The following is a 56,482-nucleotide window of genomic DNA, read 5'->3' on the forward strand; positions in this document are numbered from 1 at the left end:
CTCCGCATTCACCAGATGCGGCGCCGAAAACGTCCGCGACACCGTCGAGACATGCACCCCCGACGCCCGCGCCACATCCCGGATCGTCACCGCCATGACCCACCTCCCGCACTCCGGCGCACCGTAACGCAGGCGGTTGCGCCGCTACCAGAGACGGCTGAGGGCGATGACAGCGATGCTGCGACCGGTTGCTAGAAGCCTCACGAAGATCCTGACAGAAACCTGCAGCTCACAGGGGTGCGGCAAATTAGCTCTTGACGTTTCGGCCAGATGACGACACTGTGCAGTGCAACTGGTTGCAGTCTCCCGGGTTCCCCGGAGGCTGCCAGAAGGGAAAGACAACCCGTGAGCAGAACTCTTGTCACCGGGAGCGCAGGGCGCCTCGGGCGCAGCGTCGTGTCCGCGCTCGCCGCGGCGGGGCACGAGGTCATCGGAGTGGACCGGGCGCCGGGCACCCCCGCCGACGCCGCCGCGACCCTCCCCGCCGACCTGACCGACCTCGGCGAGGCGTACGAGGTGATCGCGAGGTTCCGGCCGGACGCCGTGCTGCACCTGGCCGCCATCGCCACCCCGTTCAGCCACAGCGACCAGGTGACCTTCCGCACCAACACCCAGCTCGCCTTCAACGTGTGCGACGCGGCGGTGGCGCTGGGCGTGGGCAAGGTGATCGTCGCCAGCAGCCCGACCGTGATCGGGTACGGCGCGCCGGGCGGCTGGACCCCCGCCTACCTGCCCCTCGACGAGGACCACCCGGCACGGCCGTGGAACGCCTACAACCTGTCCAAGCACGTCGCCGAGGAGACGATGCGCTCCTTCGCCCGCGCCGCCACCGGCACGAAGCTCGCGGCGGTACGGCCCTGCTTCGTGATCGCGCCGGAGGAGTGGGAGGGCGCGCCGACCCAGTCGGGCCACACGGTGACCGAGCGGCTGGACCGGCCCGAGATCGCCGGTGTCTCGCTGTTCAACTACATCGACGCCCGCGACGCGGCCGACCTGTTCATCACCCTGCTCGACAAGCTGCCCGGGCTGCCGAACGGCGAGACCTTCTTCGCCGGGGCCGCCGACGCGCTGGCCCGCGAGCCGCTCGCGGAGCTGCTGCCGCAGGTCATCCCCTCCACCGCGGGCTTCGCCGACACCCTCACCGGCACCGCCCCCGCCTTCTCCTCCGCCAAGGCCGAGAAGCTGCTCGGCTGGCAGGCCAAGCGCAGCTGGCGCACCGAACTTTCCTGATCTTTCCTGACGCAAGGAGCGACTGACACCATGAATCTCAGCGGAGTGCTGTTCTTCCCCGTGACCCCGTTCGACGCCGAGGGCGCGCTGGCCGAGGACGTGCTCGCCGAGCACATCCGGCGCAACCTCGCGCACAACCCCGGCGGCGTCTTCGTGGCCTGCGGCACCGGGGAGTTCGCCGCGCTGTCGCAGGCCGAGCACGCCCGCGCCGTGGAGGTGGCGGTCAAGGAGGCCCAGGGCGCGGTGCCGGTGCTGGCCGGGGCCGGCGGCCCGCTCGGCGCCGCCCTGGAGCAGGCCCGCGCCGCCCGCGAGGCGGGCGCGGACGGCCTGCTGCTCATGCCGCCCTACCTGGCGCCGAGCTCCGGGCCCGGGTTCGCCGCGTACGTGCGCGCGATCGCCGCCGAGCTCCCCGTGATCGTCTACCAGCGCGGCCCGGTGGTGCTCGACCCCGCCGCGGTGGTGGAGCTGGCCCGCATCCCCGGCGTGTTCGGCCTGAAGGACGGCCTGGGCGACATCGACCGCATGCAGCGCACCGTGCTCGCGGTCCGCAGGGAGATCGGCCCGGACTTCACCTTCTTCAACGGCCTGCCGACCGCCGAGCTGACCATGCCGGCCTACCGCGGCCTCGGCGTGGAGCTGTACTCCTCGGCGGTGTTCGCCTTCGCCCCCGAGATCGCCACCGCCTACTTCAACGGCGACGACCGGCTGCTGACGGAGTTCTACGCGCCCCTGGTCGAGCTGCGCAGCAAGGCCCCGGGCTACGCGGTCTCCCTGGTCAAGGCCGGGCTGCGGCTGCGCGGCCTGGACGTCGGCCCGGTCCGCGCCCCGCTGACCGACCTCACCCCGGAGCACCTGGCCGAGCTCGACGGGCTGCTCAAGCACGGCCTCGCCCTGGTGGGCGCATGATCAAGGACCTGCGGACCACCCTGCGGTCGGCGCCGCTGCGCCGGCCGTGGGGTGCGGACGTGCCGTACAACCACGTGATCGTGTGCGAGGTCGAGCTGGAGGACGGGCGGACCGGCACCGGCTTCTCCTGGACCCCGCAGATCGGGGCGCACGCCGTGCAGGCCCTGCTCGACCACGACGTCCGCGAGGCGCTGACCGGCCTGCCCGCCCACCCGGAGCTGGTGTGGGACCGGCTCGCCGTGCACCTGAGCGAGGCCGGGCGCGGCGGGCTGGCCACGGTCGCGATGGCCGGGGTCGACCTGGCGCTGTGGGACCTGCGCTGTGGGGCGTCGCCCCTGGCCGAGGTGCTCGGCCCGCGCCGGGAGAGCGTCCCGGTGTACGGCAGCGGCGTCAACCTGCACTACTCCCTTCAGGAGCTGGTCGAGCAGGCCGGCCGCTGGAAGGCCGCGGGCCACCCCGCCGTCAAGATCAAGGTGGGCAGGCCCGACCTCGCCGAGGACGTCGAGCGGGTCGCCGCGGTCCGCGAGGTGATCGGCCCGGACACGATCCTGATGATCGACGCCAACCAGCGCTGGGACCTGCACCGGGCCCGCCGCGCGATCGCCGCGCTGGAGCCGTACGGCCTGCACTGGATCGAGGAGCCGCTGCCCGCCGACGACGTCGCCGCCTACGCCGAGCTGCGGCGGAGCATCGGCGTGCCGGTGGCGGCGGGTGAGAACGTCTACACCGTCCACGGCTTCCGCGACCTGCTCGTCGCGGGCGCGTGCGACGTGCTCCAGCCGAACGTGGTCAGGGTCGGCGGGATCACCCCGTTCCTGCGCGTGGCCGAGCTGGCCCGCGCCTTCGACGTGCCCGTCTACCCGCACCTGCTGACCGAGCTGTCGGGGCAGCTGGCCCTGGCCCTGCACCACCCGGCCATGGTGGAGCTGGTCGAGGACGCCTCCCTGACCGACCTCGGGCTGCTGGCCGAGCCGTACCCGGTGCGGATCGGCGGCGCGGAGCTGCGCTCGGCGGGCAACCCGGGGCTGGGGCTGACATGGGCCCGGTGACCGGACCGGTGACGGACCTGATGGCAACTCCGATGACGGGCAGGGTGGCGGGCAGCGCGATGGGCGGGGAGAATCCCGGCGTGACCAGGGTTGTGCTCGCGGGCGCGTACGGCCACGGCCGCTCGCATCTGGAGAACCTGCGCCGCCTGACCGCGCAGGGCCTGGTCGAGCTGGCCGGGGTCTGCGACGTGCGCCCCGTGGAGGCGGAGTGGCTGCACGGCCTGGGCTCTCCCGCGCAGGCGCACCCCGACGACCTGGCCGGGCTGGTCGAGCGCACCGGCGCGGAGATCACGATCCTGTGCACGCCCATCAACACCCACGCCGACCTCGCGGTGACCGCGCTGCGCGCGGGCTCCCACCTGCTGCTGGAGAAGCCCCCCGCGGCCTCTCTGGCCGCCTTCGAGCGCATCGCCGCCGCCGTCGGGGAGACCGGCCTGGCCTGCCAGGTCGGCTTCCAGAGCCTCGGCTCCGCCGCGGTCCCCGCACTGCGCGAGCTGATCGCCTCCGGCGGGCTCGGCGAGGTGCGCGGCATCGGGGTGGCGGGGGCCTGGGAGCGGCCCGCCGAGTACTTCACCCGCTCGTCCTGGTCCGGCCGGCGGCGGCTGGACGGGCAGGACGTGGTGGACGGCGCGCTCACCAACCCGTTCGCGCACGCCACGGCCACCGCGCTGGCGGTCGCCGGGGCCGAGGAGCTCGGCTCGGTCGCCTCGGTCGAGCTGGAGCTGTTCCACGCCAACCCGATCGAGGCCGACGACACCGCCGCGGCCCGGATCCGCCTGGCGGACGGCCGGGCGATCACGGTGGCCGTGACGCTGTGCGCGACGGGGCGGAGCGAGCCGTACCTGATCGTGCACGGCTCGGCGGGCACGGCCCGGCTGACCTACACCACCGACGACCTCGACGGGACCGTCCACCCCCGGGCGAACCTGCTGGAGAACCTCGTCGAGCACGTCAGGACCGGCGCGGAGCTGCTGGTCCCGCTGGCCCGCACCGGCGCGTTCATGGAGTTCATGGAGGCGGTACGGCTGGCGCCCGACCCGCTGCCGATCTCCGACGGGCACCAGACGCTCCACCCCGACCGGCGCGAGCTGCCCGGCATCCGGGAGCTGACGGACCTCAGCGCCGAGCGGATGGCCCTGTTCTCGGAGCTGGGCACGCCGTGGGCGGCCGCCCCGGAGCCGGCCGCCGCCCCGGGAGCCGCACGTGGATGAGACGACCACCGGACAAGCGCAGGGGAGCGAGACGGTCATGCGGGAGACGCACGCGGACGAGACGGCCGCACGGGAGCGGGCGGGCGGCACGGCCGTCCGCGAACTGCGGGTCGCGGGCACGCCGGTGGCCTCCTACGTGTGGGAGCCCGACCTGCCGCCGGCCGACGCGCCGCGGCCGTACCTGCACCCGGTGCGCACGCTCGCGGGCACGGCGGTGACCGAGTACCGCCCCGACGACCACGTCCACCACCTGGGGGTCAGCCTGGCCGTCGCGGACGTCGGCGGGGTGAACTTCTGGGGTGGCCGGACCTTCGTCCGCGACCGGGGCGCCACCTGGCTGGACGATCACGGCCGCCAGCGGCACGACGCCTTCGACGAGCTTCCCGGCGGGTTCGGGGAGCTCCTGACCTGGATCGGTCCCGACGGCGCGACCGTCGCCCGCGAGGAGCGGACCGTGCTGGCCCGACCGGTGGCCGGGAAGACCCCGGCGGGTGCGTGGGCGCTGGACTTCTCCTTCGCGCTCACCGTGCGCGAGCCGCTGGAGATCAAGAGCTCGGCGTGCAAGGGACGGCCCGGGGCCGGGTACGGCGGGTTCTTCTGGCGCGCCCCCAAGGACGCGGCGGGCCTGGCCGTGTTCACCGGCGAGGGCGAGGGCGAGACCGCCGTGCACGGCAGCCGCACACCCTGGCTGGCGCTGGTCTCGGACGCCTGGAGCCTGGTCTTCGTCCAGGCCGGGCCCGTGGACCCGTGGTTCGTGCGGGTCGCCGAGTATCCCGGGGTCGGCCCCGCGCTGGCCTGGGACCGGCCGCTGGCCGTCGCGGACACGCTGCGGCGGCGGGTGGTGACGGCCGTGGCGGACGGGCGGCTGGACAGGGCCGCCGCCGCGGAGCTGGCGGCAACGGCGGCGGACCTGCCGGACCCGGCCGGGACCGCGGAGACGGCGCCGTGAAGGTCTTCGTCGCGGGCGACTCCACCGCCGCCACCTACCCGGTCACGCTCGCGCCGCAGGCGGGCTGGGGACAGGCGCTCCCGCTGTTCTGGGACGTGCCCGTGGTCAACGAGGCCATCCCCGGCGCCAGCGCGCGCAGCTCGATCGAGCGCCTGGGGATGTACGAGCGGATCATGGCCGCCATCGGGCCGGGCGACCTCCTGCTGATCTGCTTCGGCCACAACGATCCCAAGCACGACCAGGGCCGCTTCTCCGCGCCGTTCACCGGCTACCGGGACTTCCTGCGCCGCTACATCGACGGGGCCCGCGAGCGGGGCGCGCGCCCCGTGCTGGTCACCTCCGTGGAGCGGCGCACCTGCGGCCCGGAGGGGACGCACGGCTCCTACCCCGAGGCGATGCGGGCCCTGGCCGCCGCCGAAGAGGTGCCGCTGGTCGACCTGCAGGCCGCCAGCCTCCGGCGCTGGCGGGAGCTCGGCCCGGAGACGACCAAGGAGCTGTTCCTCTGGCTCGCCCCGCACCCCAACTACCCGGACGGCAGCGCCGACGACACCCACTTCACCGGGCGCGGCGCGATCGAGGCGGCCCGGCTGCTGCTGGAGGCGGCGGGCGACCTGCTCCCGCCCGCCGTCCGTACCCCCCAAGCCGACCTCATGGATTGGAGACCTGTCATGTCCGTGTGGAGCATCGACGCCCGCTCGGGTGAGCGGCGCCGCGAGTTCGCCTCCACCAGTGCCGAGGAGCTCGGCCTGGCCTGCCGCCGCGCCCACGAGCTGCTGTCCCGGCTGGACGAGGCCGGACCGCAGGGGCGGGCCGCGCTGCTTTCGGCCATGGCCGACGCCCTGGACGAGCGGGTGGACGCCCTGGTCGCCGCCGCCGACGCCGAGACCGCGCTCGGCCTGCCCCGGCTGACCGGGGAGGTCGCCCGGACCAGCGGCCAGCTGCGCCTGTTCGCCGAGGTGCTGCGCGAGGGCTCCTTCCTCGACGTCCGGCTCGACGGCGCCGACGGGGTCAAGCCGGACCTGCGCCGGATGAACATCCCGGTCGGCGTGGTCGGCGTCTTCTCCGCCAGCAACTTCCCCTTCGCCTTCAGCGTCGGCGGCGGCGACACCGCCAGCGCGCTGGCCGCGGGCTGCCCGGTCGTCGTCAAGGCGCACTCCCTGCACCCGGAGACCTCCGAGCTGACCCTGGCCGCCCTCCAGGAAGGCGCCCGCGCGGCGGGTTTCCCCGCCGAGGTCGTCCAGCTCGTCCACGGCCGTGAAGCGGGGGTCGCGCTGGTCAACAATCCCCTGGTCAAGGCGGTCGGGTTCACCGGGTCGATCGGCGGCGGGCGCTTCCTGTACGACGTGGCCAAGGCCCGTCCCGAGCCGATCCCGTTCTACGGCGAGCTGGGCAGCCTCAATCCGTTCGTCATCACGCCCGGCGCGGTGGAACGCCGCACCGAGGAGATCGCGGCCGGACTCGTGGCCTCGGCGACGCTGGGCGCGGGGCAGTTCTGCGTCAAGCCCGGCCTCGTCCTGGCCCCGGAGGGCAGCGGGCTGGTCGAGGCGATGGCGGGGCACCTCACCGAGCTGGGCCCGCAGGTGCTGCTCGGTGACAGCATCAGGGAGAGCTTCGAGTCGGGCGCGAGCGAGCGGGAGGCCGTCCCGGGCCTGCGCGTGGCGGCCACCGGGCAGGTGGGCGACAACGAGCGGCAGGTGACGGCGCGGCTGATGACCGGGCCCATCTCCCTCCTGGACAGCACCGAGCTGCTGATGGAGGAGTGCTTCGGGCCGATGACCGTGGTGCTCACCTACGACAGCGAGGACCAGCTGACCGAGGCGCTGGCCGCCGCCCCCGGCAACCTGACCGCGACCCTGCACAGTGAGCCCGAGGAGGAGAAGCTGGCCTCCCGGATCACGGCGGTGATGCGGGACCGGGCGGGCCGGCTGGTCTTCGACGCCTACCCGACCGGGGTCGCGGTCGGCTGGGCGCAGCAGCACGGGGGGCCGTACCCGGCGACCACCGAACCGTCGACCACCTCGGTCGGCAGCGCGGCGATCTTCCGGTTCCTGCGGCCGGTCGTCTACCAGAACTGCCCGGCGCACCTGCTGCCCGAGGCGCTGCGGGACGGCAACCCGTGGCGGCTCCCCCGCCGCCTGGACGGAGTGCTCACGCAGCCCTGACGGCGCGCCGGGGCGACCCGCCCCGGCGGTGCTCCGAGGGCGCGCCGGCGTCCCGCCCGCCCCTGCCCGACCAGACCCTCTCCCCTGGAGGCTCCGGCTCCGCACCCCGATCCGACCCTCGCGACCCCGGCGGGCTCACCGCTTCCGGGGTCGCGGTCATGCCCGAATTCAAGGATTGATGCAACCGCTTGTAATCCACATGCGCTATTTCTCAGGATCTATTGACGTGAATTAGGGATTACGTCAACGTTTCATGCAACCGATTGCCGCTCCTCCTCAAGGTTGCACATGCGACTTCTGACACTCCCCTCGGTGATCGTTCTGACGATCACCGCAGCGGCCGCACCGGCCGCCTCCGCCACCGGGTCCTCCACCGCCGGCCCCTCCGCCACCATCGTGGTCGCGGCCGACGGCTCCGGCGACCACCGGACCGTGCAGGACGCCGTCAACGCCGTCCCGGCCGGCAACACCAGGCCGGTCACCATCCTGGTCCGCGAGGGCACCTACAGGCAGCAGGTGCTCATCCCCGCCGACAAGCCGCACATCTCGCTGGTCGGCGCCACCGGCGACCCGAGCAAGGTCGTGCTCACCTTCGACGCCGCCGCCTCCACCCCTAAGCCCGACGGCTCCGGGACCTACGGCACCTCGGGCAGCGCCTCCTACGTGATCAGCGCGCCCGACTTCACCGCCCGCAACCTCACCTTCGAGAACTCCTACGACGAGGCCGCCAAGGGCAGCAGCCAGGCCGTGGCGGTGCGGACCACCGGCGACCGGCAGGTCTACGAGAACGTCCGGTTCATCGGCAACCAGGACACCCTCTACGCCAACACCGCCACCGCCGGCACCGTGGCCCGGCAGTACTTCCGCAACTGCTACGTCGAGGGCGACGTCGACTTCATCTTCGGCCGGGCCACCGCGCTGTTCCACAACTGCGTGATCAAGTCCCTCAACCGGGGTGCCGCCGACGGCAACAACGGCTACGTCACCGCGGCCAGCACGGAGATCTCCAACCCCTACGGCTTCATGATCTACCGCAGCCACCTGGTCAGCGACGCCCCCGCCAAGACCGTCCACCTGGGCCGCCCGTGGCCGGCCGGCGGCTCGGCCACCGCCCGGGGGCAGGTCCTGATCCGCGAGTCCTGGCTCGGCCAGCAGTTCAAGGACGCGCCCTGGACCGACATGTCCGGCCTGAACTGGCGGGACGCCCGGCTCTCGGAGTACCTCAACCGCGGCCCGGGCGCGGCGGTCAACAACGACCGGCCGCAGCTGACCAGGGAGCAGGCCGAGCGGTTCGACCCCGAGGACTACCTCAGGGGCACCGACGGCTGGGACCCCTTCCGCAGCTTCCCCTCCCGCTCCGACCAGCAGCTCGGCCGCCAGGTGCTCCCGAAGAACGACGGCTGGGCCGCGGCGGGCACCGGCACCACCGGCGGCTCGGCCGCCCGCCCCGAGAACATCTACACGGTCTCCACCAGGGCGCAGCTGCTCGCCGCGATCGGCAACCCCGCCGACAACACCCCGAAGATCATTTACGTGAAGGGCGCGATCGACGCCGACACCGACGACGCGGGCAACCCGCTCACCTGCGCGAGCTACGCGACGGGCGGCTACAGCCTCCAGGCCTACCTCGCCGCCTACGACCCGGCGGTCTGGGGCCGGGACAAGGTCCCCTCGGGCCCGCTGGAGGACGCGCGCAAGGCGTCCTACGAGAAGATGGCGCAGCACGTCACCATCACCCTCGGCTCCAACGTCACCCTCGTCGGCCTGGGCCGCGACGCCGCGCTGAAGAGCTTCGGCATCCGGATCACGAACGCCGACAACGTCATCGTCCGCAACCTCACCATCACCGACACCTCCGACTGCTTCCCGCAGTGGGACCCGACCGACGGCGACGGGGGCGCCTGGAACGCCTCCTTCGACAACGTCGAGGTCTCCACCTCCACCCACGTGTGGCTGGACCACAACACCCTCAACGACGGCGACAACCCCGACTCGGGCCAGCCGCTGTACTTCGGCAGGCCGTACCAGGTCCACGACGGGCTGCTCGACGTGGTCCGCGGCTCCAACCACGTGACGCTGTCGTGGAACCACCTGAGCGGCCACGACAAGGTGATGCTGATCGGCAACACCGACAACCCGACCAGGTACGCCGAGGCCGACAAGCTCAAGGTGACGCTGCACCACAACCACTTCGAGGGCCTGGGCCAGCGGACCCCGCGGGTGCGCTTCGGCCAGGTGCACGTCTACAACAACTACTACACCGGCTCGGACATCTACCTCTACAGCATCGGCGTGGGCTTCGGCTCGCAGGTCTACGCGCAGGCCAACGCCTTCGACGGCATCCCCGCCGAGAAGGTGCTCTCGGTCCTGAAGGGCACCGCGATCACCGCCAGGGACAACCTGGTCGACGGCAGGCCCGCCGACCTGGTCGCCGCCCACAACGCCGCGCACGACCCCGACCTCGGCACCGACGCGGGCTGGACGCCCGCCCTGGTCACCCGGGTCGACCCCGCCCGCGCGCTGCGCGGCATCGTCCCCGCACGGGCGGGCGCCGGACGCATCGGCTGACCGGCACCCCGCACGGCCCCTCCGGTACGGCCCGCGCCACCGCGCGGGCCGTACCCGTCCCACTCGGATGCGATGAGGGGAGTTCCGAAAGGCCGGCGGCCGCGTAGCCGGACGGACGCTGCCGGAGCCGCTGACCCCCGCCGCGGAAAGCGGCGACCGTCCGGCACCGCATCCGCGCCGGGAGGTCGTGAACGCGGTCTCCCGGGGACTCCACGGGTCCCACCGGAGCAGCAGGAAGCGGGAATCCTCGATCCCGGACCCACGGAGAGACCGTCCGTCTCCCCGGCATTGCCGTGAGCAATGAATATCGCTCACGGCAATGCCCTGCAAACGCCACTCCCCTTGCCGTCCCTCTGGCCGGGCACGTTCGCCGTCAGCCGTCGCGCTCCGGCAGCCCGCGGGGCAACCGGAGAATCGCGGGCGCCGTACCGGACGGCGCTGAAACTTACATGCCGGTTCCGGCGTCGCCGCAGGTCGCGCGGTCGCCCGCGACCGGCCGCCTTCCCGCTGCCGCAGGCCGCTCCTACGATCTGCGGAGCCGAGGACGGGAGCAGACGATGCGGAGAACCAGCGCCGTGCTGATGGCGCTACTGGCACTGGCGGCGGGCGTGGCGGTGCTGACCGCCGCGCCCGCCGGCGCCGACACCATCAAGGTCATGCCTCTGGGCGACTCGATCACCGGGTCCCCCGGCTGCTGGCGGGCGCTGCTGTGGAACCGGCTCCAGGACGCCGGGTACACCGACGTCGACTTCGTCGGCACCCTGCCGGCGCAGGGCTGCGGGGTGCCCCACGACGGCGAGAACGAGGGCCACGGGGGCGCCCTGGTCACCGCCGTGGCCGCGCAGAACCAGCTGCCCGCCTGGCTGGCGGCCACCCGGCCCGACGTCGTGATGATGCACTTCGGCACCAACGACGTGTGGAGCAGCATCGCGCCCGCGACGATCCTCGACGCGTACACGAAGCTGGTGGACCAGATGCGGGCGAGCAACCCGGCCATGAAGATCCTGGTCGCCAAGATCATTCCGCTTGAGCCGCCCACCTGCTCCGCGTGCGGGCAGCGCGCCGTGAACCTCAACAACGCGATCCCGGCCTGGGCCTCGGCCGTCTCCACCCGGCAGTCGCCGGTGGTCGTCGTCGACCAGTGGACGGGGTTCGGCACGGGCACGGACACCTACGACGGGGTGCACCCGAACGAGGCGGGCAACCAGAAGATCTCCGACCGGTGGTATCCGGCGCTGGCGGACCTCCTGTCCGGCCCCACCCCGACGCCCACTCCGACGGTCACGCCCACCCCGACGCCCACGCCCACCCCGACCCCGACGCCCACGCCGACCCCGACGGTCACGCCGGCGGGCGGCTGCACGGCGACGTTCACGACCGTCGGCCAGTGGCCGGGCGGCTTCCAGGGGGAGGTCACGGTCAAGAACACCGGAACCACCGCGATGAACGCCTGGACGGTCCGGTGGACCTTCGCCGACGGCCAGCGGATCGACCAGATCTGGAACGGCACGCTGAGCGTGAGTGGCACCGCCGTGAGCGTGCGGAACTCCGGCTGGAACGGCGCCCTCTCCCCCGGCGCGTCGGCCGCCTTCGGCTTCCTGGCCTCCTGGAACGGCGTCAACACCCCGCCCGCCCCCACCTGTGCGCCCGTGTAGCCGCCGCGCAGGTGGGGCATCGCGGACAGCACCGGGCGCCCCGGGGGCGCCGCCGTACCGGAGCGCCTGGTCCACGGCCGTACGGCCGGGCGTGGATCAGGCGCCGATCCTGCGGCGCACGTGTGCCGAGAGCCGGTCGACGGCGACGACGAGCACCATCGCCACCGCCAGGTGGGTGATCATCTCGCCGAACCGGAAGAGCTTGATCGACTGGTTGACGAGGAACGGCTCGGGGGCCGAGGCGTAGACGCCGCGCCAGCGCTCGCGCACGGCGAGGGGGCCGGCGCCCAGCAGGCGCGCGGTCTCGGCCAGGACGTGCCGGTCGAGCTCGTCGGAGCCGAAGGGGTCGGGCGTGGTGGCGTAGGCGTGGGTGTCGCCGATGACGAGATCGCCGTCCGGACGCTGGGTGAACATCAGGTTCAGCGGGGTGCTCACCGGCGGGCAGGACGCCACCGCGCTCGGCGCCGTCCGCCACACCCATCTGCTCCCCAGCGTGGCCGCCCTGCCCGCCCTGCTCTCGCCGGGCCACCGCCCGGAGTCCTGATCGACCGCGTGCCGTCCGGCCGTGCCGCGGGCTCCGGGCGGCGCGACGAGATCCGCCAACCGGTCCGGGACCTCAGTCGGTCAGCGGGCCGAACTCCTTGCGGGTGTCGATCACGTCGCCGAAGAGCTCCCACCGCTCGCCCTTGAACTCCATGAGCTGCATGGACTCGATGGGGAATCCGTCGTCCGCACCGGTGGTCATGGTCACCCCGGGCAGCAGCATGCCGACCTGGACGCCGCCGAGCGCGCGCACGGAGTCCCGCAGCCCCTCGCGCGTCGGGCACTTCGCCGCCTCCATCGCCTTGTGGAAGCTGCTGGCCACCGCCCACCCGAAGGTGTGGTACGGAACGGTCGGGTCGGCCTCGGGGACGTACTGCTTCATCTTCTCGTAGTAGAGCACCATCTCCGGGTCGTTCTTCCACTGCGGGTCGTTGGGGTCCTTGTAGTACGTGGCGGACACGATGCCCTGCACGTTCTCGAAGCCGACCGGCCGCAGCACGGTGATCGAGGCGGCGACGTTGTTGACGATGTGCAGCGGGTTCCATCCCGTGTTCTTGGCGTCGGCCGCCAGCGCCTGGGAGCCGAACCTCGGCGTCGTGATGTTGAGGAACACGTCGGCCCCGGACTCGGCGAGGTTGCGCATCTGGGGGTCGACGCTCGGGTCGGAGACCTCGTAGCTCTGCTCGGCGACCACCGTGACCCCGCTGCCGTCGATGGCGCGCTTGAACCCGCCGAACAGGTCCTTGCCGAAGTCGTCGTTCTGGTACAGCACCGCCACCTTGGCCTCGGGGCGCTCCTGCTTGAGGTACTGCGCGTAGACGCGGGCCTCGGAGACGTAGTTCGGCTGCCAGCCGATGGTCCACGGATGCGCGGTGTCGGTGCCCCACTTCGACGCACCGGTCGCGACGAAGACCTGGGGAACCTTGCGCTGGTTGGCGTAGTCCCAGGTCGCCGTGGTCGAGGGCGTGCCCAGTGTCTGGAAGAGGGCGAACACCTGCTCCTGCTCGACGAGCCTGCGGGCCTCCTCGACGGCCTTGGGCGGCTGGTAGCCGTCGTCGCGCACCACGAACTCGACCTTGCGCCCGCCGATCCCGTTCTTCTCGGCGTTGACGTAGTCGAAGTAGGCCTTGATGCCCTTGGGGATGTCGCCGTACGCGGAGGCCGGCCCCGACAGCGGGTAGATGCCGCCGAGCTTGATGCTCGTGTCGGTGATGCCGGTGGTCTGCTGGCCCTGGCACTGGCCCGCGGCCGTCGTCGCGCCCCCTCCGGTCTCCTCCCGCCCTCCGCAGGCCGCCGTGGCGAGCAGCAGGACCGCCGTCACCGCCGTACAGCCGATGGCAGATCGCCGCATTTCTTACTCCTTCCGGAGAATCTTCTTGGTCGAGCGCGCCACGCGGCCCGCCAGGCCGGCGAGACCGGTCGGAGCGACGTACATCACCGTGATGATCAGCAGGCCGAAGATGACGCCGGGTGCGGCGTCGTTGACGTCCTGGGAGATGCCGGGCACGAACATCACGAACAGCCCGCCCAGCAGCGGTCCCGAGAACGAGCCCAGGCCGCCGACGACGATGCCCGCCAGCAGCGTGATCGAGAGGGTGACCGCGAACGAGTCCGGCGAGACGAATCCGATGACCCAGGTGTAGACGGAGCCCGCCGCCCCCGCGAACATCGCGCTCCAGGCGAAGGCGAGCGTCTTGTAGAACGACAGCCGCACGCCCATGACCTCGGCCGCCGCCTCGTTGTCCCGGACGGCGTGCAGCGCCCGGCCGACCCGCGAGTGCAGCAGGCCGCGGGCCAGCAGGAAGGCCGCGACGGCCACGGCCAGCGCCAGGAAGTACAGCCACTGGTCCTCGGCCAGTCCCGTCCAGGCCGGCGGCGCCGGTTTGCCGAGCGTCAGTCCCATGGAGCCGCCGGTCACCGACTCGAAGCGTTTGAGCAGCGGCACCAGGAAGATCGCGATGGCCAGTGTCACGAGGGCCAGGTAGAGCCCGCGCAGGCGCATGGCGGGCAGGCCGAGCGCCAGGCCGAGCGCGAACGCCGTCGCGGCGGCGGCCGGCAGGGTCAGCACGTGCGGCACGTCCCACCGGTCGAGCATGATCGCGGTCCCGTAGGCGCCGACGGCGAAGAAGGCGCCGTGGCCGAGAGAGATCTGACCGGCGTGGCCGACGAGCAGGTTCAGGCCGAGCAGCGCCACCGCGTAGACCAGCACCATGGTGAACTGGAAGACGCGGAACGGCACGAGCTGGAACGGCAGGGAGCAGGCCACCGCGAGCAGCGCCGCCGCCACGATCCACCGCCGGCGCCCGGCGGCGATGCGCGCCAGGGCCCGTCCCCGGCCGGGCGCGTCGGCCCGCACGGGCTTCTCGGTCACCTCCGCCCGCCCGCTCATGCCCGCTCCACCGCCGCCCGGCCGAACAGTCCCTGGGGCCGCAGCAGCAGGATGCAGAGGATTATGATCAACGGCACGCCCACCTTGAGGTCGGATCCGATGACGTCGACGTACGCGCCGGCGAGCGTCTCGGCGACGCCGACGACCAGGCCGCCCACCACCGCTCCCCCGGGGCTGTCGAACCCGCCGAGGGTCGCCGCGGCGAAGGCGTAGATCAGGACACCGCCCATCATGTTGGGCTCCAGGAAGAGCAGCGGCGCCACCAGGACCCCCGACACCGCGCCGACGGTGGCGGCGAGTCCCCAGCCGAGCGCCAGCGTCCAGCCGACCCTGATGCCGACGAGCCGGGCCGAGGTGGGGTTGGCCGCCACCGCTCGCATCCCCAGGCCGACCTTGGTGCGCTGGAAGAGCAGGTACAGCAGGCCCATGACCACGGCGACCACCGCCATCACGCCCAGCGTCGAGTACCCCACGCTGAGCCCGCCGGCCTCGAGCGCGCCGCCGGGGAACGGGTTGGGGAAGTCCTTGATGAGGAACGACCAGATCCATCCGGCGGCGGCGTTGACGAAGATGAACAGCCCCACGGTGACGATCACCACGGTCAGCTCGGGGGCGCCTTCCACCGGGCGGATGACGACCCGCTCGATCAGCATGCCGCCCGCGAAGGACACCGCCAGCGTGAGCACCAGAGCCGGCCAGAACGGCAGGCCCGCCGCGGTGAACTGCCAGGCGATGTAGGCGGAGAACATCGCCAGCTCGCCCTGGGCGAAGTTGACGATCCCGGTGAACTGGTAGATCAGCACCAGTGCCAGGGCCAGGCTGGCGTAGATCGCGCCCGCGCCGAGCCCCTCGACGACCTGCTGCAGGAAGCCCACCATGGCTAGACCCGGTATCCGAGGTAGGACCGGGCGACCTGCTCGTCGGCCCGGATGCGTTCCGCCGATCCCGACAGGACGATCCGGCCGCTCTCCAGGACGTGCGCCTGCTGGGCCACGCCAAGGGCGAGATGGGCGTTCTGCTCGACGACGACCACGGTGGTCCGCTCCTCTTCGTTGACCGCCCGCACGATGCGGAACAGTTCCTCGGTGACCAGCGGGGCCAGGCCCAGGGACGGCTCGTCCAGCAGGAGCAGCCGCGGCCGCAGCATGAGGGCCCGGCCGATCGCCAGCATCTGCTGCTCGCCGCCGCTGAGGCTGCCGGCCACCTGCTTCAGCCGCGTCCGCAGCACCGGGAAGTAGGCGCAGACGCGGTCCAGGTCGGCTCCGACCGCACCGCGCCCCCGCCGTACGAAGGCGCCCAGGCGCAGGTTCTCCTCGACCGTCAGCGGCATGAACGTGCCGCGTCCCTCGGGCACGTGCGCGACGCCCTGCCGGGCGAGCGCGTCCGGTGAGCGCCGGGCCAGGCCGGTCCCGTCGAGCCGGACGTCGCCGCGTACCCGGATCATGCCCGACAGCGCCCGCAGCAGGGTCGTCTTGCCCGCTCCGTTGGGCCCGAGGATGGCGCAGATCTCCCCGCGGCCCACGGTGAGGTCCACGCCGTGCAGCACCCGGGCGTCCCCGTAGCCGGCGTGCAGGCCCTCGACGGCCAGGAAGGCGTCGCCGCTCATCCGGTCGTCCCCAGGTAGGCCCGCATGACCTCGGGGTCGCGCTGGACCTCGGCGGGCGGCCCTTCGGCGATCTTCCGGCCGAAGTTCAGGCAGACGACCCGGTCGCAGGTCCCCATGACGAAGCCCATGTGGTGCTCGACCACCACCATCGTCACGTCGAACTCCTCGCGGATCGCGCGCAGGGTGCCGGCGAACTCCCCGACCTCCGCGGAGTTGAGCCCGTTGACGGGTTCGTCGAGCAGCAGCAGCTCGGGGCGGCCGACCAGCGCCCGGGCCAGTTCCACCCGCTTGAGCGTGCCGAACGGCAGGCCCGTCGCCGGATGGTCGGCGACCCGGGTCAGCGCCAGCCGGTCCAGCACCCCGTCCGCCTCGGCGCGGAGCCGGGCCTCCTCCCGGCGGACCCGCGGAAGCCGCAGCGACGCGGTGAGGAACCCGGCCCCGCCGCGGTGGTGCGCGCCGACCAGCACGTTGTCGCGGACCGACATGTGCGGGAACAGGCCGAGGTTCTGGAACGTGCGCGCGATGCCCGCGGCCGCGATCGCGTGCGGCGGTACGGCCAGCAGGTCCTTCCCCTCGTACCGCACGGTTCCCGCATCGGCGTCGTACCGCCGCGTCAGGCAGTTGAACAGCGTGGTCTTGCCGGCGCCGTTCGGTCCGATGAGCCCGGTCATCTCACCGCGCCGCACGGAGAAGCCCACGCCGTCCAGGGCCGTGATGCCCCCGAAGCGGACGGTGAGACCGTGTACCTCCAGCATCCGGCCTCCTGTCGGGCCCAGGGAAGAACAATGTTCTGAAGTCGTGGTCAGCGTAGGTTCCGCCCGCCGGAGGCCGCATTGGGCACGGCCGCCCAAGATGCGGCGGAGCTGTTGTCCGCCGCGCACAGCATGCGTCTCGGACCTGTCACAAGTCGTTGACCGTCTGCCCGAGGCCAGGGATCATCCCGACATGTCCGGTGGCTTCAGCACGGAAACGCTCACCCCCGCGGAAGCGGTCAGCGCCGAACGCGCGCGCATCCTCGCCGAGATCCTCGACGACCTGGACGAGCTTGCCGGAGCCGCGGTCCGGGCGATGCGCGCCGAGATCCCGGCCTACGCCGCCCAGGACGAGGCGTTCCACGCCGACGTGCGGGACCAGGTCGCCCGGCACTACCGCAGCAAGCTGGCCGTGCTGCTCGAAGACCGCACGGTGATGCCCGACGACATCGCCTTCACCCGCCGGGCGGCGATGCGGAGGGCGCGGGCCGGGGTCGCCCTGGCCGACTACATCAACGCCTTCCGCGTCGGCCAGCAGGTTTTCTGGGAGTCGGTCATCGAACGCGCCGGGCGCTCGTCCGCCGGCCACGACGCCGCGCTCTCGCTGGCGGCCCCGCTGATGCGGTACTGCGACCTCGCCAGCACGCACGCGGCCAACGCGTACATGGAGTTCCAGCAGTACGCCGCCGCCGAGGCGGTGCGGGAGAGCCGGGACCTGCTGGAGACCTTCCTCGCCGGGGGCGCGCCCACCCGCGGCCGCCAGCTCGCCGTGGCCCAGGCGCACGGCCTCGCGCCCGACGCCGCCGCCCCGCTGCTCGTCGTGATCGCGGTCCTGCTGCCGCACGCTCCCGGGTCCTGCGGGCAGGCCGTACCGGCCGGCCCGGACCGCGGCGCCGACGCGCGGCACGCGGCGTGCGCGGCGATCGCGCGGACCTGGGGGAACGGGATGAGGACGTTGTCGGTCGTACGGCACTCGGAGATCGTGGCCGTCCCGGTGCTCGGCCCGGGAACCGGCCCACAGGAGTTGTGCGACCGGCTCCAGGCGGTGCGGGAGAACCTGCTCGGGGAGGAGATCGTCCTGGCCATGGGCGTCAGCACCGTGATCACCGGGACTTCCCGGATCCCGCAGGCCTACCAGGAGGCCCGCGCCGTCCTGGAGTTCCTCCCCGAGGAGGGGGGCATGGCGGCGCTCCCCAGGATCACGCCCTTCCAGTACCTGGCGCTGAGAGCCGACGACACCGCCCGGCACCTGGTCGATCCGCGGATCACCTCGCTCCTGGCCGAGGACCGGGCGCGCGGCGGCGTGCTCACCGCCACGATCCGGGCCTTCGCCGCCGCCGACCTGAACCTGCGCGCCGCGGCGGAGCACCTGCAGATCCATCCCAACACCGCCCAGTACCGCCTGCGGCGGATCCGCGCGCGCACCGGGCGCAACCTGCGCCGGATCAGCGATCTCGTCGACCTGCTCGTCGCGATCGCGCTCCACGACTCGCTGCCGCCGGGCACCGATTCCCGGCGGGAAAGACTGGCGGCCACGACCGATGATCGCCGCACGGGCCGGACGTACGGTCGTTTCCATGAACCTCGCTGACCGGCTCCGGCTCGCCGCCGAGCGACTCGCCGGGAGGACGGCCGTCACGCTCGACGGGGCGCAGCTCACCTACGGCGCGATGGAGCTGATGAGCGCGCGCGTCGCGGCGCTGCTGCGGCGGCGCGGTATCGGCGCCGGCGACCGGGTGGCGGTCATGCTGCCGAACGTCCCGGAGTTCGCGGTCGTCTACTACGGGGTGCTGCGGACCGGAGCCGTGGTCGTCCCGCTCGACCCGCTGCTGCGGAAACGGGAGATCGCCGCCTACGTCGGCGACTGCGGGGCCCGGCTGCTGATCGCCTGGCACGCCTTCGCCGAGACCGCCGAGGCCGGGACCGCGGGCACCGGCGCCGACTGCTTCTTCGTGGTGCCCGGGGAGTTCCCCCGCCTGCTGGGCGGTATGGCGGCCGAACGCGAGATCGTCCCGAGGTCCGCCGGCGACACCGCGGTCATCCACTACACCTCGGGAACGACCGGCCGGGCCAAGGGCATCGAGCTCACCCACGCCAACCTGGGGAGCAACGCCGCGACGGTCTCCCGCATGCACGCGCTCGGGGTGGACGACGTCGTCCTCGGCGCGCTGCCGCTCTACCACTCCTTCGGCCAGACCTGCTCGCTCAACGCGGCCGTCCACGCCGGCGCGCGCCTCACGCTGCTGCCGCGTTTCGAGGCGGGCCGCGCCCTGGAGGTGATCCGGCGCGACGGGGTCACGGTCTTCCAGGGGGTGCCCACGATGTACATCGCGCTGCTCGACCACCCCGGAGCCTCCGACATGTCGCTGCTGCGCGTCTGCGTCTCCGGCGGCGCCGCCATGCCGCTCGACGTGCTGCGGGCCTACGAGACCCGGTTCGGCTGCCCGATCGTGGAGGGGTACGGCCTCAGCGAGACCTCCCCGGTGGCCGCGACCAACCGCGCCGGCCCCGGCCGCAGGCCCGGGTCCATCGGCTGGCCCGTCAAGGACGTCGAGATGAAGGTGGTCGGCGAGGACGGCCGCGAGCTGCCGCACGGCCAGGTCGGCGAGATCATCGTCCGGGGCCCGAACGTGATGAAGGGGTACTGGAACGACCCCGCCGCGACCGCGGAGGTCATCCGCGACGGCTGGTTCCACACCGGCGACCTCGGCAGGGTCGACGGCGACGGGTTCTTCTTCCTCGTCGACCGCCGCCGCGATGTGATCATCCGGGGCGGGTACACCGTCTACCCCCGCGAGGTGGAGGAGGTCCTGTACGAGCACCCCGCCGTACGGCAGGCGGTGGTCGTCGGGATCCCCCACCCGGAGCTGGGCGAGGAGGTCGCGGCCGTGGTGACGCTGCGCGCGCCGGTCGGCCCCGACGAACTGCGCGACTTCGCCAAGGAGCGGATGGCCGCCTACAAGTACCCCCGCCGGGTCTCGTTCACCGACGAACTGCCCATGACCCCCACCGGAAAGGTCCTCAAACGCACCCTCGGGCTGTCGCTGAACGAGTAGCCCCGGACGCGCCGCCTAAGCCTTCTTTCATCCGGGAACAGACCCACTGCGAACCATATGCGGCCCGCGGTTGTCCAACCGGTTGGAACGGTCCACGAACCACCCTGTTTCCGGGCCGTTCGCAGGGGACCGGAACGCGCCGGGTCCGGCGCAGGGGGAGGGCACGATGGCGGGGACGGGGAGGTCGCACCGGGTGCGACCGGGGGCGGGACTGCGGCCGAGGGCGGGACTGCGGCCGAGGGCGGGGCTGTGGCCGACGGCCGCGCTCGCCCTGGCGGGCCTGACGGCGGCGTGCGGCACCGGCGGGGAGACCGGCCCCGCCGGGAGCGGGGCGGCCGCGACCCGGGCGGTGACCCCGGCCGCGCCGCCCGCCCAGACCGTACGGCCGCCGCTGCCGGACGGCGGCACACCGGACGGCGGCACACCGGACGGCGGCCCGGCACTCGCCGTACACGCCGCCGGACCGGCCGACTGCCGCCGGGACAAGTGCGTGGCCCTCACCTTCGACGACGGTCCGGGCCCGTACACCGACACGCTGCTGCGCCACCTCGCGGCGTACCGCGCCCGCGCCACCTTCTTCGTCGTGGGGCAGAGCGTCACGGCGAACCCCGGCGTGGTCCGGCGGACCGCCGAGGCGGGACACGAGATCGGCAACCACAGCTGGTCCCACCGCGACCTGACCACGCTGCCGGCCGCCGAGATCCGGCGCGACCTGGCCCGCACCGACCAGGCCGTCAAGGCGGCGGCGGGAATCGTACCGAAGATCGTCCGACCGCCGTACGGAGCCCTCAACGCCCTCGTCCGCAAGCAGACGTCGCGCCCCATGGTCCTGTGGAACGTGGACACCGAGGACTGGAGACACCGCGACAGCGCCGCGGTGGCGCGCAGGGCCGTCAAGGCGGCGGCGCCGGGGGCCGTCATCCTGTTCCACGACATCCACCCCACGACGGTGAAGGCGATCCCGCGGGTGCTGAAGAGCCTTTCCGCGCGCGGCTACCGGTTCGTCACCGTCAGCGAACTGTTCGGCGGGGCGCCGCCGAGGCTCGTCCACGGCGGCGCCCCGCCGGCCGCGGCGAAGCTCTGACCGCTCCCGCGGACGGCACCCGCGCGAGCCCGCTCCCGCCGCTGCCCGGCGGCTCCGGTGACGGGCACCCGGGAGGCCCTGCCGGTCAGAAGAGGGTCAGCGGCTCGGCGGGCATCGGCTCGGGCAGCGGTTCGACCTCCGGCAGCCCCGCCCGCACGTCGTCGTGGAACCGGCGGGCCAGCGCGAGCGCCTCGGCGTTGTCGGGGGTGTGGACGAACACGGTCGGCGAGCGGCCCTCGCGAAGCCACTCGGTGACCGCGCCGACCCAGTGCCGCCATCCCTCCACCGTGCGCGCCGTGTCGTCCCGGCCGATGTAGCGGACGATCGGCCGGTCGGTGAGCGCGCGCGACCGGCGGGGCAGGCGCGGTTTCTTCGCCCACGCCTCCCGCTCGGCGTCGCTGTCCGGCGGGCTCCGGAACAGCTCGGTGGTGTCGAAGGGGATCCACTCGGCTCCGGCGCCCGCGAGGACCCGCTCGAGAAGTCCCGCGGACCTCGCGTCGTCGAAGAACGCGCGGTGGCGCACCTCGACGGCGTACCTGTACGCGCCGGGGAGCCCGCGGAGGAAGACCGCCAGGGCGCCGAGGTCGGCCGGGGCGAACGAGCCCGGCAGCTGGATCCAGAGGGTCCGCGCCCGCGGGCCGAGCGGCTCGATCGCGTCCAGGAACGACCGGAGCTCCTCGTCGGCGCCGGCGAGGCGGCGCTCGTGCGTGATCGACCTGGGCAGCTTGGGCACGAGGCGGAAGTCCGGGGAGGTCTGCCGCGCCCACGACTCCACGGCGCTCCTGGCCGGCGTCGCGTAGAAGGTCGTGTTGCCCTCCACCGCGTTGCACCAGGTCGCGTAGGCCCGCAGGCGCTCCCCCTGGGGAAGCGGATGGGGCAGGAAGCGTCCCTGCCACGGCTTGTGCGTCCACATCGCGCATCCCACATGAAGCTGCATGGCCCCGACGCTACCGAAAGCCGGCCCCGCGCCCGGCGCGGGGCCGTACACCGTCCGGGCGGGATCACGTGCGGACCAGGGTCAGTCCTCCCTCGCCGCTCTTCCTGACCACGATGACCGCGTAGACGCCGGTCGCCTTCGGATCCGTGATGGTGACCCGTTCGACCCGGTTCGGCCCCCGCCGCCGCCCGTCGAGCGGCGGGCCGGTACCGGAGCCGCCGATCAGCCGGGGAGGGTCTCCCCGCCGATCGGGGCGAGGACCTCGCCGGTGTAGTACGACGAGAGCCGCCCGGCCGCGAAGAACACGTAGGAGGGCGCGATCTCGTCGGGATCCGCGGCCCGCTTCATCGGCGCCTGCTTGCCGAACTCCTCGACCCTCTCCTCGGGGAACGTCGCCGGGATCAGCGGCGTCCAGACCGGCCCGGGCGCCACCGCGTTCACCCGGATGCCCCGCTCCAGGAGGTTCTGCGCCATCGAATAGGTGAAGGCGTTGACCGCTCCCTTGGTGGCGGCGTAGTCCAGGAGCGTCTTGTTGCCGCGCAGCCCGTTGACGGAGGAGGTGTTGATGATCGCGCTGCCCTCGCGCAGGTACGGCAGGGCCGCCTTGGTGACCCGGTAGTAGCTGTGGATGTTGACCGCGAAGGTGTGCTCCCACTGCTCGTCGGTCAGCTCCTCCAGCGACTCCACCGGCGCCTGGTAGGCGACGTTGTTGACCAGGATGTCGAGGCCGCCGAGCTCGGCCACCGTCTGCTCCACCGCCGAGGCGCAGTGGTCGCGGTCGCTCAGGTCGCCCGGGATCAGCACGCAGCGCCGGCCGGCGGCCTCCACCAGCTTCCTGGTGTGGTTGGCGTCGTCGTGCTCGACGAGATAGGCGATCGCGACGTCGGCGCCCTCCTTGGCGAAGGCGACGGCGACGGCGCGGCCGATGCCCGAGTCACCCCCGGTGATCAGCGCGCGCCGGCCGGCCAGCAGGTCCCTGCCGGTGTAGTCGCGCATCTCGTCGCGGGGCTCGGGCGTCATCCGCCCGCTGTGGCCCGGGTACGGCTGGCTCTGCGCGGGCGGCGTGTTGTTCGCTTCCTCTGGCATGCCCCGAACGTGCCCGCATCCTCACGCGCCTAACACCCGCGCCCGGCCGCGCGGCCGGGCCTGCCTCGACCTGCCGGCGGCGGTCCACGGCACGGCGGCCCCTTCCCGGCAGGGACCGGCCGGGAAGGAGGCGGCCGGCGCCGTCCGGCGGCAAGGCGCGCACGCGCCCGTTCATCCTTCGGCGAGTTCGGCCACGAGTTCCTGCCTGCGCTCGGCGGGAATGAGGCGCCAGTCGACGTCCGCCAGCGCGCCCTCCATCGCCCACAGCGCGTTCAGCGACAATCCGGGGACGGCGGCGTCCCGCAGTCTCCGGTAGGCCTCCACCGCACCGAGTTCGGCGAGCCGGCCGGCGTCATGGACGCCCACCGTCTCCAGCCACGCCTCGCTCTTGGGTCCCAGATTGCGCAGATCTCTGATCCTCATGCCGCCATTCTTCGGCAGCGGGCCCCCGAGCGGCATGCCGGACCGGTCACCGCCCGCGGGGATCGGCCGGGCGTTCGCTAGCATGGACCGCCGTCCGGCCGGTCGAGCGGTCAGCGGCCCCGGACGGGACCAGGCGAGGCGCCCCGGCGCAGCGCGGCACGGAACGGAATCGGGGTAGGACTCATGGAACGCGGCGACGGTACGACGAGCTCGCGGCGGCTGCTCAGCGCGGACCTCCTCTCCGGGATGCCGTCCTTGCCGCCCGCCGCGCCGGGCGAGGAGTCGGAGACGCTGACCACGGCGCTGACGGAGTTCAAGGGAGTCCAGATCGGGGTCTGGGACATCGCCCCCGGAGTGGCGACCGACACCGAGGTGGACGAGGTCTTCCTCGTGCTGGCCGGGAAGGGGAGGGTGGCCTTCGAGGACGGCTCCTCCCTCGAACTGCGGCCCGGCGTGCTGGTCGGCCTCGTGGCCGGCGACCGGACGACCTGGTCCATCGACGAGCCGCTGCGGAAGGTCTACTTCGCCTGAGCGTCCCCGGGGCCGCCTGAGTGCTTCGGGCGCCCCGGGACGCCGGCGGGCAGGGTGAAGGCGAAGCGGGCGCCGCCGCCCGGGTTGTCGGTGGCGGTGATGGTTCCGCCGTGGCGTTCGACGACCCGTTTGCAGATGGCCAGCCCCAGCCCGGTGCCGCTGTAGGCGGTGGCCACCCGGTGGAATCCGGTGAAGATGGCCTGGTGCTCGCCCGGCGGGATGCCGATGCCCCGGTCGGCGATCTCGACGCGGATCCGCCCGTCGCCGGTCGGCGCGGCGGTGATGTCGACGTGGGCGGCGCGGCCGGGCGGGGTGTACTTGATCGCGTTGCCGATCAGGTTGTCGAGCAGCTGGCGGATCAGCGGCAGGTCGGCGCATACGGCCGGGAGCGGCCCGATGTACACCTGCGAGGCGGACATCGAGGGGTCGGCGGCGGCCGCGGTCAGGTGCTCGTCCACGACTTCACGCACCAGCTTGTTCAGGCCGACGGTGACGGGGGTCAAGGTCGCGTCGCGGGCGGTGGCGTACGCCAGCAGGTCGTCGATCAGCCGGCTCATGCGTTTGGTGGCGGCCAGGGCCCGGTCCAGGTGGCGCACGTTCTCCTCCTGGCCCGCCTGGTCGGACAGGTTCTCGTGGACCAGGTCGGTGAAGCCGCGCACCGCCGACAGCGGCCGTTTGAGGTCGTGGGCGACGACGCCGGCGAACGCGGTCAGCTCGGCTTCGCGCTCGCGAAGCGCGGTGATGGTGAATGAGGAGACGACCCCGCCGGTGATGTGGCCGTCGGGGTGCCGGAGCGGCCGGGCGTGCAGCATGATGACCCGCTCGACGCCGTCCGGGCCGGTCACGACGGCCTCCAGGTCGTCGACGCGCTCGCCGCGCAGGGCGCGGGCCATGGGGGCCTCCTCCACCGGGATCGGCGTGCCGTCGGGGTAGGTCATGCGGAGCTGCAGGGTGGCCTCACCGATCGTCAGCGGCTTGCCGTCGTACGGGAGGGCGGCGCGGGCGATGCGGTTGGCGTGGACGAGCGCTCCGTCGGTGTCGCAGGTGATGACGCTGACGTTGATGGCGTCCAGGAGCTGGGTCAGGTAGGCCTTCTGCGCGGCCAGCTCGTCGCGGGCGGCGCGCAGGTCGGCCTGGTCGGCCTCGTGGCGGGCCAGCTCGTCCTGCAGGGCGACGGCGGCTTCGGCGAGCCTGGCGTCGGCGCGGGCCCGGGCGGTGACGTCGTGGAAGACGGCCACCGCGCCCGGCTGCCCGGCGGCCAGGTCCAGCGGCCTGGCCGACACCGAGATGATCACCCCGTCGGGCCGGGCGGCGTTGCGGATCATCATCGGTACCTGCTCGACGTGTTCACCGGCCAGGGCGCGCACCAGTGGCAGCCGCCCTGTGGGGAACGGCGCGGCGCCGTCGGGGGTGAAGATGCCGTAGTGACTCTGCCAGGAGCTGATCCTGTCGCTGTCGGGCTCGATGCCCAGCAGGGTCTTGGCGGCCGGGTTGTGCAGCAGGAAGGCTCCGTGCTCGTCGACGACGCCGACGCCTTCGCCGACGCTGTCCAGGACCGCTGAGAGCAGGGTGGCCCGGCGGCGCGCGGATTCCTCGGCGGCGCTCAGTTCGGCGGTGGCCTCCGCCACCCGGGCACGGGCCCGGCCGCCGGTCAGCGTGAGGATCGACACGGCCAGCAGCGCGCTCAGCGCGATCCCCGAGCCGGCCACCGCCGCGGGCAGGACGCCGCCCGCTCCGGGCGGCCGGGCGCCGACGACGTCCAGGTCCAGGATCCACTGGCGCTGGGCGACGCGGACCTGGCCGGTGCGGTGGAGAGGGCGCCGCCCGGCGGCGGCCCGTAGCGTGGCCACCGTCACGTCGGTGCCGTCGCTGTGATGGGCGCGGAGCCGTACGTCGGCGGCGTCCCGGGTGAGGCGGTGCAGGGTGGCGCCGACGAAGTCCTGGCCGCGCAGGCCCATCAGCATCCAGCCGCGGAACGGCCGCGGAGTTCCCGCGGCCGGGGCCGGCCCGTAGACGGGGGCGGTCAGCACGAACGACAGCTGCCGCTGCCGGACCGGCAGATGCGCGTCGCGGATCAGCCGGTAGGGGTCGGAGACGGTGACCTGGCCGCTGCGCCGGGCCTCGACCAGGGCCTGGGCCGGAGCCGGGGCGCGGGTCAGGTCGATGCCGATCGCCGGGGTGGTGACTCCGTCCAGGGAGTGGCTGAAGACGGAGAAGATGTGCTCGTGCTCGTGCTCGTGCCGGGTGTCGGCGGTGTCGAGCACCAGGTCCGGCACACCGCGGCCGCGCCAGAGCTCCTGTACGCGGGGGATCTGCTCGTCGGTGGCCGGCACCATGAACGCGATCGAGGTGGCGCCGGCCAGGCGCATCTGCTCCAGCGGCCGCACGGTCCGGGTGAACCCGGCATGCGTCAGCGCGTCCGCCGCCCCGGCCGCCGCGGCCACCACACGCAGCGTGTCGACGTAGCGGGTGGTCTCGGCGGCCACCGCCTCGCGCACCAGGTCCATCCGCCGGTCGGCGGCTTCGTCGGCGGCGTGCTGCTGCGCGGTCCGCAGCGCGGCGCCGGCCCCGGCCGACAGCCCCGCTCCCACCACCGCGACCAGCGATGCCACCAGGACCGTCAACGCGCCGGCGGACCGGGCCGCACGCCCGAACCGATGTCTGATCATGCTTCCCACGATTCTCACCATCGGCAGGCTGCGGCCGGAGTTGACGGCGCCGTGCCGACCTGCTCGGCGCGCCGTCTCCCGGCCGGGTTCACAGGCCCGCCCAGGCGGTGCCTTCCAGCAGCTCGCGCAGTTGAGCGGCACGTTTGTGGATCACGGCCAGCAGCTGCTCGTGCAGGCTGGCCGGCAGCGGCAGATCCAGCAGGTTCTCACTGGCCGCGTAGATGGCCGCGATCGCGTTGCGCAACTCCGCCGAGATGTCCGCGCGCTGGTGCTCGTCCAGCCGCCACCACGATTCCAAGCCGGCGCAGCACGGCACCGGCGTGCCCGAACCGGCCGGCGGGCACGCGCGGCAGTGCTGGATCCGGCCGTCGACGGCCATGGTCTCGGCGGGATCGTCCTGCTCCGCTCGGTGGTCGGGTACGTCCATAGCGCGTCCTTGCGAAAGGTTCCCCGGTAGCCGCGGCGGCCGCTGTTCCGGCTGTCGCGACTCCCGCTGCCACGGGTCTGCCTGTCGGCGCTCCCGCACCGGTTGCATCGGCGTTCCGGTACTGCAGTTGAGCAAATCCCTCCCGGGGCCGTACGGTGCCGCGGGCGTGCTCACCGGGCCCGCGGCGGACGCGGCCGGCGCCGCGTCCGCGCGGGTGGACGCGGCCGGCGCGGGGCGGTGTCAGCCGTCGCGCCCGGCACCGCGATCGGGTGCGCTCATGTCCCCCGTCCCGGGCGCGCCGTCGGCGAGCCCGTAGCTCAGGTGCACGACGCCCTTCGGGCCGGCACCGGCAGGACGAGGGCCGCGGCGCCGAGGAGCCCGGCATCGCGCCCCAGGCGTGTCGGTTCCACGCGCAGGCGGCGCAGGTAGCCGAGTCCGGCGTCCCTGGCGACCGCCTGCCTGAGCGGGTCGAACAGGATCGGGCCCGCGGCGGCCACGCCTCCTCCGATGACGACGTGGTCGAGGTCGAACAGCGCCGCCGTGGTGAGGATCGCGGTCGCGAGTGCGTCGGCGGCGCGCTGGAAGGCGCGGCGCGCCAGGGGGTCTCCCCCGGCCGCCGCGGCGGCGAGCGCTTCGGCGTCCTCTCCGGTCCAGCCGTTGTCCCGGGCCCAGCCGACCATGCCGGGACCGCTGGCGAAGGTCTCCGTGCACCCCGTCGCGCCGCACGCGCAGGCGGGCCCGTGCGGATCGACGGTGATGTGCCCGATGTGCCCGGCGTTCCCGGTCGGTCCCAGGTACGGCGTGCCGTCGAGGACCAGCCCGCCGCCGACACCGGTGGAGACCACCATGCCCAGCATGGTTCGGGGGCGGGCGGTGCCGCGCCACCATTCGCCCAGGGCCATGCACTGGGCGTCGCCCGCGAGCCGCACCGGGCGGCCGGGGAGCAGCCGCTCCAGGAACCCGACCAGAGGGAAGTCGCGCCAGCCGGGGATGTTCACCGGGCTGACCGTCCCCGCCTGCAGGTCGAGCGGGCCCGCCGAGCCCACTCCGACCGCCTCGATGCGGCCGGCGGGCACGCGGCCGGTGATCTCCGCGATCACTTCCGACAGCCTGTCCTCAGGGCAGGAGGCGCCGCGCAGCGGCAGTTCGCAGCGGGCCAGCATCTCGCCGTCGGCGCCGACCGCCGCCGCGGCGAACTTGGTCCCGCCGACGTCCACCGCCAGAGCGGTCATCGCCGTGCCTCGGCCGCGCACGCGCGGGCCGGCAGACCGGTGGCGGCCGCCGTGGCCGTGAGACGCCCGTTCACACGTCCTCCTGGTGTCGGGGGCAGGATCACTGGACGCATGGACGCAGGATCACTGGTCGCACGATGCGACTTAACCGGATAAGAAAGCCACATACAAGCAGTCGATGGCAACGTTGTCAACGATGCTTCGGCCGCGGCATCGGCTCGGTGATTCCCGGCGTTCCTCCGGTCGCCTCCGGAGAGTGAATCCGGCTTTCCTCCCAGGGGAAACCAGCCGCACGACCGCGCCGCCGACACGGCAGGACCGGAGTCGCACGTCCGCGAAGTAACTGGTTAAGCCAGGAGTCCGGCCGAACGACCGGCGACCGCGGACGCCGTGCCACCCCGCGTCCCGCCGCGCCACCCCGCGTCCCGCCGCACCCCCGCTGTGCCTCACCCCCCGCTGCGCCGCGACGGAACGGAGCTCACCGGCACGACACTAAACTGGCATTGTTCGTTATCTTGTATCGTTCGTGTTTATGACGTTAGGTTTGACGCCATGATCGCACCCAGGACCCCGACCCCCGCCGAGGAACTGCGCGGTGCCGGCCTTCGGGTGACGGCCGCCCGCGTGGCCCTGCTCGAGACCGTCCGGGCCGGTGACCACCTCGACGTCGAGGCGATCGCCTCCGGGGTGCGCGATCGTGTGGGTCACGTCTCCCTCCAGGCCGTGTACGAGGCCCTCCACGCGCTCACCGCCGCGGGTCTCGTGCGCCGCATCGAACCGGCCGGCAGCCCGGCCCGGTTCGAAGGACGCGTCGGGGACAACCACCACCACGTCGTGTGCCGGTCGTGCGGTGCCGTCTCCGACGTCGACTGCTCGGTCGGTCATGCGCCCTGCCTGACCGCCTCCGACGACCACGGCTTCGTGGTCGACGAAGCCGAGGTCACCTACTGGGGCCTGTGCCCCGCCTGTTCCACCGCCCGCAGTTCCTGAGCACCGTGATCCCCCTAGTCCGAGAAGGATTCCCATGTCCGAGAACCATGATGCAATCGTCACCGACCCGAAGCCGGAGGACGAGGGCCGCTGCCCGGTCGCGCACGGTCGCGCCGCGCACCCGACCCAGGGCGGCGGAAACCGCCAGTGGTGGCCGGAGCGGCTCAACCTGAAGATCCTGGCCAAGAACCCCGCCGTGGCCAACCCCCTCGGCGAGGAGTTCGACTACGCCGAGGCGTTCAAGAGCCTCGACCTCGCCGCCGTGAAGCGGGACATCGCGGAGGTGCTGACGACCTCCCAGGACTGGTGGCCGGCCGACTACGGCAACTACGGCCCGCTCATGATCCGGATGGCGTGGCACAGCGCGGGAACCTACCGGATCAGCGACGGCCGCGGCGGTGCCGGCGCCGGTCAGCAGCGCTTCGCCCCGCTCAACAGCTGGCCGGACAACGCCAACCTCGACAAGGCCCGCCGCCTGCTGTGGCCGGTCAAGAAGAAATACGGCCAGAAGATCTCCTGGGCCGACCTCATGATCCTCACCGGCAACGTCGCCCTGGAGACCATGGGCTTCAAGACCTTCGGCTTCGCCGGCGGCCGCGCGGACGTCTGGGAGGCCGACGAGGACGTCTACTGGGGCCCCGAGACCGCCTGGCTCGCCGACGAGCGCTACAGCGGCGACCGGGAGCTGGAGAACCCCCTCGCCGCGGTCCAGATGGGCCTCATCTACGTCAACCCGGAGGGCCCGAACGGCAACCCGGACCCGCTCGCCTCGGCCCGCGACATCCGTGAGACGTTCCGCCGGATGGCGATGAACGACGAGGAGACGGTCGCCCTGATCGCGGGTGGTCACACCTTCGGCAAGACCCACGGCGCGGGCCCGTCGGAGCACGTCGGCCCCGACCCCGAGGCCGCCTCGATCGAGGACCAGGGTCTCGGCTGGAAGAGCACCCACGGCACCGGCAAGGGCGGTGACACGATCACCAGCGGTATCGAGGTCACCTGGACCCCCACCCCGACGCAGTGGGACAACAGCTTCTTCGAGACCCTCTTCGCCTACGAGTGGGAGCTGGTCAAGAGCCCGGCCGGCGCGCACCAGTGGATGCCGAAGGACGGCGCCGGCGCCGACGCCGTCCCCGGCGCCCACGACCCGTCGAAGCGCCACGCCCCCGGCATGACGACGGCCGACCTCGCGCTCCGCCTCGACCCGGTCTACGAGCAGATCTCGCGCCGCTTCCTGGAGAACCCCGACGCGTTCGCCGACGCCTTCGCCCGGGCGTGGTTCAAGCTGACCCACCGCGACATGGGCCCGGTCGTGCGCTACCTCGGCCCGGAGGTCCCGTCCGAGACGCTGATCTGGCAGGACCCGCTCCCGGCGCGGACGTACGAGCTCATCGACGCCGAGGACGTCGCCGCCCTCAAGGGCCAGGTCCTCGCCTCGGGCCTGTCGGTGTCCGAGCTCGTTTCCACCGCGTGGGCGTCGGCCGCGTCCTTCCGCGGCAGCGACAAGCGCGGCGGCGCCAACGGCGCGCGCATCCGCCTCGAGCCGCAGCGCGGGTGGGAGGTCAACGACCCCGACCGGCTGGCGAGGGTGCTGAGCGTCCTGGAGGGCGTCCAGCACGCCTTCAACGCCGCCCAGACCGGCGGCAAGCAGGTCTCGCTCGCCGACCTGATCGTGCTCGCCGGCTGCGCGGGCGTCGAGCGGGCCGCCGAGGCCGCCGGCTTCGACGTCGAGGTCCCCTTCACGCCGGGCCGCGTGGACGCCTCCCAGGACCAGACCGACACGGAGTCGTTCGCCGCGCTCGAGCCGACCGCCGACGGGTTCCGCAACTACCTCGGCAAGGGCAACCGCCTTCCGGCCGAGTACCTGCTGATCGACCGGGCGAACCTGCTCAACCTGAGCGCCCCCGAGCTGACGGTCCTCGTCGGCGGCCTCCGCGTCCTGGGCGCGAACCACCAGCAGTCGCCGCTCGGCGTCCTCACCGCGACCCCCGGCTCGCTGACCAACGACTTCTTCGTCAACCTGCTCGACCTGGGCACGGAGTGGAAGCCGGTGGCCGGGGACGAGAACACGTTCGAGGCCCGCGACCTCGCCACGGGCGAGGTCAGGTGGACCGGCAGCCGCGCCGACCTCGTCTTCGGGGCGAACTCCGAGCTGCGTGCGCTCGCGGAGGTCTACGCGAGCGACGACGCGAAGGAGAAGTTCGTGAACGACTTCGTCCAGGCGTGGAACAAGGTCATGGACCTCGACCGGTTCGACCTCGTCTGAGCGGGAGTCCGGGCCGGCCCGCGCGGGACCGGCCCGGACCCGGCCTCACCCGCCCGCCGGTAACCGCAGAACGCGATCTTCCCCGAGCGTGACGCGCATGAAGTCGGGAGAGATGCGCTCGCTCCGCAGCACGCGCAGGGTGAGCGGTTCGGAGACGGCGGGTTTGACGCGGAGCGCGGTCATGCCGGTCTCCGCCATGGCACCCTCGCCGATCTTGTTAGCAAGGCCGGCCTTGGCGGCTGCCCCGATCATGCCGGGTCCCGGTCCGCCGGTCAGCGGTCCGCCTGCGCGCGCGAGCGCCACAGCAGCCAGACGAAGTACGGCGTGCCGAGCAGGGCGGTGACGATCCCCGCGGGCACCTGCGCCGGGGCGATGACGGTGCGTCCCAGCGTGTCGGCCAGGCTCACCAGCAGGGCGCCGAGGAGCACCGCCACGGGAAGGACGCGGGCGTGACCCGCCCCGACCAGGGCACGGGCGGCGTGCGGGGCGATCAGGCCCACGAACCCGACCACGCCCACGGCGGAGACCGCGGTGGCGGTCAGCAGGACCGAGCCGCCCAGGGCGGCCAGCCGTACCGGCTCCAGGGGGACGCCGAGGATGCGGGGGGTGTCCTCGTCCAGGGCGAGCAGGTCGAGGTCGCGACGGAGCCAGACGATCAGCGGGACCACCAGGACCAGGGCCAGCGCGACCGGGACGAGCTGGACGGGGAGGCGGCCGTAGGTGGAGCCGGACAGCCAGGTCAGGGCCATGGCGGTGTTCCACGGGTCGGCCTTCACGATGATCATCACGGTGATGGCGGTGCACGCCGCCTGAACGCCGACGCCGATCAGCACCAGGCGGTCGGAGCTCAGCCCGCCTCGCCACGACAGCAGGTACACCACGGCGGCGGCGACCAGCGCTCCGGTCATGGCCGCCGCGGACATCGGCCAGATCCCGGCGAGCGGCACGAGGACCAGCAGCGAGATCGCGCCCACGCCCGCACCGGCGGTGACGCCGAGCACGCCGGGCTCGGCCAGCGGGTTGCGGCACACGGCCTGGACGGCCGTGCCCGCGGCGGCCAGCGCGGCGCCGGCGAGCACCGCGGCGAGGACCCGGGGATAGCGCTGGTCCAGCACGAAGGTGAGGCCGCGGCCGGTCCGCCCGTTCAGCCAGTTGACCAGGTCGCCGCCCAGGACCCAGGTGTCGCCGCCGAGCATGCCGAGGAAGACCGCTCCGGCGAGCAGGACCGCGCAGGCCGCCGCCACGGTCAGGAAGGCCGCGCGCGAGCGGGCCGCGACGCGCACGATCGGCGGCTGGCGGGTCGGTCCGGCGTCCCGGTAGCGGCGGGCCAGCCACACCATCACCACGGCGCCCAGCAGCGTGGTCACCACGCCGGGCGGCACGTCCACGCCCGCCTGCCCGCCGAAGACGGCGCGCAGCGCGATGTCGGAGGCCAGGACGACGAGCACGCCGACGAGGCCCGTCAGCGGCAGCGTCGTCCGGTGGCCGTGCACGCCCGGGAGCAGTCTGACGATCACCGGCGCGCACAGGCCGACGAACCCGACGGGGCCCGCGACGGTCACCGCGGCGGCGGCCAGCACGACGGACAGGAGTGTGGCCCACAGGCGCAGCCGCCTGACGTTGACGCCGAGCACCGTGGCGGTGTCGTCGCCCAGGCCGAGGATGTCGAGCCTCGGCCCGGCCAGTACGGCGGCGGCCAGGGCCGCCAGGATCAGCGGCCCCATCTGCGTGACGGCTTCCAGGTCGCTCTGCACGAGCGAGCCGCTGCCCCAGGCGAACAGGCCGGTGGTCTCCTCCTCGAAGAGGATCATCACCAGGTTGGTGAGCGAGTGGAGCGCCAGCGCGGTCGCCGAGCCCGCAAGGATCAGCCGGGTGGTGCCGGTCCGGCCGCCCGCGGCCAGCGCCATCACGAGGGCGGCCGCCGCCAGCCCGCCCAGCAGGGCGAGTATGCCCGACAGGGCCAGCGGCAGCGTCAGGCCGAAGGCGGCCGCCGCGGCGACCGCGAAATAGGCGCCGGAGCTGACCGCCAGCGTGTCGGGCGAGGCCATGGGGTTGCGGGAGACGGACTGCAGCAGCGCGCCGGCCACGCCCAGGGCGACGCCGACGGTGACACCGGCCAGCAACCGAGGCAGCCTGGAGGCCACCAGGATCCGGGCGGCCTCGCTCTCGCCGTCGCCGAACGGCAGGCGGAGCAGGTCGAGCGCGCCGATCGACGACGTGCCCTGCGTCATGTGGACCGCGGCGGCCAGGACGACCGCCGCCAGCGTCAGGAGGACCACGCCGGCGCCGCCCAGCCGCCGCAGCGGTGTGGTGGCGGGCGCCGGCGGGGCCTGGACCGAGGTGCTCAACCGGTGTAGGCCTTCACGACGGCCTCGGCGTACTGCTTGGACGACAGCGGACCACCGAAGGTCCAGATGCCGTCGGGCAGCTTGGTGACCTGGTTCTTCTCGACGAACGGCAGCTTCTTCCAGATGGCGTTGGAGGCCAGCCCGTCGGCGAAGACGTCGACGCCGTCGGAGGCGTTGTAGAAGAAGCGGGTGTCGGGGTCCTTCAGCGCGGTCAGGCCCTCGACGTCGGTGTTGCCCAGCCCCCACACCGGGTCCACCTCGCCCGTCCAGGCGTTGGTCAGCCCGAGCTGCGTGGCGACGTCGGAGACCAGCGCGCCCTTGCCGAACGGACGAATGGAGATCTTGCTGCCGTCCTTCCAGCCGTCGGCCATGACGAACGGCTTGCCGGCGAAGCCCGCGGCGGCGAGCTTGGCTTTGCCGTCGGCCAGCGCGGCGTCCATGTCGGCCAGGAGCTTGTCGGCCTCTGCGGTCTTGCCCAGCGCGGTGGCGATCGTCTTGAGGTCCTTGCGCATCCGGCCCAGGTTGTCCTTCGCGTCGCTGCCGGTCATCACGATGACGGGGACGAACTTCTCCAGCTGCGACACCAGCGCGGAGTCGCGCTTGGCCTCCATGACGATCAGGTCCGGCTGGAGGGCGACGATGGAGTCGACGCTCGGCTCCTGACGGGTGCCGACGTCCTTGACCGAGGGGTCGAGCTTGGCCGCGGTCACCCAGGTGCCGTAACCCTTGACGTCGGCCACTCCGACCGGCATGACGCCGAGGCCGACCACCATCTCGGCCTCGCCCCACTCCAGGGCGACCACCTTGACGGCGGGACGGTCGAGGGTGATCTGCTTGCCTCGGTCGTCGGTCACGGTGATGGGGGCGGCGGAGGCCGTACCGCCGGAAGCGGCCGGCGCCGGGGCGGCGGTCTCGGTGGTGCCGCAGGCGCCGAGCACGGCGATGGCGGCCACGGCCACGAGGGCGGTGCGCAGGGGGTTCATGGTATTCCTGTCAGGTTGTTGCAGAGACGCTTCTGGTGTGCCGGCCGATCGGCCGGGTGATCACCGTCCCCGTCCTCGGGTCGTGCGTGACCTCGATGCGGATGCCGTACACGTCGGTGAGCAGTTCCTCGGTGAGGACCTCGGCGGGCGGCCCGTCGGCCCGGACGCGGCCGCGGTGCAGCAGGACGACGTGGTCGGCCAGCTCGGCGGCCTGGTTCAGGTCGTGCAGGACGACGCCGACGGCCACGTCGTGCTCATCGGCCAGGTCGCGCACCAGTTCCAGCAGCTCGATCTGGTAGCGCAGGTCCAGGAAGGTGGTGGGCTCGTCCAGGAGCAGGACGCCGGTGTCCTGCGCCAGGCAGGTGGCCAGCCACACGCGCTGCAGTTCGCCGCCCGACAGCTCGTCCGCCGGGCGGTCGGCCATCTCCGTGACGCCGGTGAGCTCCATCGCCCTGGCCACCGCGGCCTCGCCGTCGGGGTCGTCCGCCCGCCACCGGCTCCGGTAGGGGTGCCTGCCGTATCCGACCACATCCCGGACCCTGACTCCGGACGGCGTGGGACGGCTCTGGGCCAGCAGTGTGACCCGCTTGGCGAAGTCGCGGGCCGGCATGTCCAGGGCGGACGCGCCGTCGGCCAGCGTCACCGTGCCCGCCGTCGGCCTGTGGAGCCGGGCCAGCGCTCGCAGCAAGGTGGACTTGCCGCTGCCGTTCGGACCCACCAGGGCCGTCACGCATCCCTGCCTCAAGGTGAGGTGGCCGCTCTCGACGGCGGTGGCGCCATGGTAGCTGAGACGCAGGTCGGCTCCGCGCAGCGAGATCTTCTCGGTCACGGAGATTAGGTTAGCCTTACCTAGCTGAATGTCAACTTCGTCCCCTTTGATCATGATCCGCGAACCGGTGACACCTCCGTGACCGCATCGAGGCGTTCCGTACGGCCGCCCGGACCGGACGGCCCGGGCGGCCGGAGCCGGAAGGGACCTGCGGCCGCAGCGGCGAGGTGCTCACCGTTCGCGGCCGGGGAGCGGGACGGGGACGGGCAGCCGGGGCGTCGCAGGCATCGCCCCCTCCATCTGCAGGAGGTCCTCGAAGCCGATGACGGAGCGGGCGGGCGGCGCCTTGATCGTGATCTTGCTGCCCCAGCCTCTGAACCTGACGGTGCTGGTGACGACCGTACGGCCGGGCACGCCCGGCGTTCTTTCGGTATAGGAGCCGGTCAGTAGGGCAGGAAGCCCTCGACGGCGATGTACATCGCCCTGCGCAGCAGGATGAGCCTCAGCGGCTCGTCCGCCAGGTCCCTCAGCTCTGCGGGCAGGGTGCGGGGGTCGAATCTCCGGGGCAGCCGGGAGGCGACCACGCCGGTCAGTCCTCGGGACCGGTGACGGCCAGACCCGCGGCGGCGGCTTCGGCGTAGGCGTCGTCGATGTGCACCGCCCGGCGTCCGGCGCGGACCAGCAGGCTGGTGGCGGCGGCGGCCCGGTAGCCCGAGCCGCAGTGCACCCACACCGTCCCCTCCGGCACCTCCGCCAGCCGGTCCGGCAGGTCGGGCAGCGGGATGTGGACGGCGCCCTCGATGCGCCCGGCCCGCCACTCGTTGCCCATCCGCACGTCCAGCACGACGTCGGCGGCCGGCAGGCGGCGCGGGGAACGGCCGGCGCGGACGGCGGCCAGGTCGGCGAACGCGGCCACCGTCAGCCCGACCAGGCGGCTCTCCTCTCCGCCGGCCCACCGCTCGGGGCCGCCGGTCGCGGCGGCGGCCGGACGGTCGATGCCGATGCGGGCCAGCTCGCGCTGGGCGGCGGCGACCTGTTCGGCCGTCTCGCCCAGCAGCGTGACGGGCGCACCCCACGGGGCCATCCAGCCCAGCCAGGTGGACATCGGCCCGTCCAGGCCGAAGCTGATCGTGCCCGCCAGATGCCGGTGGGCGAAGGCCTTTCGCGAGCGCAGGTCCACCACCCACTCTCCGGCCTCGATCCGCTCACGCAGCCGATCCGCGCCGGCGGTCTCGGCCGGGGTCAGGTCGATCAGGTCGGCGCCGGTCGTGTTGCGCGCGCCCATGTGGGCGTAGTAGGCCGGGTAGGCGTCCAGACCGGCCAGGGTCCGGGCGACGAAGTCGTCGGCCTCCAGCCGCAGCGCCGCGTTGGCCTGCTTCTCCCTGCCGATGGTGGAGGCGGATGCGTCGGACCGGCCCGCCGAGCAGAAGCTGCCGAATCCGTGGGTGGGCCAGACGTGCGCGCCGTCGGGCAGCAGGTCGGCCAGGCGGCGCGCCGAGGCGTGCTGGCGGTGGGCCAGGGTGCGGGCGTGCCGGGCGCCGAGCAGGTCGGTACGGCCGGTCGTGCCGAACAGCAGCGATCCGCCGGTGAACACGCCCACCGGTCCGTCCGGGCCGGTCAGCATGTACGACAGGTGGTTGAAGGTGTGGCCCGGCGTGGCCACCGCGGAGACCCGCATTCCCTCCGAAAGGGGGATCTCATCGCCGTCGGCCACGGCCAGCCGGTCGAATCCGACGGCGTCGGCGCCGGCGACCAGGTAGGCCGCGCCGGTCACCTTTGCCAGGGCCAGACCGCCGGAGACGTAGTCGTTGTGCAGGTGCGTCTCGGCCACGTGCGTGACGCGCACGCCCAGCCGGCCGGCCAGGGCCAGGATCCGGTCGATGTCGCGCTGCGGGTCGACCACCAGCGCGACCCGCCCGTCGTGAGCCAGATGACTGCGGTCGCCCAGAGAGGAGGTCTCCACCACCTCGACGTGGATCGTGGTCATCGTGTCGCCGCCTTCACGTGTCGCCGCCGGGACCGGGTCCGTCAGGCCGGGTGCCCGGCGCCGGAGCCCCGGCGGTCCTCCAGCGGCAGGCCGGCCCGCTGCCGGACGTCGGCGCCGGTCAGGCCGCCGCGCCGCAGCTCGTCAACGGTCATCTTACGGAACGGCATCCGGGATTCCCCGGAGCGGCTTTCACCTGGGGTCCGGGAGCGGCTGAGGGGATCCCCGCGTCCCGGGACCGCTCCGCCCGGGTCCTCCCGTTCCCCGGCCGACGGCGGAGCGGGGTTGCCGGGCATTGAATAATCGAATATCGTCGATAATCGATGAATGAGGACGTGGAACCGCTGGATCGCGCCTCCGCCGAGGAGTACGCGAGCTGGTTCAAGGCGCTGGCCGACGCCACGCGCATCCAGATCGTGTCGCTGCTGGCCCGGCGGCGGCGGCCGATGAGCGTGGGCGAGATCGTGGAGGTCTCCGGAGTGGGCCAGTCGACGGTCTCGCACCACCTGAAGATCCTGGCCGAGGTCCGGTTCGTGCTGGTGGACAGGCGGGGCGCCTCCAGCCTCTACCGGATCAACGAGAACTGCGTCGGCCGCTTCCCCACCGCCGCCGACGTGGTGATGGGCAACCCGGTGCCGGCGGCCCCGGCGTGCGAGTGAAGGAGGACCGGCGATGACCCGCGACGAGATGGCCGGGCGATGCTCCCATCCGGCCCGCACCGTGCCCGGCGGTGAGGCCGACGGCGGATCCGGCGGCCTGCCTCCGGCGGGCGGGACCGCCGCTCCGCCCGGCGTCGCCATCCGCCCGATGTGCGAGGCCGACGCCGACGAGGTCCTGGCGATCTACCAGGCCGGGCTCGACACCGGCGACGCCGGCTTCGAGACCACCGCGCCCGGCTGGGAGGCCTTCAGCCGCGGCAAGCTGCCCGGCCTGAGCCACGTCGCCGCGGACACCGCCACCGGACGCGTCCTCGGCTGGGTGGCCGCCTCGCCTGTCTCGTCCCGGTGCGTCTATGCCGGGGTCGTCGAGCACAGCGTCTACGTCCATCCCGGTCGCCGGACCCACGGCATCGGCCGCGCGCTGCTGACCGCCTTCATCGCCGCCGGCGAGGACGCCGGCGTCTGGACGATCCAGGCCGGGATCTTCCCGGAGAACACCGCCAGCCTGCGTCTGCACGAGGCCCTGGGCTTCCGCACCGTGGGCGTGCGCGAACGCCTCGGCCGCCACCACGGCGTCTGGCGGGACGTCGTGCTGATGGAGCGGCGCAGCACGGTCGCCGGCCGGTGAGACACCGCCGTGAGACGGCGGCGCGCAGCAGGCACCGGCCCGGGCGAGGCCCAGGCCATGACGGAACCCCTTACTTCGGCACCGGCCTGAGCGGTACGCGGTGGTAGGCCGTCAGCGCGACCGCGGCCAGCCCGCAGGCCAGCGCCACGGCCGACATCACCACGCCGTAGCCGATCACCGGGACCGCGGCGGCGGCCAGCAGCGGAGCCGCGGCCTTGGCCGCGGTGACGGGCAGGGCCAGGGCTCCGCTGACACCGCCGTAGGCGGCGGTGCCGTAGCGGTCGGCCAGGAGGGCGGGCCGGGCGATGGTCGCCACCCCGAAGCCGAGCCCGAACAGGGTAACCGCCGTGATCGCGCCCCCCGGGCCGCGGCCGATGACCGGCAGCAGGACCGCTCCGACGCCCTGCAGGGCGAATACGGCGGCGGTGACCCGGGCGACGGGCCACCGTCCGGACAGGGCGGTGCCGACCAGGCGGCCGGTGACCGACAGGACGCCGAGCAGTCCGGCGACGGTGGCGGCGAACACCGGGGGATGGCCGAGGACGACGAGGTAGGCGACCAGCAGCACGGCGACCACCGCGACGGCACCGGTCTGGGCGAGGAAGGCCGCGGCCAGCAGCCAGAACGCCCGCCCCCGCAGCGCGGCGCGCACGATCTCGGACCGGCCCGGCCTCGGTTCCGGCCCGGTGGCGCCGTGACCGGGCTCTCCACCGGGCTCTCCACCGGGCCCTCGGCGGGGCAGGACCGCCGCGTGCAACGGGATGGCCGGCACCGCGTAGACGGCGGCGAGGATGACCAGGGCCGTGCGCCAGCCGTACGCCTGAACGAGGAATCCGGTCAGCGGCAGGAAGACGCTGGAGGCGAATCCGGCCACGATGGTGACCGCCAACAGCGCCCGGGATCGGCGCGCAGGCGGGGTGACGGCGACGAGGACGGCGAAGGCCGCCTCGTACAGCACCATCGCCGAGGCGGCGCCCGCCACGGCCAGCACCGCGTACAACTGCGCCAGGGTGGTGACCTGCGACCAGGCCAGTACGGCGGCCGCGCCGAGCACGGACCCGGCCGTCATCAAGGTCCGGCCACCGCGCGCGTCCAGCAGGCGCCCCACCAGCGGCGCGGCGAGCGCCGCGGTCAGCACCGACGTCGTCAGCGCTCCGGCGACCTGGGCGGTGTCCGCGTTCAGGTCGCGGCTCATGGGGACCAGCAGGACGGCGAAGGCGTAGTACAGCACGCCGTACCCGGCGGTCTGGGTGACCGCAAGCGCCGCGACCAGCCGCGCGCCGCCGGCCGCCCCGGCGGTCCGCGGCACGATCGGACACCTCTGGGACATCGTTTCCTCCCGGTTCTCTCCTCACGGATCACGGCACGGCTCAGCCGCAGCAGCCGCCCTCGTTCCCGGCGGCCCCGACTCCCGCCAGGGGCAGCGGAGCCGCCGACAGGCCGCCGCCGACCCCGGTGGCCAGCCCGACCCGGGCCTCCTGCGCCTCGGCCAGGCTCGACGAGCACACGCCGGTCTCGGGCAGCTCCAGCCGCACGTCGCGGGCGGCCTCCCAGTCTCCGGCGATGGCCGCCACCACCGAGCGGACCTGCTCGTAACCGGTGGCCATCAGGAAGGTCGGGGCCCGGCCGTAGCTCTTGACCCCGACGGCGTAGTAACCCGGCTCGGGATGGGCGAGCTCGTCGGCGCCGTGCGCGGGCACGGTGCCGCACGAATGGTGGTTGGGGTCGATCAGCGGCGCCAGCGCGCGGGTGGAGCCCAGGACCGCGTCCAGGTCCAGACGCAGTTCGCTCGCGATGGAGTGGTCGGGCCGGTAGCCGGTGGCGGCCACGATCCGGTCGGCGGCGACCTTCTGCTCGTTCCCGGACGGATCCCGGCCGACCACCGTCACGGCCCCGCCGTCGACGGTGACCGAGTGGGTGAAGAAACCGGTCAGCAGCGTGACGCGACCGGTCTCGACGAGTTCGCGCAGCCGGGTGCCGAGCGCGCCGCGGGCCGGCAGCGCGTCGGCCGCGCCGCCGCCGTAGGCACGGGCCGCCGACCCGGCGCGGATCGCCCAGGTGATCCGGGTCTGCGGGACGTCCCCGGCCAGGGCGGCCAGCGCGAGCAGGGTGGTGGCCGCCGAGTGGCCGGCGCCGACGACCAGGGTGTGCCTGCCGGCGTAGGTCGCGCGGTCGGCGCCCAGCACGTCGGGCAGGGCGTGGTCGACGAATCCGGCGGCCTCGGCCTCGGCCTCGCCGTGGGCGGGCAGGCCGCAGGCTCCCAGCGCGTTCGGGGTGGCCCAGGTGCCGGAGGCGTCGATGACCGCACGGGCGGTGATCTCACCGCCGTCGGCCAGGCGGACCAGGAAGGGGGCCTGCTCGCGGCCGGTGGTGCGGACCCGGTCGAATCCGGTGCGGCTGATCCCGGTCACCCGCGCGTTCAGCCGCAGCTGCGGCGCGATCGCCGGATGGGCGGCCAGCGGGGCCAGATACCGCTCGACGAGTTCGGCGCCGGTGGGCAGCCAGTCCGGATCCGGGGCGTTCCAGCCGGTCGCCTCCAGCAGGCGGCGGGCGGCGGCGTCGATGTCGTACTTCCACGGGCTGAAGGTCCGCACGTGCCCCCACCGGGCGATCGAGGCGCCAACCCGGGGTCCGGCCTCCAGCAGCAGGAAGTCCAGGCCGCGGGCGGCCAGGTGCGCGGCGGCGGCCAGGCCCGCCGGACCCGCGCCGATCACCGCCACCGGCAGGGCGTCCAGGCGCGGGTCGACAGCCCGGGCCCGGACCGCCCGCCCGGCCTGTTCGTCGCGGACGGCCGGTACGGTCTGCACGGTCTGCGCGGTCTGCTCGGCGGGGGCGGCCGGGCCGCAGCATCCACTGTTCATGATCTCTCCTCCTGGGGTGTACGGACGGCCGGGTTGCGGGCGGGATTCAGCGGGTGAGCCAGACGGTGGCGCGGGCGCGTTCCATGACGGCCTCGGCCCGGCAGGCGGGGTCGCAGACGGCACCGGTGACCTCGTCGAAGACGACGGTCGCGGCGTTCGGACGGCGGCGGCGCAGCAGGAATCGCATCCCGCACTCCTTGTTTCGAAGCTTGTCTAATCAATGTCAGCCTGCCACTCTGATTAGAGAAATGTCAAATTAGGTGCTGGTCTAATCAGCCGGATCACCCAGGTGCATCCGTTCCCCGGGTCCGCCGTCTACCCCGGTGACGTGTCCACCCGAACGAGAGGACGACCACCATGACCACGACCGACACCACGACCAGCACCACCACGACCGGCACCACCACGACCGGCACCACCACGACCGCCCCGGCCGCCGAGGCGCCCGCCACGGCCTGCTGCCCGGCCACCGCCCTGCAGACCTGCTGCGCGCCCGAGGACAAGGGCGCCTGCTGCGGAACCGCGGCAGGCGCCCCGAACGACCAGGCGGCCGCTCCGGCGCCCGGCGGCTGCGGCTGCCGGTAACACCCGCACGAGCCCGGGACCGGACCGAGGAGGTCCGGTCCCGGACACCCCGGAAAGAGGAAGATCGTGACACCGCACACCCGGCACACGGCCGACCCCACGGCGGCGGTCATCCAGATGCGCGCCCGGCTGGTCGCCTTCGTCGCCTCCCGTCTCGACCGGCCCGACGAGGCCGAGGACATCGTCCAGGAGGTCCTGATACGCATCGGCCGCGGCGCCGCCGGCCTCCGCGACACCGGGCGGCTGGAGGCCTGGGTCTACCAGATCACCCGCAACGCGATCATCGACCACCGTCGCGCGGCCGCCCGGGCGGACCGCGCCCATGCCAGGGCCGCCTTCGACCGCGGCCTGACCTCCGAGACGGCCGACCCCGGCGCGCTGACCGCGCTGGCGGGATGCCTGGCCCCGATGCTCGCACGACTGCCCCAGCGCGACCGCCAGGCGATCGCGCTGGTCGACTACGACGGCCTCACCCAGGCCGAAGCCGCCCGGCGGCTCGGCCTGTCGGTACCCGGGATGAAGTCGCGCGTCCAGCGCGCCCGGGCCCGGCTGCGCGCCCTGCTGCTGGCCTGCTGCCAGGTCGTCACCGACGTCCGCGGCGACGTGCGGGCGGTCCGGCCCTCCTCGGCCCCCTGCCCGTGCGGCGGCTGACCGGCCGGATCCGGGCCTTACGGGCGGTCGGCCGGCGGGCAGCAGGCGCGCAGGCACGCCTGCAGGTCGCCCAGCGCCCGGCCGATCCGCTGCGGGTCGGCGCGGTAGTAGACGGTCTTCCACTCCCGCCGCGCGGCCAGCACACCGCCCTCGCGCAGGGTCGCCAGCTGGGCGGAGGCCGCCGACTGCGCTAGGTTCAGGCGCTCGGCGACCTGGCCCACGGTCAGCTCGGCTCCGCCGGAGAACAGCATGAGGATCTGCTGGCGGGTGTCGCTGGCCAGAGCCTTGAGCAGGGCGCGGGCCGCGTCCGTCAGCTCGATCCCGTCGGTGTTCACGGTCATAGCATCACCCATCATCTTCATATTGTCATTTCGCGAAATGACAATATGATGCGAACGTATGAGCACTCCCCCTTTCGACGTCGCCGTCATCGGCGCCGGGCAGTCCGGCCTGGCCGCCGCCCACGCCCTGCTGAACGCGGGCCTGCGCCCGCTGGTGCTGGAGGCCGGCCCGCGCACGGCCGGATCCTGGCCCGCCTACTACGACAGCCTCACCCTGTTCTCCCCCGCCCGCCACAGCGCCCTGCCCGGCGCGCCGTTCGGAGGGGATCCGGACCGCTACCCGCACCGCGACGAGGTCGTCGCCTACCTGGAGCGCTACGCGGCCGGCCTGGACGCCGAGATCCGCACCGGTGCCGCCGTCACCGAGGTGCGGGCCGAGGGCGGCGATCTCGTCGTCCGGCTCGCCGACGGCACCGCCCTGCCCGCACCCGCGGTGATCGCCGCGAGCGGCTCCTTCGGCAACCCGTGCCTGCCCGCCCTCCCGGGGCAGGAGCGCTTCACGGGACGGATTCTGCACGCCGCCGCCTACCGCGCCCCGTCCCCCTACGCCGGCCGGCGCATCGTGGTGGTCGGCGCGGGAAACTCCGCCGTCCAGATCGCCCACGACCTCGCCCCCGTCGCCGCGGTCACCCTGGCGACTCGCACGGCGATCCGCTTCGTCGACCAGCGCCCCCTTGGACGTGACCTGCACTTCTGGTTCACCGTGACCGGTTTCGACCGGCTGCCCGCCCGCCTGATCGCCTCCCCGCCGACCACGCCGGTCCTCGATGACGGCCGCTACCGCCGTGCCCTGGCCGAGGGACGGATGGACCGGCGGGAGATGTTCACCGGTTTCGCCGGCGAGGAGGTGATCTGGGCCGACGGAACCCGGGAGCACGTCGACGCGGTCATCTTCGCCACCGGATACCGGCCCCACCTGCCCTACCTGCATGCGCTCGGCGCCCTGGACGGACTGGGCCGCCCCCTCCGGCGCGGCGGCCTGTCCGCCGTCCACGCCGGGCTCGGTTTCCTGGGCCTGGAATGGCAGCGCAGCCCCTCCTCCAACACCCTGCGCGGCGTCGGCCGCGACGCCGCGCACCTGGCCCGGCGCCTGGCCGGTCACCTCAAGGCCCGCCGCGGCATCCGCCCGAGGGCCCGGACGGGCCGGTGAACGGCCCGGCCCCGGTCACGCCCGCCGTACCCCCGGCCGCGGAATGACGGGGCCGGTTCCCCCCGAGGGACCCGGACACGTGATCCCGGCCCCGAGGCGCCGTCCCGCCGCTCGCCTCAACGGCCGAGACCGGCGTCACGGGCCCGGACGATGGCCTCGGCGCGGTCGGCGACGTGCATCTTGGCGAAGATGTTGGAAACGTTGTTGCGCACCGTCTTCGGCGACAGGAAAAGGGCCGAGGCGATCTGCGCGTTGGACCGGCCGGCCGCGACCAGTGCGAGGATCTCCCGCTCGCGCGACGTGAGCTGCGGGAACACCGGGTTGCCGACGGCCGCGGGGTTCTGGAAGAACTCGGCCACCCGCGACGCGACGGCCGGGCCGAAGATCGTCTCGCCGTGCGCGACGGCGGTGATCGCGCGGACGATCTCCGCCTGACCGGCTCCCTTGAGCAGGTAACCGCGGGCGCCGGCGCGCATGGCCGCGAACAGGGTGGCGTCCTCCTCCGACATGGTCAGCACGACGACGCCGATGTGCGGGCTGTCGGCCACGATCCGCCGGGTGGCCTCGATGCCGTCGAGCCCGGGCATCCGCACGTCCATCACGATCACGTCGGGCTGCAGGCCGGCGGCGCGCTCGACCGCCTCCGCGCCGTCCGCGGCCGTTCCCGCCACCTCGATGCCCGGGATGGAGCCGAGCAGCACCGCGAGCCCGTCCCGGTAGACCGGGTGGTCGTCGGCCAGCAACACGCGGATGGCCTCCTCAGACACCCGCCACCTCCTCTATCGGCAACCGCGCGCCGACCAGGGTCCCGCCGCCCGGAGGGCAGCTCACCCGGCAGTCCCCGCCCAGCTCGGCCGCGCGCTCACGCAGCGACTGCATGCCGACCCCGGCCACCACGTCGGGCGCGATTCCCGTGCCGTCGTCGCGTACCGCCACGTCGAGCGCGCCTTCCCGGACACGCAGGGTGATGTCGCAGCGCACCGCGCCCGCGTGCTTGACCACGTTGGCCAGCGCCTCGGACACAATACGGTAGGCCGCCACCTCCACCGCCGCAGGCAGCGCGTCCAGCGCGCCGTCGCCGGTGACACGGACGTCGAGTGCGGCCGAGCGGAACCTGCCGGCCTGCTGCTCGATCGCGCGCAGCAGGCCCAGCTCGTCGAGCGCCGGCGGGCGCAGGTCGTGCACCAGCCTGCGCACCTCCGTCAGCACTCCGGACACCTCGCCCGCCGTCTGCTCCAGCAACCGGTCGGCCTGGGCGGGATCGGTGGCCGCGAGATTGCGCGCCGCCTCGACGCGCAGCCGCAGCGCGCCCAGGGTCGGGCCCAGCCCGTCGTGCAGGTCGCGGCGGAGTCTGCGGCGCTCCTCCTCTCGGGCCAGGACCATCTGGGCGCGGATGCGTTGCAGGTCGGCGCTGAGCTCGGTGGCCCGGGCGGCCGCGGCGGCCTGCCGTACGAGATCGCCCAGCAGCCGCTGGTCGCCCTCGCTCAGGTCGGTACGGCACAGCACCAGCCGCCCCACGACCTCGCCCCGGTACGCCACCGGCAGCGACACCGAGGGCCCGCGGGGCGTGCCGTGCTCCACCACGGATCGGTCTCCGTTCGGGCGTTCGATCTCCACCCGCACGTAGACGAGCCGGAACGCCTGGGCCAGCGTCGTCGCGACCGCGATCAGCTGCTCGTCCGGATCGGTCGCCAGCTCCAGCCGCTCGGCCAGTGTGGAGACCGCGGCGTAGGGATCGTGTCCCGTCCCGCGTACGAGCCGTCGCACCCCGCGCCACAGCCAGCCGCGCAGCGGCGCGTAGAGCACGGCGACGATCGCGATCGCGGCCAGGGCGGAGTCGCGCTCGCCGAGCACGCTGCCCGCCACCGTGAACACCGCCACGTCCACCAGCACCACCAGCGCGGCCAGCGCCCCGTAGGCCACAGTGGCCGACAGCAGCCTGTCGATGTCGTACAGCCGGTATTTGGCGACCGCCACGACCACCGCCGCCGATGTGAGAGCGATGGCCAGGACGAACGTCGCCACCGGCACCTCGGGCGGTACCCGCAGCGGCAGCAGCAGCACGATCATGTCCACCAGCGCCGCCCACATCAGCCACCGGATCTGGGCTCGCCGTTCGGGGTCGGCCGCCCGGTAACGGCTCACCGTCACCGCGAACGGGATCACCAGGCTCACCAGGATCGACGGGTACGCCACCTGCAGCGCGGGCTCCCAGAACCCGTACGGCAGTGCGATCGCCAGCGGGTCGAGATCCAGTCGGGCGATCTCGGGCGGCAGTGGGACGCCGTGGAACCGCGTCAGAACCGCCGCCGGCGCCGTGATCACCAGAGCGGACAGCAGCCCGGTGAACGCCAGGCTCGTGACCGACAGCGCGCGCCAGACCCGGCCCGCCGGCAGCCGCCCGTCCGGGAACAGCAGGATCAGTATCGGCAGCCCGAGCAGCAGTGTGGCGCCGAAACGGGCGTAGAACCAGTAGGCGGCCGACGCGCCCGGCGTCCCCGGCACCACGTAGACGGCGTGCACCGCCCAGCTCACCGCCAGGCCGTCCACCAGCCACAGCAGCCCGAACCCGGTCAGCACCCAGGCCACGGCGTGGCGCGGCAGCATGCGCAACAGCAGCGCGCCCGGCACGAGCATCGCCAGCCCCGACAGCGCCGAAGGCCAGCCGGGCTCCAGCCCCGCCGCGTCCGGCACCGGGACTCCGCCCGCGCGGACGTCCAGCGCCACCGTCGCGACCGCGATGACCAGGCCGGCGACGGCAGGCACGACCGACAACGCTACTCGTCCCTTATCTGTCATGACACGAATTACACCCGATTCGTGTCCCTCTGGTCTCGGGGCACCGGTCCCGTCCGGAACGGGACACCGGCCTCTGCCCGCCCGGGTCTCCCGGCGCGGAGGCTGGTGCCACGACAAGAAAGGAACGGCCATGAACACCCACATCAGCACCACCCCGGCCAGGGCCAGGACCGACGTTCCCGCCCACGACCGGCCGTCCGCCCCCGGCGGCATCACCCCCTCCGCCGTGCGCCGACTCGGCCTCGCGCTCACCGCGGGCACCCTGGCCTGGGCCACGAGCATCTTCCTCTTCGGAACCGTGAACGAGGGGTTCGCGGAACGCGTCGGCGACCTGACCGGCCTCGCCTTCCAGGCGGGCGTGTTCGCCCTGCTCACCATCCAGATCCGGACCCGGGCGACGGGCTTGTCGCGGACCTCCAGGGTCATGCTCAAGGTCGAGCTCGTCCTGCTCGGCCTGGCCAGTGTGTGGTCGCTGCTGCACGGGCTGCTCCCCGAGCCCGCCCAGGACCACATGGCACTGGGCGTCCTCGACGCCTTCTGGCCGCTGTCCATGCTGGGAATGATGATCATCAGCGTGAAACTGGCGGCGGCCGGCCGGTGGCGGGGGCCGCTGCGCTGGTGGCCGCTGATCGCGGAGAGCTGGGGCGTGGTGACGGTGCCGCTGTTCATCGCGTTCGGCGAGGGCGCGTCGCGCTGGGTCGGCGGCGGGCACCTGCTCATCGGCTACGCCGCGCTCGGCGCACTCCTCGCCCTCCGTCCCGGCCTGGTCCTCCCGCGTGACTGACCCGGCGCGACCGCCGTCTCCCCCGTACGGCACGCGGCGTGACGCGAGGGGCGCGGGGACCGCCCGTCCAGGGCGGATTCCCGGCTCCGGCGCGGCGGGCCGTACGGACGGGGCCGGCCGACCGGCAGGACAACATTAGAACAAGTATCAATAAATGGGATGTTGAGTGCGATAAGGGTAGGAACGTCTTGTCTCTATAAGAATCGCCGTCGAGTGATCCACGGGAGATGAGACCGTGAAGACGGAAGACCAAATCCATGATCCGAAGCGGCTTGAGGCGCTACGCGAAACGGGTCTGCTGGAGACTTCCCGCGCTCCGCTCCTGGACCAGGTGACCCGGATGGCGATCCGCCTGCTGCACGTGCGGGCGGCGATGGTGACGCTGATCACCGAGGACCGGCAGATCATCCTGAGTTCCGCGGGGATCAACGGGTCCCCGTCCAGGCGGCAGACGCCCCTGTCGCAGTCGATGTGCCGGCACCTGATCGTCGACGACGCGCCGCTGCTGGTGGCCGACGCCCGGCGCGACGAGCGGTGGCGCGGGATCGGGGCCGTCTCCCGCGGAGAACTGACCGCCTACGCCGGCATGCCGCTGCATTCGCCCGAAGGCCGGCCGCTGGGCGCCCTGTGCGTGATCGACGACCACTCCCACTCATGGCGGCACGACGAGCTGGAGACGCTGGAGGACCTGGCCTCGATGGCGGAGGCGGAGATCGCCTCCCGGTCGGCCGAGCGCAGGGCCCGGCAGGAGCTGGAGGAGGAGCGCACGTTCCTGTCGGCCCTGCTGGACAGCCTCGACGTCCCGGTCGCCGCCTGTGACGCCGAGGGCCGGATCGCCCGCTTCAACACGCCGATGCGGGAAGCCCTCCAGACGGAGGAGACACTGGCGGACAAGAGCCAGTGGGCGCGGGTCTACCAGCTGTTCCACCCCGACGGGAAGCACCTGCTGGCGGTCGACGAACTCCCCTTGGTCCGGGCCATGAGGGAGCGGTTCACCGGCCAGGAGGTCGTGGTCCGCACCCCGGGGAGGCCCCCGCGCCGGTTCCTCGTCAACGGCCATCCGCTCACCGCCCCCGGCGGACGCAACCTCGGCGCGGTGACCGCCGCCCACGACGTCACCGTCCAGCGCCGGGTCGAGCTGCGCCGCAGCATCCGGCACGCCGTGACGCAGGCACTGGCCGATGCGGGCTCCGCCGAGCAGGCCGCCCACGGCGTGATCGGCGCGATCACCGGCACGCTCGGCTGGACCTGCGGCGAGTACTGGCAGATCGCCCCCGGGGAGACCCGCATCACCCGCGCCGGATCCTGGGTACGGCCCGGCCGGAAGCTGCCGGACTTCACCGGCGAGGACCCGATGACCCTGCGCTCCGGGCAGGGGCTGCCCGGGCGGGTGCAGGACTCCGGCCGCCCGCTCTGGATCCGCGACCTGCGCGCCGAACCGGAGGTCATGGTCCGCCTCGAAGAGGCGCTCGGCTCCGGCCTGCGCACGGCCGTCGGGCTCCCGGTGCACAGCGGCGAACGGGTGCTGGCCGTACTGACCTTCTTCTCCGACACCGTCGAGGAGCCCGACGACGAGCTGCTCGACCTGCTCGGCGACGTGTGCGCCCACGTCGGCCGGTACATGGAGCGCCGCCGGGCCGAGGACCTCGCGCTGGCCCTGACCGCCAGCCGCCGCCGCTTCGACCAGGTCGTCTCCCAGGTCGACGACCTGGTGTGGACCATCGAGATCGACGACGACCGGGTGCGCGTGCTCTACCTGAGCGGGAACACCACCGGGATATTCGGCGGTCAGCTCCCCCAGAGCTTCGACGCGGTCACCTTCGTCGAAGAACACGTCCATCCCGACGACCGGCAGGACTACGCCGACATGCACGCCGTGATGCGTACCGGGAGACCCGCCCGGGCCGAGTACCGCCTCACCGGCCTGGACGGCGTCACCCGCTGGGTCTGGAGCCGGACGGTCCCGTACCGGGAGAACGGCCGGCTCTTCGCCGACGGCGTCTCCACCGACATCACCGAGCGGCGCAAGCTGCAGGAGGATCACGAACGCCTGCTCGCCCGGGAGCGCGAGCAGGTCCGCCGGCTGCGGGAGCTGGACCGGATGAAGGACGAACTGGTCGCCGTGGTCAGCCACGAGTTGCGCTCCCCCGTCGCCGTGGTCCGCAACTACGCCGAACTGCTCCTGGACGATCCGGGCCTGGACGACGCGCAGCGCGTGTTCGCCGACGTGATCGACCGCAAGAGCACCCACCTCCAGCACCTGGTCGACGGCCTGCTGGACCTGGCCCGCCTCGACGCGGGCCACGTCGGCATCGACCCCCGCCCGCTCTCGCTGACCCGGCTGGTGAACCAGGCCGTGGACGAGCACCGGGCCGCCGCCGAGGCCAGGCACCTGTCCGTCGTCACGGAACTGGACCGCCACCTGCCCGTGCACGGCGACCCGATGCGGCTCCGCCAGGTGCTGGACAACCTGCTCTCCAACGCGATCAAGTACACCCCCGACGGGGGCACCGTCACCGTCACCGCCGGCTGCGACGGGGAGAGCACCGGGAACGGGGCCTGCCGGAAGGGAGACGGCCGGAAGGGAGACGGCCGGAAGGGAGACGGCCGGAAGGGAGACGGCCGGAAGGGAACGGTCGTGCTGACCGTCGCCGACACCGGCATCGGAATCCCCGCCGAGCAGTACCCGCGGCTGTTCGACCGGTTCTTCCGCGCCTCCACCGCGGTGGATTCCGGGATCAAGGGCACCGGCCTGGGCCTGGCCATCACCAAATCGATCGTCGAGGCGCACGGGGGCGGCATCGTCGCCGCGCCGAGGGAGGGCGGCGGCACCGTCTTCACGGTACGCCTGCCGGTCGATCCGTCGGCACCGCACTGAGCCGCCGGGCGACGGGATCCCGGCGGGCCCCGGCCCGCCCGCGCCGGCCCGAGCGCACCGGGAGGTGTCCGCCGGAGCGGAGCGAGGCCGGGCACCGGCTTCCCCGCCCGCCGGCGCGGGGTGGAAGACTGGTCCGGGGAGGATCGGCCCGGGACGTGAAGGAGTGGGCGTGGGCGGCAGGCCGTTGGTTCCGCACATGCGGCTGGATGAGCTGCTGTCGGAGCTGCAGGACCGGCTGGAGGCGGTGCTGGCGACCCGGGACCGGGTGCACGCCCTGCTGGAGGCCGTCGTCTCGGTCGGCAGCGACCTGGACCTGGAGACCGTGCTCCGGCGGATCATCGAGGCGGCCACCCGGCTGGTCGACGCCCGCTACGGGGCGCTCGGCGTGGTCGGCGAGGGCGGCACGCTGGAGCGGTTCATCCCGGTGGGGATGACCGAGGAGGAGATCGCGCGGGTCGACCACTGGCCGCACGGCAAGGGCCTGCTCGGGCTGCTGGTCAAGGAGCCGCAGACGCTCCGGATGGCCGACATCACCGACCACCCCGAGTCGTACGGCTTCCCCGAGGGCCACCCGCCGATGCGCGGCTTCCTGGGTGTGCCCATCCGGGTCCGCGACGAGGTGTTCGGCAACCTCTACCTGACCGAGAAGGCCAGAGGGGGCGTTTTCGACGACGAGGACGAGGCCGTGGTGGTCGCGCTGGCCACGGCCGCGGGCGTGGCGATCGAGAACGCCCGGCTGTACGACGAGACCCGGCGGCGCGAAGACTGGCTGCGGGTCTCCACCGAGATGACCACCGGCCTGCTCTCGGGTGACGATCCCGGCCAGGTGCTGGCCACCATGGCCCGGCGCGCCCGGGAGCTGACCCACGCCGACACGGTCACGGTGAGCTTCCCGCACGGCGAGGGCATCCGGATCGAGATCGCCGGAGGGCTCGGCGCCGAGCACCTGCGCGGCCAGGACCTGTCGCCGGAGGACTCGCCGGCCGGCGCCGCGCTGCGCACCGGCGAGACGCAGAGCACGCCGGATCTGCGCGAGCACACGGCCTACCCGCCCTACCTGCGGGACGTGCCGCTGGGACCGGCGATCGCCGTGCCGCTGGGCAAGGCCGGAGCGGTCCGCGGCGTGCTCGGCCTGGCCAAACAGGCCGGGTCGCCGTCGTTCAACGAGGCGGACCTGCGGATGGCCGAGGCGCTGGGTGATCAGGCGGCGGTCGCGCTGGAGCTGGCCGACGCGCGCCGCGACGCCGAGCGGCTGGGCCTGCTGGAGGACCGCGACCGCATCGCCAAGGATCTGCACGACGTGGTCATCCAGCGGCTGTTCGCGGTCGCCATGACCTTGATGAGCATGGTCAAGAGGGTGGACGACCCCACCGCGGCGGGCCGGCTGCAGCACGCGGTGGACGAGCTGGACCAGACCATCAAGGAGATCCGCTCCACGATCTTCGCGCTGCAGGCTCCGCCGCCGGCGTCCGGCGCCGTCCGCAGCCTGCGCGGCCAGGTGACGGAGCTGGTGGAGGCGGCGCGCGAGCAGCTCGGTTTCATGCCCGGGATCCGGTTGGAGGGCCCGCTGGACAACACGGTGCCCGAGGAACTGGCCGAGCAGTTGCGGGCGGTGCTGCGGGAGGCGCTGTCCAACGTCGCCCGGCACGCGCGGGCGGGCAGGGCCCAGGTCCTGGTGGGGGTCAGCGAGGGCACGTTGCTGCTGGAGGTCAAGGACGACGGCGTCGGCATCCCCGAGGGCGGGCGCCGCAGCGGATTGCGCAACCTCGCCGAGCGGGCGGCGCGCCTGGGCGGCACGTTCACCGCCGAACGGGCCGAGGGCGGCGGGAGCCGCCTGCGCTGGCGGGTGCCCCTCGACCGGAGGCGGTCCCCGGACACGACCTCCGCGCCCTGAGGTCCGGGCGGGCCGGTCTTCCGGGCCGGAGGTCCCTGGCTTCCAGGGACAAAGGTCCTGCGCGGGGGTGACCTGCGGCGGTGCCGCCCCGCGGGGGGCCGCGCCTAGCGTTTGGGCCATGTCCGATGCGTATCCGCCCCGCCTGGCCGGATCGCGGTTCGCGATCCCCATGAGCGGATTCCACATCCGCCGGGTCTTCGACGAGCGCTGTACCGCGGCCTGACACCGTGCGGCTTCCGGCGTCCGGCCGCTTCCCGCGGCCCGCCGGCGCCTCCCCGAGGCCCCGGCGGATCCCCTGCCCGACCGGCCGGCGCCCACCATCACCGACATCTCGCCGAGGACGCCCTCCATGCTCGAAGACCTCCGCGCCGCCTGCCGCCGCGACCCCGCGCTGCACGGCGGCCGCACGATCGAGGCCGTGCTCTACCCGGGCCTGTGGGCGGTGTGGGCCCACCGGCTGTCCCACCGGCTGCACCTGCGCGGCGTGCCCTTCGCGCCCCGTCTCATCTCGCAGCTCGCCCGGCTCCTGACCGGCGTCGAGATCCACCCCGGCGCCCGCATCGGGCGGCGGCTCTTCATCGACCACGGGACGGGCGTCGTCATCGGCGAGACCGCCGTGGTCGGCGACGACGTCACGCTCTACCACCATGTCACCCTCGGCGGCCGGGGTTTCCACGCCGACGCCAAGGGCTCCGCCCGGCATCCCGTCCTCGGCGACCGGGTCGTCGTCGGTGTGGGGGCTTCGATCCTGGGCCGCGTGCACGTCGGCGACGACGCGGTGGTCGGCGCCCATGCCCTGGTCCTGGGAGACGTGCCCGCCGGAGCCCGGGCCTGCGCCCCGCCCTCCTCCGTCACTCCCGCCGCCTCGAACGTCCGCTCGCTCTCCCGCGCCACCACCAGGAGATGACCACCATGCCCGCGATCCATCCCGGCGTCCTGTCCCTCGTCGGCCGCACCCCGCTGGTACGGCTCTCGCGCTTCGGCGCCGGCCTGCCCGGCGGCCTCGTCGCCAAGCTGGAGTCCGCCAATCCGGGCGGCAGCGTCAAGGACCGCATCGCCCTTGCGATGATCGAGGCGGCCGAGGACACCGGCCGCCTCGTTCCCGGCGCGCACCTCGTCGAACCCACCAGCGGCAACACCGGCATCGGCCTGGCCATGGCGGCCGCGGCCAAGGGGTACCGGCTGACGCTCACCATGCCCGAGAGCATGAGCGTCGAGCGCAGGGCCCTGCTCGCGGCGTACGGCGCCGACCTCGTCCTCACCCCGGCCGCCTCCGGGATGAAGGGCGCGGTGGCCGAAGCGGCCCGGCTGGCCGCCGAGCACGGCTGGTTCATGCCGCAGCAGTTCGCCAACCCGGCCAATCCCGACGTGCACCTGCGCACCACCGCCCAGGAGATCTGGGACGACACCGGCGGCGAGGTCGGCGTCCTCGTCTGCGGCGTCGGCACCGGCGGCACCGTCACGGGGGTGGGCTGGTTCCTGCGGGAGAAGAAACCGGACGTGCGGGTGGTCGCGGTCGAGCCCGCCGAGTCCCCGGTGCTCTCCGGAGGAGATCCGGGACCGCATGGCATCCAGGGACTGGGCGCGGGCTTCGTGCCCGAGGTGCTGGACACCGGCGTCTACGACGAGGTGCTCCAGGTCGGCGTGGACGCCGCCCGCGACGCGGCCCGGCGGCTGGCCCATACCGAGGGCATCCTGGCGGGCGTATCCGGCGGCGCCGCCCTGCACGCCGCCACCGCCGTCGCCGCACGGCCGGAGAACGAGGGCCGCCTCGTCGTCGTGGTCCTCCCCGACACCGGCGAGCGCTACCTCAGCACTCCGCTGTTCACCGCGTAGGCCCCCGAGGCGGCTCCGTCCCCGGGAAAGCCCGGGGCGGCGTCCCAGAACCCACGACCACCGCCGGCCGCCGGCCGGACGACGAGAAGGAGCCCCCATGACCGTGCAGACGACCCCGCAGGACGCCGTCCTGGCGAGGATCCGCGCCCACCACGACCGGCTCGGCAGGACGGTGGCCGACCACACCGTGACCATCGCGCGTTCCATCGACAAACTGGTCTCGCCGTCCGCCCGGCAGGCGGTGCTGGCCGCCTTCTGCGCCGAGGAGGTGCTCCCGCACGCCGCGGCGGAAGAGGAGACGCTGTACCGCGTCGCCGACGCGCTGCCCGCGACCAGACTGCTCGCGCAGGCCATGCGCGACGAGCACACCCTGCTGCGCGAGCGGGCCGGAGAACTGGAGCGGGCGGGCACCTGGGGGGAGATCGTCGCCGCGGCCGCCGCGCTGGACGCCCTGTTCCAGTCGCACCTGGACAAGGAGAACGCGCTCCTGCTGCCCGCGCTCGCCGACGCCGGCGTCGATCTCTCCGCCCTGCTCGAAGGGATGCACGAGATCCTCGGTGAGCCGGCCGGGCCCCAGGGCTGCGGATGCGGCGGCTGCGGGTGCGGCGCCCGGGAACTCGCGGCGGGGGGCACCACGGAGGGCACCGCGGGGGACACCACGGGGGACACCACGGGGGACACGGCCGGGAACGGAGCCGGCGGCCCGGAACCCGTCGCCGGTGAGCTCGACGTGCGCCGGATGGTCCCGGCCCGGCGCCACGCGCAGATCTTCGCCGCGTTCGGGGGGCTGCCCGCGGGCACGGCGTTCGTGCTCGTCAACGACCACGACCCCAAGCCCCTGTACTACCAGTTCGCCGCCGAGCACCCCGGCGCGTTCACGTGGGAGTACGCCGAGTCCGGCCCGCAGGTGTGGCGGGTGCGCATCGGCCGCCCCTGACCGGGGAGCGGATCCCCCGCCTCCGGCGCGCGCTCCGGTGGCGGGACGGGCGTCGCGGGCGGGAACGGCGGGCAGAAGGACCGCGTTCGGCGGGACCTTGGCCTCTAGCAGGGCATAAGGGGTCCGAGATGGGATAGAGCAACGGAAACCACCTGCGGGGGAGGCCGGTCCAGCGGTAGCGACCGCTCACGGACGAGGGACGCACCCGGCGCACGGCCACTCGGATGAGGGGCCGGCGGCCGGTGAACCGTCGGACATCTGAGCAGAGCGGATGACCCGCGCTTCCCCCCAGGTCAGACGGTCCGGCCCGCGGGGTGACGCCTTCACCCGCCGGGCCGGACCGCATCGATCACGGCGCCCGGGAACAAGCCGGTGCCACGAGGACGGATGAGATGAGCACTGACAGCATCGATCGGAAAACACCAGGCGAGGCCGACCGCCGGCCGGCGTTGATGTTGACGCTGGCCACCGTGGGATTCGCGGTGAACTTCTGGGCATGGGCGCTGCTGAGCCCGCTGGGGCCGCGCTTCAAGGACCTGCTGAGCCTGTCGGCCTCCGAGCAGGCGCTGCTGGTCGCGGTCCCGGTGATCGTCGGCTCGCTGGGCCGCATCCCCGTCGGCGCGCTCGCCGACCGCTTCGGCGGTCGCGTGATGTTCCCGCTGGTCTCGGCCGCG

Annotated in this window: 53 protein-coding genes (1 of these 53 cut by a window edge); 27 read left to right on the top strand and 26 right to left on the bottom strand. The window is 73.4% G+C overall.

What is annotated here, in order from left to right; all coding sequences use genetic code 11:
* The coding region (locus FHS22_RS33525; protein ID WP_184948218.1) for a LacI family DNA-binding transcriptional regulator at window positions 1-96 on the bottom strand (96 nt) is incomplete at its 3' end.
* A 249-nt stretch (window positions 97-345) separates the two neighbouring features.
* Here FHS22_RS33525 and FHS22_RS33530 point away from each other — a divergent pair.
* The 8 genes from FHS22_RS33530 to FHS22_RS33565 all read left to right on the top strand — a co-directional run bounded on the left by FHS22_RS33530 (window position 346) and on the right by FHS22_RS33565 (window position 11,730).
* Complete coding sequence (locus FHS22_RS33530) at window positions 346-1,230, top strand: NAD-dependent epimerase/dehydratase family protein (protein WP_184948219.1); 885 nt, start codon at window positions 346-348, stop codon at window positions 1,228-1,230.
* Between the two features lie 30 nt (window positions 1,231-1,260).
* On the top strand, window positions 1,261-2,136 hold the full coding sequence (locus FHS22_RS33535; RefSeq protein ID WP_184948220.1) for a 5-dehydro-4-deoxyglucarate dehydratase: 876 nt from the start codon (window positions 1,261-1,263) through the stop codon (window positions 2,134-2,136).
* Window positions 2,133-3,185, top strand: a complete 1,053-nt coding sequence (locus FHS22_RS33540; RefSeq protein ID WP_184948221.1) for a mandelate racemase/muconate lactonizing enzyme family protein — start codon at window positions 2,133-2,135, stop codon at window positions 3,183-3,185. The genes FHS22_RS33535 and FHS22_RS33540 overlap by 4 nt, the downstream gene beginning before the upstream one ends.
* Window positions 3,186-3,265: 80 nt before the next feature.
* A complete protein-coding gene (locus tag FHS22_RS33545) occupies window positions 3,266-4,396 on the top strand; it encodes a Gfo/Idh/MocA family protein (protein ID WP_338048058.1) in 1,131 nt (376 codons plus the stop codon).
* Complete coding sequence (locus tag FHS22_RS33550; RefSeq protein ID WP_338048059.1) at window positions 4,389-5,345, top strand: DUF6807 domain-containing protein; 957 nt, start codon at window positions 4,389-4,391, stop codon at window positions 5,343-5,345. Before FHS22_RS33545 ends, FHS22_RS33550 begins: the two co-directional genes overlap by 8 nt.
* Window positions 5,342-7,507 carry an aldehyde dehydrogenase family protein gene (locus FHS22_RS33555; RefSeq protein ID WP_184948222.1) on the top strand — a complete coding sequence of 722 codons (2,166 nt, stop codon included), beginning with the start codon at window positions 5,342-5,344 and terminating at the stop codon, window positions 7,505-7,507. Before FHS22_RS33550 ends, FHS22_RS33555 begins: the two co-directional genes overlap by 4 nt.
* Window positions 7,508-7,795: 288 nt before the next feature.
* Window positions 7,796-10,075, top strand: coding sequence for a pectinesterase family protein (locus tag FHS22_RS38660; protein WP_260408551.1), 2,280 nt, complete (start codon window positions 7,796-7,798; stop codon window positions 10,073-10,075).
* 557 nt (window positions 10,076-10,632) lie between these two features.
* Complete coding sequence (locus tag FHS22_RS33565) at window positions 10,633-11,730, top strand: cellulose binding domain-containing protein (protein ID WP_184948223.1); 1,098 nt, start codon at window positions 10,633-10,635, stop codon at window positions 11,728-11,730.
* 96 nt (window positions 11,731-11,826) lie between these two features.
* Here the strand turns inward: FHS22_RS33565 and FHS22_RS33570 are convergent, their stop codons facing one another.
* Window positions 11,827-12,144, bottom strand: a complete 318-nt coding sequence (locus FHS22_RS33570) for a hypothetical protein (RefSeq protein ID WP_184948224.1) — start codon at window positions 12,142-12,144, stop codon at window positions 11,827-11,829.
* Here FHS22_RS33570 and FHS22_RS33575 point away from each other — a divergent pair.
* A complete protein-coding gene (locus tag FHS22_RS33575; protein WP_184948225.1) occupies window positions 12,137-12,274 on the top strand; it encodes a hypothetical protein in 138 nt (45 codons plus the stop codon). The two genes, FHS22_RS33570 and FHS22_RS33575, sit on opposite strands and share 8 nt — an antisense overlap.
* Window positions 12,275-12,346: 72 nt before the next feature.
* Here the strand turns inward: FHS22_RS33575 and FHS22_RS33580 are convergent, their stop codons facing one another.
* From FHS22_RS33580 to FHS22_RS33600, 5 genes are read right to left on the bottom strand one after another with little or no spacing between them, the layout of a single operon-like run.
* Window positions 12,347-13,624: an ABC transporter substrate-binding protein gene (locus FHS22_RS33580; protein WP_184948226.1), complete on the bottom strand. Its 1,278-nt coding sequence runs from the start codon at window positions 13,622-13,624 to the stop codon at window positions 12,347-12,349.
* A 3-nt stretch (window positions 13,625-13,627) separates the two neighbouring features.
* The gene (locus FHS22_RS33585; RefSeq protein WP_184948227.1) at window positions 13,628-14,662 is read right to left on the bottom strand and encodes a branched-chain amino acid ABC transporter permease; all 1,035 of its coding nucleotides are present in this window, start codon (window positions 14,660-14,662) and stop codon (window positions 13,628-13,630) included.
* Window positions 14,659-15,540, bottom strand: a complete 882-nt coding sequence (locus FHS22_RS33590; RefSeq protein WP_184948228.1) for a branched-chain amino acid ABC transporter permease — start codon at window positions 15,538-15,540, stop codon at window positions 14,659-14,661. The genes FHS22_RS33585 and FHS22_RS33590 overlap by 4 nt, the downstream gene beginning before the upstream one ends.
* A gap of 2 nt (window positions 15,541-15,542) precedes the next feature.
* Complete coding sequence (locus FHS22_RS33595) at window positions 15,543-16,268, bottom strand: ABC transporter ATP-binding protein (RefSeq protein ID WP_184948229.1); 726 nt, start codon at window positions 16,266-16,268, stop codon at window positions 15,543-15,545.
* Window positions 16,265-17,023 carry an ABC transporter ATP-binding protein gene (locus FHS22_RS33600; protein WP_184948230.1) on the bottom strand — a complete coding sequence of 253 codons (759 nt, stop codon included), beginning with the start codon at window positions 17,021-17,023 and terminating at the stop codon, window positions 16,265-16,267. Before FHS22_RS33600 ends, FHS22_RS33595 begins: the two co-directional genes overlap by 4 nt.
* A 190-nt stretch (window positions 17,024-17,213) precedes the next feature.
* Between FHS22_RS33600 and FHS22_RS33605 the strand changes: the two genes are divergently transcribed.
* The 3 genes from FHS22_RS33605 to FHS22_RS33615 all read left to right on the top strand — a co-directional run bounded on the left by FHS22_RS33605 (window position 17,214) and on the right by FHS22_RS33615 (window position 21,160).
* Window positions 17,214-18,611, top strand: coding sequence for a PucR family transcriptional regulator (locus tag FHS22_RS33605; RefSeq protein WP_184948231.1), 1,398 nt, complete (start codon window positions 17,214-17,216; stop codon window positions 18,609-18,611).
* Complete coding sequence (locus FHS22_RS33610) at window positions 18,598-20,076, top strand: long-chain-fatty-acid--CoA ligase (protein WP_184948232.1); 1,479 nt, start codon at window positions 18,598-18,600, stop codon at window positions 20,074-20,076. Before FHS22_RS33605 ends, FHS22_RS33610 begins: the two co-directional genes overlap by 14 nt.
* 166 nt (window positions 20,077-20,242) lie before the next feature.
* A complete protein-coding gene (locus tag FHS22_RS33615) occupies window positions 20,243-21,160 on the top strand; it encodes a polysaccharide deacetylase family protein (protein ID WP_184948233.1) in 918 nt (305 codons plus the stop codon).
* A gap of 85 nt (window positions 21,161-21,245) precedes the next feature.
* On the opposite strand, the gene FHS22_RS33620 is transcribed toward FHS22_RS33615, so the two are convergent.
* From FHS22_RS33620 to FHS22_RS33630, 3 genes are all read right to left on the bottom strand, one after another.
* The gene (locus FHS22_RS33620; RefSeq protein ID WP_184948234.1) at window positions 21,246-22,097 is read right to left on the bottom strand and encodes a DUF72 domain-containing protein; all 852 of its coding nucleotides are present in this window, start codon (window positions 22,095-22,097) and stop codon (window positions 21,246-21,248) included.
* Between the two features lie 222 nt (window positions 22,098-22,319).
* Window positions 22,320-23,183 carry an SDR family oxidoreductase gene (locus FHS22_RS33625; RefSeq protein ID WP_184948235.1) on the bottom strand — a complete coding sequence of 288 codons (864 nt, stop codon included), beginning with the start codon at window positions 23,181-23,183 and terminating at the stop codon, window positions 22,320-22,322.
* Window positions 23,184-23,354: 171 nt separating this feature from the next.
* Window positions 23,355-23,606 carry a TfoX/Sxy family protein gene (locus FHS22_RS33630; RefSeq protein WP_184948236.1) on the bottom strand — a complete coding sequence of 84 codons (252 nt, stop codon included), beginning with the start codon at window positions 23,604-23,606 and terminating at the stop codon, window positions 23,355-23,357.
* Window positions 23,607-23,789: 183 nt separating this feature from the next.
* Here FHS22_RS33630 and FHS22_RS33635 point away from each other — a divergent pair, with 183 nt between their 5' ends.
* Window positions 23,790-24,137 carry a cupin domain-containing protein gene (locus FHS22_RS33635; RefSeq protein WP_221474453.1) on the top strand — a complete coding sequence of 116 codons (348 nt, stop codon included), beginning with the start codon at window positions 23,790-23,792 and terminating at the stop codon, window positions 24,135-24,137.
* Here FHS22_RS33635 and FHS22_RS33640 read toward each other — a convergent pair.
* The 3 genes from FHS22_RS33640 to FHS22_RS33650 all read right to left on the bottom strand — a co-directional run bounded on the left by FHS22_RS33640 (window position 24,125) and on the right by FHS22_RS33650 (window position 28,465).
* Window positions 24,125-26,806, bottom strand: coding sequence for an ATP-binding protein (locus FHS22_RS33640; RefSeq protein ID WP_184948237.1), 2,682 nt, complete (start codon window positions 26,804-26,806; stop codon window positions 24,125-24,127). The genes FHS22_RS33635 and FHS22_RS33640 overlap by 13 nt on opposite strands.
* An 88-nt stretch (window positions 26,807-26,894) precedes the next feature.
* A complete protein-coding gene (locus FHS22_RS33645; protein WP_184948238.1) occupies window positions 26,895-27,233 on the bottom strand; it encodes a hypothetical protein in 339 nt (112 codons plus the stop codon).
* Between the two features lie 317 nt (window positions 27,234-27,550).
* Complete coding sequence (locus FHS22_RS33650; protein WP_184948239.1) at window positions 27,551-28,465, bottom strand: ROK family protein; 915 nt, start codon at window positions 28,463-28,465, stop codon at window positions 27,551-27,553.
* A gap of 552 nt (window positions 28,466-29,017) precedes the next feature.
* Here FHS22_RS33650 and FHS22_RS33655 point away from each other — a divergent pair.
* Both FHS22_RS33655 and katG read left to right on the top strand, forming a co-directional pair.
* Window positions 29,018-29,455 (top strand): Fur family transcriptional regulator, encoded by a 438-nt coding sequence (locus FHS22_RS33655; RefSeq protein WP_184948240.1) that lies wholly within the window; start codon window positions 29,018-29,020, stop codon window positions 29,453-29,455.
* Window positions 29,456-29,489: 34 nt separating this feature from the next.
* Complete coding sequence (katG, locus tag FHS22_RS33660; RefSeq protein ID WP_184948241.1) at window positions 29,490-31,721, top strand: catalase/peroxidase HPI; 2,232 nt, start codon at window positions 29,490-29,492, stop codon at window positions 31,719-31,721.
* 45 nt (window positions 31,722-31,766) lie between these two features.
* Here katG and FHS22_RS33665 read toward each other — a convergent pair whose 3' ends face one another.
* The 7 genes from FHS22_RS33665 to FHS22_RS33695 form a co-directional block, all read right to left on the bottom strand.
* Window positions 31,767-31,973, bottom strand: a complete 207-nt coding sequence (locus FHS22_RS33665; protein WP_184948242.1) for a hypothetical protein — start codon at window positions 31,971-31,973, stop codon at window positions 31,767-31,769.
* A gap of 20 nt (window positions 31,974-31,993) precedes the next feature.
* Window positions 31,994-34,069, bottom strand: coding sequence for an iron ABC transporter permease (locus FHS22_RS33670; protein ID WP_184948243.1), 2,076 nt, complete (start codon window positions 34,067-34,069; stop codon window positions 31,994-31,996).
* On the bottom strand, window positions 34,066-35,052 hold the full coding sequence (locus tag FHS22_RS33675; RefSeq protein WP_184948244.1) for an ABC transporter substrate-binding protein: 987 nt from the start codon (window positions 35,050-35,052) through the stop codon (window positions 34,066-34,068). Before FHS22_RS33675 ends, FHS22_RS33670 begins: the two co-directional genes overlap by 4 nt.
* Before the next feature lie 10 nt (window positions 35,053-35,062).
* The gene (locus tag FHS22_RS33680) at window positions 35,063-35,881 is read right to left on the bottom strand and encodes an ABC transporter ATP-binding protein (protein ID WP_338048060.1); all 819 of its coding nucleotides are present in this window, start codon (window positions 35,879-35,881) and stop codon (window positions 35,063-35,065) included.
* A 171-nt stretch (window positions 35,882-36,052) separates the two neighbouring features.
* The gene (locus FHS22_RS33685) at window positions 36,053-36,235 is read right to left on the bottom strand and encodes a hypothetical protein (RefSeq protein ID WP_184948246.1); all 183 of its coding nucleotides are present in this window, start codon (window positions 36,233-36,235) and stop codon (window positions 36,053-36,055) included.
* A gap of 29 nt (window positions 36,236-36,264) precedes the next feature.
* Window positions 36,265-36,405, bottom strand: coding sequence for a hypothetical protein (locus FHS22_RS33690; protein ID WP_184948247.1), 141 nt, complete (start codon window positions 36,403-36,405; stop codon window positions 36,265-36,267).
* Between the two features lie 5 nt (window positions 36,406-36,410).
* Window positions 36,411-37,808: an MBL fold metallo-hydrolase gene (locus FHS22_RS33695; protein ID WP_184948248.1), complete on the bottom strand. Its 1,398-nt coding sequence runs from the start codon at window positions 37,806-37,808 to the stop codon at window positions 36,411-36,413.
* Window positions 37,809-38,128: 320 nt separating this feature from the next.
* Here FHS22_RS33695 and FHS22_RS33700 point away from each other — a divergent pair, with 320 nt between their 5' ends.
* A complete protein-coding gene (locus tag FHS22_RS33700) occupies window positions 38,129-38,464 on the top strand; it encodes an ArsR/SmtB family transcription factor (RefSeq protein WP_184948249.1) in 336 nt (111 codons plus the stop codon).
* 13 nt (window positions 38,465-38,477) lie between these two features.
* The gene (locus FHS22_RS33705) at window positions 38,478-39,092 is read left to right on the top strand and encodes a GNAT family N-acetyltransferase (protein WP_260408552.1); all 615 of its coding nucleotides are present in this window, start codon (window positions 38,478-38,480) and stop codon (window positions 39,090-39,092) included.
* 70 nt (window positions 39,093-39,162) lie between these two features.
* Here the strand turns inward: FHS22_RS33705 and FHS22_RS33710 are convergent, their stop codons facing one another.
* The 3 genes from FHS22_RS33710 to FHS22_RS33720 all read right to left on the bottom strand — a co-directional run bounded on the left by FHS22_RS33710 (window position 39,163) and on the right by FHS22_RS33720 (window position 42,140).
* Window positions 39,163-40,401, bottom strand: a complete 1,239-nt coding sequence (locus FHS22_RS33710; RefSeq protein ID WP_338048061.1) for an MFS transporter — start codon at window positions 40,399-40,401, stop codon at window positions 39,163-39,165.
* A gap of 61 nt (window positions 40,402-40,462) precedes the next feature.
* Window positions 40,463-41,953, bottom strand: a complete 1,491-nt coding sequence (locus tag FHS22_RS33715; protein WP_184948251.1) for an FAD-dependent oxidoreductase — start codon at window positions 41,951-41,953, stop codon at window positions 40,463-40,465.
* 46 nt (window positions 41,954-41,999) lie between these two features.
* Window positions 42,000-42,140, bottom strand: a complete 141-nt coding sequence (locus tag FHS22_RS33720; protein WP_184948252.1) for a hypothetical protein — start codon at window positions 42,138-42,140, stop codon at window positions 42,000-42,002.
* Between the two features lie 170 nt (window positions 42,141-42,310).
* Between FHS22_RS33720 and FHS22_RS33725 the strand changes: the two genes are divergently transcribed.
* On the top strand, window positions 42,311-42,538 hold the full coding sequence (locus FHS22_RS33725) for a hypothetical protein (protein WP_184948253.1): 228 nt from the start codon (window positions 42,311-42,313) through the stop codon (window positions 42,536-42,538).
* A 66-nt stretch (window positions 42,539-42,604) separates the two neighbouring features.
* Window positions 42,605-43,189, top strand: coding sequence for a sigma-70 family RNA polymerase sigma factor (locus tag FHS22_RS33730; RefSeq protein ID WP_184948254.1), 585 nt, complete (start codon window positions 42,605-42,607; stop codon window positions 43,187-43,189).
* Window positions 43,190-43,206: 17 nt separating this feature from the next.
* Here FHS22_RS33730 and FHS22_RS33735 read toward each other — a convergent pair whose 3' ends face one another.
* Complete coding sequence (locus FHS22_RS33735) at window positions 43,207-43,545, bottom strand: ArsR/SmtB family transcription factor (RefSeq protein ID WP_260408553.1); 339 nt, start codon at window positions 43,543-43,545, stop codon at window positions 43,207-43,209.
* Window positions 43,546-43,588: 43 nt separating this feature from the next.
* On the opposite strand from FHS22_RS33735, the gene FHS22_RS33740 reads away from it, so the two are divergent.
* A complete protein-coding gene (locus FHS22_RS33740) occupies window positions 43,589-44,680 on the top strand; it encodes a flavin-containing monooxygenase (RefSeq protein ID WP_184948255.1) in 1,092 nt (363 codons plus the stop codon).
* A 116-nt stretch (window positions 44,681-44,796) separates the two neighbouring features.
* Here FHS22_RS33740 and FHS22_RS33745 read toward each other — a convergent pair whose 3' ends face one another.
* Both FHS22_RS33745 and FHS22_RS39460 read right to left on the bottom strand, forming a co-directional pair.
* Window positions 44,797-45,447, bottom strand: a complete 651-nt coding sequence (locus FHS22_RS33745) for a response regulator transcription factor (RefSeq protein WP_184948256.1) — start codon at window positions 45,445-45,447, stop codon at window positions 44,797-44,799.
* A complete protein-coding gene (locus FHS22_RS39460) occupies window positions 45,440-47,446 on the bottom strand; it encodes a histidine kinase (protein WP_184948257.1) in 2,007 nt (668 codons plus the stop codon). Before FHS22_RS39460 ends, FHS22_RS33745 begins: the two co-directional genes overlap by 8 nt.
* A 163-nt stretch (window positions 47,447-47,609) precedes the next feature.
* Between FHS22_RS39460 and FHS22_RS33755 the strand changes: the two genes are divergently transcribed.
* From FHS22_RS33755 to FHS22_RS33785, 7 genes are all read left to right on the top strand, one after another.
* The gene (locus FHS22_RS33755) at window positions 47,610-48,263 is read left to right on the top strand and encodes a hypothetical protein (protein ID WP_184948258.1); all 654 of its coding nucleotides are present in this window, start codon (window positions 47,610-47,612) and stop codon (window positions 48,261-48,263) included.
* 235 nt (window positions 48,264-48,498) lie between these two features.
* Window positions 48,499-51,141 (top strand): ATP-binding protein, encoded by a 2,643-nt coding sequence (locus FHS22_RS33760; protein WP_338048062.1) that lies wholly within the window; start codon window positions 48,499-48,501, stop codon window positions 51,139-51,141.
* 169 nt (window positions 51,142-51,310) lie between these two features.
* Complete coding sequence (locus FHS22_RS33765; RefSeq protein WP_377296945.1) at window positions 51,311-53,035, top strand: sensor histidine kinase; 1,725 nt, start codon at window positions 51,311-51,313, stop codon at window positions 53,033-53,035.
* Between the two features lie 349 nt (window positions 53,036-53,384).
* The gene (epsC, locus tag FHS22_RS33770; protein WP_184948260.1) at window positions 53,385-53,942 is read left to right on the top strand and encodes a serine O-acetyltransferase EpsC; all 558 of its coding nucleotides are present in this window, start codon (window positions 53,385-53,387) and stop codon (window positions 53,940-53,942) included.
* Window positions 53,939-54,871 (top strand): cysteine synthase A, encoded by a 933-nt coding sequence (gene cysK, locus FHS22_RS33775; protein ID WP_338048063.1) that lies wholly within the window; start codon window positions 53,939-53,941, stop codon window positions 54,869-54,871. Before epsC ends, cysK begins: the two co-directional genes overlap by 4 nt.
* Window positions 54,872-54,968: 97 nt before the next feature.
* The gene (locus FHS22_RS33780; protein WP_184948261.1) at window positions 54,969-55,808 is read left to right on the top strand and encodes a DUF2249 domain-containing protein; all 840 of its coding nucleotides are present in this window, start codon (window positions 54,969-54,971) and stop codon (window positions 55,806-55,808) included.
* A 392-nt stretch (window positions 55,809-56,200) separates the two neighbouring features.
* Window positions 56,201-56,482 carry the beginning of an MFS transporter gene (locus FHS22_RS33785; RefSeq protein ID WP_275955193.1) on the top strand. Its footprint extends 960 nt past the window's final position, so the window shows 282 of its 1,242 coding nt (coding positions 1-282); its start codon is at window positions 56,201-56,203; its stop codon lies off the right edge, out of view.

It is taken from the genome of Thiemannella venezuelensis, from assembly GCF_014203605.1.
Taxonomy (GTDB): domain Bacteria; phylum Actinomycetota; class Actinomycetes; order Streptosporangiales; family Streptosporangiaceae; genus Planomonospora_A; species Planomonospora_A venezuelensis.

Excerpts from the sequence above, each read along its gene's own strand:
- FHS22_RS33630 (WP_184948236.1), bottom strand. The coding sequence starts at position 23,606 with ATGAGGATCAGAGATCTGCGCAATCTGGGACCCAAGAGCGAGGCGTGG.
- FHS22_RS33565 (WP_184948223.1), top strand. The coding sequence starts at position 10,633 with ATGCGGAGAACCAGCGCCGTGCTGATGGCGCTACTGGCACTGGCGGCG.
- FHS22_RS33705 (WP_260408552.1), top strand. The coding sequence starts at position 38,478 with ATGACCCGCGACGAGATGGCCGGGCGATGCTCCCATCCGGCCCGCACC.
- FHS22_RS33740 (WP_184948255.1), top strand. The coding sequence starts at position 43,589 with ATGAGCACTCCCCCTTTCGACGTCGCCGTCATCGGCGCCGGGCAGTCC.
- katG (WP_184948241.1), top strand. The coding sequence starts at position 29,490 with ATGTCCGAGAACCATGATGCAATCGTCACCGACCCGAAGCCGGAGGAC.
- epsC (WP_184948260.1), top strand. The coding sequence starts at position 53,385 with ATGCTCGAAGACCTCCGCGCCGCCTGCCGCCGCGACCCCGCGCTGCAC.
- FHS22_RS33595 (WP_184948229.1), bottom strand. The coding sequence starts at position 16,268 with ATGAGCGGCGACGCCTTCCTGGCCGTCGAGGGCCTGCACGCCGGCTAC.
- FHS22_RS33735 (WP_260408553.1), bottom strand. The coding sequence starts at position 43,545 with ATGATGGGTGATGCTATGACCGTGAACACCGACGGGATCGAGCTGACG.
- FHS22_RS33540 (WP_184948221.1), top strand. The coding sequence starts at position 2,133 with ATGATCAAGGACCTGCGGACCACCCTGCGGTCGGCGCCGCTGCGCCGG.
- FHS22_RS33695 (WP_184948248.1), bottom strand. The coding sequence starts at position 37,808 with ATGACCACGATCCACGTCGAGGTGGTGGAGACCTCCTCTCTGGGCGAC.
- FHS22_RS33605 (WP_184948231.1), top strand. The coding sequence starts at position 17,214 with ATGTCCGGTGGCTTCAGCACGGAAACGCTCACCCCCGCGGAAGCGGTC.
- FHS22_RS33655 (WP_184948240.1), top strand. The coding sequence starts at position 29,018 with ATGATCGCACCCAGGACCCCGACCCCCGCCGAGGAACTGCGCGGTGCC.
- FHS22_RS33720 (WP_184948252.1), bottom strand. The coding sequence starts at position 42,140 with ATGCGATTCCTGCTGCGCCGCCGCCGTCCGAACGCCGCGACCGTCGTC.
- FHS22_RS33755 (WP_184948258.1), top strand. The coding sequence starts at position 47,610 with ATGAACACCCACATCAGCACCACCCCGGCCAGGGCCAGGACCGACGTT.
- FHS22_RS33625 (WP_184948235.1), bottom strand. The coding sequence starts at position 23,183 with ATGCCAGAGGAAGCGAACAACACGCCGCCCGCGCAGAGCCAGCCGTAC.
- FHS22_RS33585 (WP_184948227.1), bottom strand. The coding sequence starts at position 14,662 with ATGAGCGGGCGGGCGGAGGTGACCGAGAAGCCCGTGCGGGCCGACGCG.
- FHS22_RS33590 (WP_184948228.1), bottom strand. The coding sequence starts at position 15,540 with ATGGTGGGCTTCCTGCAGCAGGTCGTCGAGGGGCTCGGCGCGGGCGCG.
- FHS22_RS33780 (WP_184948261.1), top strand. The coding sequence starts at position 54,969 with ATGACCGTGCAGACGACCCCGCAGGACGCCGTCCTGGCGAGGATCCGC.
- FHS22_RS33640 (WP_184948237.1), bottom strand. The coding sequence starts at position 26,806 with ATGATCAGACATCGGTTCGGGCGTGCGGCCCGGTCCGCCGGCGCGTTG.
- FHS22_RS33645 (WP_184948238.1), bottom strand. The coding sequence starts at position 27,233 with ATGGACGTACCCGACCACCGAGCGGAGCAGGACGATCCCGCCGAGACC.
- cysK (WP_338048063.1), top strand. The coding sequence starts at position 53,939 with ATGACCACCATGCCCGCGATCCATCCCGGCGTCCTGTCCCTCGTCGGC.
- FHS22_RS33580 (WP_184948226.1), bottom strand. The coding sequence starts at position 13,624 with ATGCGGCGATCTGCCATCGGCTGTACGGCGGTGACGGCGGTCCTGCTG.
- FHS22_RS33715 (WP_184948251.1), bottom strand. The coding sequence starts at position 41,953 with ATGAACAGTGGATGCTGCGGCCCGGCCGCCCCCGCCGAGCAGACCGCG.
- FHS22_RS33600 (WP_184948230.1), bottom strand. The coding sequence starts at position 17,023 with ATGCTGGAGGTACACGGTCTCACCGTCCGCTTCGGGGGCATCACGGCC.
- FHS22_RS33700 (WP_184948249.1), top strand. The coding sequence starts at position 38,129 with ATGAATGAGGACGTGGAACCGCTGGATCGCGCCTCCGCCGAGGAGTAC.
- FHS22_RS33620 (WP_184948234.1), bottom strand. The coding sequence starts at position 22,097 with ATGCAGCTTCATGTGGGATGCGCGATGTGGACGCACAAGCCGTGGCAG.
- FHS22_RS33570 (WP_184948224.1), bottom strand. The coding sequence starts at position 12,144 with ATGTTCACCCAGCGTCCGGACGGCGATCTCGTCATCGGCGACACCCAC.
- FHS22_RS33725 (WP_184948253.1), top strand. The coding sequence starts at position 42,311 with ATGACCACGACCGACACCACGACCAGCACCACCACGACCGGCACCACC.
- FHS22_RS33635 (WP_221474453.1), top strand. The coding sequence starts at position 23,790 with ATGGAACGCGGCGACGGTACGACGAGCTCGCGGCGGCTGCTCAGCGCG.
- FHS22_RS33650 (WP_184948239.1), bottom strand. The coding sequence starts at position 28,465 with ATGACCGCTCTGGCGGTGGACGTCGGCGGGACCAAGTTCGCCGCGGCG.
- FHS22_RS33665 (WP_184948242.1), bottom strand. The coding sequence starts at position 31,973 with ATGATCGGGGCAGCCGCCAAGGCCGGCCTTGCTAACAAGATCGGCGAG.
- FHS22_RS33535 (WP_184948220.1), top strand. The coding sequence starts at position 1,261 with ATGAATCTCAGCGGAGTGCTGTTCTTCCCCGTGACCCCGTTCGACGCC.
- FHS22_RS33675 (WP_184948244.1), bottom strand. The coding sequence starts at position 35,052 with ATGAACCCCCTGCGCACCGCCCTCGTGGCCGTGGCCGCCATCGCCGTG.
- FHS22_RS33615 (WP_184948233.1), top strand. The coding sequence starts at position 20,243 with ATGGCGGGGACGGGGAGGTCGCACCGGGTGCGACCGGGGGCGGGACTG.
- FHS22_RS38660 (WP_260408551.1), top strand. The coding sequence starts at position 7,796 with ATGCGACTTCTGACACTCCCCTCGGTGATCGTTCTGACGATCACCGCA.
- FHS22_RS33610 (WP_184948232.1), top strand. The coding sequence starts at position 18,598 with ATGAACCTCGCTGACCGGCTCCGGCTCGCCGCCGAGCGACTCGCCGGG.